Annotated in this window: 42 protein-coding genes and 1 pseudogene (1 of these 43 cut by a window edge); 19 read left to right on the forward strand and 24 right to left on the reverse strand. The window is 73.4% G+C overall.

All coding sequences use genetic code 11. The annotated features are described in order from the left end of the window. Positions 1–91 precede the first annotated feature (91 nt). Positions 92–613, forward strand: a complete 522-nt coding sequence (locus tag GA0070616_RS11355; protein WP_091080606.1) for a hypothetical protein — start codon at positions 92–94, stop codon at positions 611–613. 48 nt (positions 614–661) lie between these two features. Here GA0070616_RS11355 and GA0070616_RS11360 read toward each other — a convergent pair whose 3' ends face one another. The 6 genes from GA0070616_RS11360 to GA0070616_RS11380 are packed head-to-tail and all read right to left on the reverse strand — an operon-like array spanning position 662 to position 18,564. Then, the gene (locus GA0070616_RS11360) at positions 662–1,291 is read right to left on the reverse strand and encodes a hypothetical protein (RefSeq protein ID WP_091080609.1); all 630 of its coding nucleotides are present in this window, start codon (positions 1,289–1,291) and stop codon (positions 662–664) included. A gap of 20 nt (positions 1,292–1,311) precedes the next feature. Next, positions 1,312–1,944 carry a hypothetical protein gene (locus GA0070616_RS28710; RefSeq protein ID WP_245712726.1) on the reverse strand — a complete coding sequence of 211 codons (633 nt, stop codon included), beginning with the start codon at positions 1,942–1,944 and terminating at the stop codon, positions 1,312–1,314. Continuing rightward, on the reverse strand, positions 1,941–2,783 hold the full coding sequence (locus GA0070616_RS28715) for a DUF6406 domain-containing protein (RefSeq protein ID WP_245712727.1): 843 nt from the start codon (positions 2,781–2,783) through the stop codon (positions 1,941–1,943). The genes GA0070616_RS28710 and GA0070616_RS28715 overlap by 4 nt, the downstream gene beginning before the upstream one ends. A 32-nt stretch (positions 2,784–2,815) precedes the next feature. Further along, positions 2,816–17,791, reverse strand: a complete 14,976-nt coding sequence (locus GA0070616_RS11370) for a toxin glutamine deamidase domain-containing protein (RefSeq protein ID WP_091080613.1) — start codon at positions 17,789–17,791, stop codon at positions 2,816–2,818. Positions 17,792–17,836: 45 nt separating this feature from the next. Then, positions 17,837–18,175 (reverse strand): hypothetical protein, encoded by a 339-nt coding sequence (locus GA0070616_RS11375; RefSeq protein WP_091080616.1) that lies wholly within the window; start codon positions 18,173–18,175, stop codon positions 17,837–17,839. Further along, on the reverse strand, positions 18,172–18,564 hold the full coding sequence (locus tag GA0070616_RS11380) for a YbaB/EbfC family nucleoid-associated protein (RefSeq protein ID WP_091090494.1): 393 nt from the start codon (positions 18,562–18,564) through the stop codon (positions 18,172–18,174). The genes GA0070616_RS11375 and GA0070616_RS11380 overlap by 4 nt, the downstream gene beginning before the upstream one ends. Positions 18,565–18,713: 149 nt before the next feature. On the opposite strand from GA0070616_RS11380, the gene mycP reads away from it, so the two are divergent. Next, on the forward strand, positions 18,714–20,012 hold the full coding sequence (gene mycP, locus GA0070616_RS11385) for a type VII secretion-associated serine protease mycosin (RefSeq protein WP_091080620.1): 1,299 nt from the start codon (positions 18,714–18,716) through the stop codon (positions 20,010–20,012). Between the two features lie 176 nt (positions 20,013–20,188). Here mycP and GA0070616_RS11390 read toward each other — a convergent pair whose 3' ends face one another. The 3 genes from GA0070616_RS11390 to eccB form a co-directional block, all read right to left on the reverse strand. Then, positions 20,189–20,476 carry a WXG100 family type VII secretion target gene (locus tag GA0070616_RS11390; protein ID WP_091080623.1) on the reverse strand — a complete coding sequence of 96 codons (288 nt, stop codon included), beginning with the start codon at positions 20,474–20,476 and terminating at the stop codon, positions 20,189–20,191. Positions 20,477–20,495: 19 nt separating this feature from the next. Beyond that, on the reverse strand, positions 20,496–20,825 hold the full coding sequence (locus GA0070616_RS11395; RefSeq protein ID WP_091080626.1) for a WXG100 family type VII secretion target: 330 nt from the start codon (positions 20,823–20,825) through the stop codon (positions 20,496–20,498). A 160-nt stretch (positions 20,826–20,985) separates the two neighbouring features. After that, positions 20,986–22,410 carry a type VII secretion protein EccB gene (eccB, locus tag GA0070616_RS11400; RefSeq protein WP_091090498.1) on the reverse strand — a complete coding sequence of 475 codons (1,425 nt, stop codon included), beginning with the start codon at positions 22,408–22,410 and terminating at the stop codon, positions 20,986–20,988. A 123-nt stretch (positions 22,411–22,533) separates the two neighbouring features. Here eccB and GA0070616_RS11405 point away from each other — a divergent pair, with 123 nt between their 5' ends. Further along, positions 22,534–23,289, forward strand: coding sequence for an SUKH-3 domain-containing protein (locus tag GA0070616_RS11405; protein ID WP_091080629.1), 756 nt, complete (start codon positions 22,534–22,536; stop codon positions 23,287–23,289). Positions 23,290–23,295: 6 nt separating this feature from the next. Here the strand turns inward: GA0070616_RS11405 and eccD are convergent, their stop codons facing one another. Continuing rightward, positions 23,296–24,684 carry a type VII secretion integral membrane protein EccD gene (eccD, locus tag GA0070616_RS11410; protein ID WP_091080632.1) on the reverse strand — a complete coding sequence of 463 codons (1,389 nt, stop codon included), beginning with the start codon at positions 24,682–24,684 and terminating at the stop codon, positions 23,296–23,298. A 136-nt stretch (positions 24,685–24,820) separates the two neighbouring features. On the opposite strand from eccD, the gene eccCa reads away from it, so the two are divergent. The 5 genes and pseudogenes from eccCa to GA0070616_RS11435 all read left to right on the forward strand — a co-directional run bounded on the left by eccCa (position 24,821) and on the right by GA0070616_RS11435 (position 33,144). After that, positions 24,821–28,780: a type VII secretion protein EccCa gene (gene eccCa, locus GA0070616_RS11415; RefSeq protein ID WP_091080634.1), complete on the forward strand. Its 3,960-nt coding sequence runs from the start codon at positions 24,821–24,823 to the stop codon at positions 28,778–28,780. Between the two features lie 112 nt (positions 28,781–28,892). Beyond that, a complete protein-coding gene (locus tag GA0070616_RS28720; protein ID WP_245712728.1) occupies positions 28,893–29,516 on the forward strand; it encodes a hypothetical protein in 624 nt (207 codons plus the stop codon). A gap of 35 nt (positions 29,517–29,551) precedes the next feature. Next, positions 29,552–31,354, forward strand: coding sequence for a WXG100 family type VII secretion target (locus GA0070616_RS28450; protein ID WP_091080637.1), 1,803 nt, complete (start codon positions 29,552–29,554; stop codon positions 31,352–31,354). Between the two features lie 105 nt (positions 31,355–31,459). Further along, a pseudogene (locus GA0070616_RS11430) lies at positions 31,460–32,673 on the forward strand (S8 family serine peptidase); the annotation flags it as partial. Positions 32,674–32,715: 42 nt separating this feature from the next. Then, positions 32,716–33,144: a hypothetical protein gene (locus GA0070616_RS11435; protein WP_091080644.1), complete on the forward strand. Its 429-nt coding sequence runs from the start codon at positions 32,716–32,718 to the stop codon at positions 33,142–33,144. A 120-nt stretch (positions 33,145–33,264) separates the two neighbouring features. On the opposite strand, the gene GA0070616_RS11440 is transcribed toward GA0070616_RS11435, so the two are convergent. The 3 genes from GA0070616_RS11440 to GA0070616_RS11450 are packed head-to-tail and all read right to left on the reverse strand — an operon-like array spanning position 33,265 to position 35,380. After that, positions 33,265–34,524 carry an SseB family protein gene (locus tag GA0070616_RS11440; RefSeq protein WP_091080648.1) on the reverse strand — a complete coding sequence of 420 codons (1,260 nt, stop codon included), beginning with the start codon at positions 34,522–34,524 and terminating at the stop codon, positions 33,265–33,267. Next, positions 34,518–35,003, reverse strand: a complete 486-nt coding sequence (locus GA0070616_RS11445; protein ID WP_091080651.1) for an SUKH-3 domain-containing protein — start codon at positions 35,001–35,003, stop codon at positions 34,518–34,520. Before GA0070616_RS11445 ends, GA0070616_RS11440 begins: the two co-directional genes overlap by 7 nt. Then, positions 35,000–35,380, reverse strand: a complete 381-nt coding sequence (locus GA0070616_RS11450; protein ID WP_091080653.1) for a YwqJ-related putative deaminase — start codon at positions 35,378–35,380, stop codon at positions 35,000–35,002. Before GA0070616_RS11450 ends, GA0070616_RS11445 begins: the two co-directional genes overlap by 4 nt. A 156-nt stretch (positions 35,381–35,536) precedes the next feature. Between GA0070616_RS11450 and GA0070616_RS11455 the strand changes: the two genes are divergently transcribed. The 4 genes from GA0070616_RS11455 (at position 35,537) to GA0070616_RS11470 (ending at position 41,226) form a co-directional block, all read left to right on the forward strand. Beyond that, positions 35,537–37,216: a right-handed parallel beta-helix repeat-containing protein gene (locus GA0070616_RS11455; protein ID WP_091080656.1), complete on the forward strand. Its 1,680-nt coding sequence runs from the start codon at positions 35,537–35,539 to the stop codon at positions 37,214–37,216. A gap of 206 nt (positions 37,217–37,422) precedes the next feature. Next, positions 37,423–38,838, forward strand: coding sequence for a type VII secretion protein EccE (gene eccE, locus GA0070616_RS11460; RefSeq protein ID WP_091080660.1), 1,416 nt, complete (start codon positions 37,423–37,425; stop codon positions 38,836–38,838). Then, positions 38,835–39,527 carry a hypothetical protein gene (locus GA0070616_RS11465; RefSeq protein ID WP_091080663.1) on the forward strand — a complete coding sequence of 231 codons (693 nt, stop codon included), beginning with the start codon at positions 38,835–38,837 and terminating at the stop codon, positions 39,525–39,527. The genes eccE and GA0070616_RS11465 overlap by 4 nt, the downstream gene beginning before the upstream one ends. 463 nt (positions 39,528–39,990) lie before the next feature. Then, on the forward strand, positions 39,991–41,226 hold the full coding sequence (locus GA0070616_RS11470; protein ID WP_091080666.1) for a S8 family peptidase: 1,236 nt from the start codon (positions 39,991–39,993) through the stop codon (positions 41,224–41,226). A 214-nt stretch (positions 41,227–41,440) separates the two neighbouring features. Here GA0070616_RS11470 and GA0070616_RS11475 read toward each other — a convergent pair whose 3' ends face one another. Next, positions 41,441–42,052, reverse strand: a complete 612-nt coding sequence (locus tag GA0070616_RS11475; protein ID WP_091080670.1) for a GNAT family N-acetyltransferase — start codon at positions 42,050–42,052, stop codon at positions 41,441–41,443. Positions 42,053–42,093: 41 nt separating this feature from the next. Here GA0070616_RS11475 and GA0070616_RS11480 point away from each other — a divergent pair, with 41 nt between their 5' ends. Next, positions 42,094–42,318, forward strand: a complete 225-nt coding sequence (locus GA0070616_RS11480; protein WP_091080674.1) for a hypothetical protein — start codon at positions 42,094–42,096, stop codon at positions 42,316–42,318. Between the two features lie 182 nt (positions 42,319–42,500). Here the strand turns inward: GA0070616_RS11480 and GA0070616_RS11485 are convergent, their stop codons facing one another. Both GA0070616_RS11485 and GA0070616_RS11490 read right to left on the reverse strand, forming a co-directional pair. Next, positions 42,501–42,833: a cupin domain-containing protein gene (locus tag GA0070616_RS11485; RefSeq protein ID WP_091080678.1), complete on the reverse strand. Its 333-nt coding sequence runs from the start codon at positions 42,831–42,833 to the stop codon at positions 42,501–42,503. A gap of 58 nt (positions 42,834–42,891) precedes the next feature. Then, a complete protein-coding gene (locus GA0070616_RS11490; protein ID WP_139128879.1) occupies positions 42,892–43,638 on the reverse strand; it encodes a hypothetical protein in 747 nt (248 codons plus the stop codon). 153 nt (positions 43,639–43,791) lie between these two features. On the opposite strand from GA0070616_RS11490, the gene GA0070616_RS11495 reads away from it, so the two are divergent. Together GA0070616_RS11495 and GA0070616_RS11500 are read left to right on the forward strand one after the other, a co-directional pair. Beyond that, positions 43,792–44,379: a TetR/AcrR family transcriptional regulator gene (locus GA0070616_RS11495; RefSeq protein WP_091080685.1), complete on the forward strand. Its 588-nt coding sequence runs from the start codon at positions 43,792–43,794 to the stop codon at positions 44,377–44,379. A gap of 134 nt (positions 44,380–44,513) precedes the next feature. After that, the gene (locus GA0070616_RS11500) at positions 44,514–45,332 is read left to right on the forward strand and encodes a TlpA family protein disulfide reductase (protein ID WP_139128880.1); all 819 of its coding nucleotides are present in this window, start codon (positions 44,514–44,516) and stop codon (positions 45,330–45,332) included. A 2-nt stretch (positions 45,333–45,334) separates the two neighbouring features. On the opposite strand, the gene GA0070616_RS11505 is transcribed toward GA0070616_RS11500, so the two are convergent. From GA0070616_RS11505 to GA0070616_RS11525, 5 genes are read right to left on the reverse strand one after another with little or no spacing between them, the layout of a single operon-like run. Then, positions 45,335–46,513, reverse strand: coding sequence for an acyl-CoA dehydrogenase family protein (locus GA0070616_RS11505; protein ID WP_091080692.1), 1,179 nt, complete (start codon positions 46,511–46,513; stop codon positions 45,335–45,337). Beyond that, entirely contained in the window at positions 46,510–47,466 is a 957-nt protein-coding gene (locus tag GA0070616_RS11510; RefSeq protein WP_091080696.1) for an NAD(P)-dependent oxidoreductase, read from the reverse strand. The genes GA0070616_RS11505 and GA0070616_RS11510 overlap by 4 nt, the downstream gene beginning before the upstream one ends. Before the next feature lie 8 nt (positions 47,467–47,474). After that, entirely contained in the window at positions 47,475–48,914 is a 1,440-nt protein-coding gene (locus GA0070616_RS11515) for an aldehyde dehydrogenase family protein (protein ID WP_217628186.1), read from the reverse strand. Next, on the reverse strand, positions 48,911–49,957 hold the full coding sequence (locus GA0070616_RS11520) for an ABC transporter ATP-binding protein (RefSeq protein ID WP_091080700.1): 1,047 nt from the start codon (positions 49,955–49,957) through the stop codon (positions 48,911–48,913). The genes GA0070616_RS11515 and GA0070616_RS11520 overlap by 4 nt, the downstream gene beginning before the upstream one ends. Beyond that, entirely contained in the window at positions 49,957–51,000 is a 1,044-nt protein-coding gene (locus GA0070616_RS11525) for an ABC transporter ATP-binding protein (RefSeq protein WP_091080704.1), read from the reverse strand. The genes GA0070616_RS11520 and GA0070616_RS11525 overlap by 1 nt, the downstream gene beginning before the upstream one ends. A 122-nt stretch (positions 51,001–51,122) precedes the next feature. Here GA0070616_RS11525 and GA0070616_RS11530 point away from each other — a divergent pair, with 122 nt between their 5' ends. The 4 genes from GA0070616_RS11530 to GA0070616_RS11545 all read left to right on the forward strand — a co-directional run bounded on the left by GA0070616_RS11530 (position 51,123) and on the right by GA0070616_RS11545 (position 55,739). Beyond that, a complete protein-coding gene (locus GA0070616_RS11530; RefSeq protein ID WP_091080707.1) occupies positions 51,123–51,653 on the forward strand; it encodes an Lrp/AsnC family transcriptional regulator in 531 nt (176 codons plus the stop codon). Positions 51,654–51,674: 21 nt separating this feature from the next. After that, a complete protein-coding gene (gene nikB / locus GA0070616_RS11535) occupies positions 51,675–52,622 on the forward strand; it encodes a nickel ABC transporter permease (RefSeq protein ID WP_175440048.1) in 948 nt (315 codons plus the stop codon). Further along, positions 52,612–53,523 (forward strand): ABC transporter permease, encoded by a 912-nt coding sequence (locus tag GA0070616_RS11540; protein WP_245712730.1) that lies wholly within the window; start codon positions 52,612–52,614, stop codon positions 53,521–53,523. The genes nikB and GA0070616_RS11540 overlap by 11 nt, the downstream gene beginning before the upstream one ends. A gap of 80 nt (positions 53,524–53,603) precedes the next feature. After that, positions 53,604–55,739 carry a thiamine pyrophosphate-dependent enzyme gene (locus GA0070616_RS11545; RefSeq protein ID WP_245712958.1) on the forward strand — a complete coding sequence of 712 codons (2,136 nt, stop codon included), beginning with the start codon at positions 53,604–53,606 and terminating at the stop codon, positions 55,737–55,739. A 208-nt stretch (positions 55,740–55,947) separates the two neighbouring features. Here GA0070616_RS11545 and GA0070616_RS11550 read toward each other — a convergent pair whose 3' ends face one another. The 3 genes in view from GA0070616_RS11550 to GA0070616_RS11560 are tightly spaced (at most 5 nt apart) and all read right to left on the reverse strand, a layout consistent with a single transcriptional unit that may run on beyond the window. Then, the gene (locus tag GA0070616_RS11550; RefSeq protein WP_091080718.1) at positions 55,948–56,928 is read right to left on the reverse strand and encodes a D-2-hydroxyacid dehydrogenase; all 981 of its coding nucleotides are present in this window, start codon (positions 56,926–56,928) and stop codon (positions 55,948–55,950) included. Then, positions 56,925–57,125 carry a tautomerase family protein gene (locus GA0070616_RS11555; protein ID WP_091080723.1) on the reverse strand — a complete coding sequence of 67 codons (201 nt, stop codon included), beginning with the start codon at positions 57,123–57,125 and terminating at the stop codon, positions 56,925–56,927. The genes GA0070616_RS11550 and GA0070616_RS11555 overlap by 4 nt, the downstream gene beginning before the upstream one ends. A 5-nt stretch (positions 57,126–57,130) precedes the next feature. Continuing rightward, on the reverse strand, positions 57,131–57,671 hold the 3' portion of the coding sequence (locus GA0070616_RS11560) for a tetratricopeptide repeat protein (protein WP_091080727.1). Its footprint extends 335 nt past the window's final position; 541 of the gene's 876 nt are visible here — the last part of the coding sequence; its start codon lies beyond the right edge, outside the window; the stop codon is at positions 57,131–57,133.

A 57,671-nucleotide genomic window follows, 5' to 3' on the forward strand; every position in this document is an offset into this window, starting at 1 on the left:
GTCCGCACCGCCGCGCCACCCGGGCGGTTCCACGCCCGCTCCGGCCGTTTCGGGCCCGCCCCGGAAAGCGCGGAATCGGTACGGTGTCCGCATGATCCTGCCCCCCAGCCGCTCGATCGCTGAGGCACACCTCTACATGGACCTGCGACCCTGCCGATGCGGGCAGGCCCGGTTCGCCCGGCGGAGCGCGGTCGTCGCGCTCGACGACGGCGACCTGGCCAGCAGGTACAGCGGCGAGTGCGATGGCTGCGGGCAGCACCGGGAGTTCACGTTCCGGCTGCCGGCCGAACCGGTCGCCGGCCCCCAGGGCATGCGGTACGGCGGCGACGCGCCCTCCCAGCTAATCGACCCGGGCGAGTGGCTGACGGTGGCCGAGGCGTACGCCAGGTCGGTCACCGCTCCCGTGCAGCAGGCGGAACCCGACCTGCTCCGGGCCATCGCGGCGCTCGACGAGGTCATGAAGTTCATTCCCCACGGCGAGGACGCCGTCCCCGTCCACGCCTTCACCGACCGGGGACGGGACGTCCAGCTGCGGGAGCCGGGCCGGTTCCGCCGCGACCGGCTGGCGGCCGTCCGTGCGGCGTACGCGGAGATGCTGCCCCGGCCCGCCTGAGGGCGCCCCTCGCGACCCCGGTCGGTGGGACGGCGGCCCGGCCGACCGTCAGGACCGGCGCGCCTCGTCCAGGCAGGCCGCGTCGACGCCGAGGAGCATCGGCAGGGCGGTCAGAACCTCACCCAGCACGAATCGGGGGTCGTGCTCGCGGGCGTCCGCGACCTCCGCCCGTGCCCCCGCGTCGGCGTAGGCCAGGCACACCTGCCACAGGTCGTCGCCGGTACTTCCCCACTGCCAGACGTCGTGCACGAGCGCCGGCACCCGCAGCACCGGCTCCGTGCCGAAGAGGCCGATGCCGTACCGCAGCGGGTCGTCCGGGGTGTTGCCCAGCGACACCATGAGCGGCAGCACCCGGTGGGCACGGGCGAAGTCGACCGCGTCGTCGGTGTCGGGAATGACCTCCACCAGCAGGCCGTCCGCCAGGAACTCCGCGACGATCCGGTCCGGGGCGGCCACGCCGAGCCCACGGGCGGCGTCGACCACGGCCGCCCGCGTCCACGGCTGGTCCGGCAGGTCGACGGGCCGATGCGCGGCGGCCCAGACCGCGAACGCCTGGGGATCCTCCACCGTCACGGACAGCCGACCGACGCTCAGAGAGTGGTACCGGGCGGGCGCGCCCACCGACGGGTGGAACTCGCCGGTGTAGCGGCCCACCGGCAGGATCAGCGGTGCGCTCATCGTCGGGTTCCTCGTCTCGGTCACGGCTTCGGCTCCAGGTAGACGACGCTCGCCGCGAGCAACGGGTGGGCGGCCCGGAGGAAGGCGGCGAGCAGTCGCTGCGAGTCCACCAGGTCGGCATCGGTGCCGCCGGCCTGCCGTTCCTCCTCCGCGAGCGACTGGCACATCGTCCACAGCGACTCGCCCGACGGCCCTCGCTCCCACAGGTCGTAGACGGTGCGGGTGACGGTGACGAACGGATGGTCGTAGAACCCGATCGACCACAACCACGGCTCGTCGGCGCTGTTGCCGAGGCCGAGCATCCGGGTGCCGAGCCGGTGCCGGCGGGCGAACTCGACAGCGTCGTCGTCGGCCACCTCGACGGCGAGTCCCTCGGTCAGCAGTCCCTGAAGCAGCGACCCCGCATCGACGCCGGGCAGCTGCGCTGCGGCTGCCGCGCAAGCGGCGTGGGCGGTCCACGGCGCGTCGGCCGGTCGGTCGGTGGAGCCGTGGGCGAGGGCCCACAGGGTGAAGCGTTGGTCGTCCAGCTCCCACACCTCGGGTCCGAGCCGAACCCGGTGGTATCGCTCCGTCGATCCCGCGACCGGATGGAAGGTGCCGAAGAACTCGCCGATCGGCAGAAGTAGCGCCCCGGTGGTGGGTGTCGTGCTCATCGTGGCTGCTCCTCGTGACGGGAGTGCCCGGGGTCGCCGGGAAAGACGAGTCGCGCTGGCGGAAGATCACCGGCGTCGAATGGGGTGAGGCGGCCGAGGAAGTAGCCGAACGACCGGGCCACCGGCCGCAGGTGTCGTTCCCGCTCGGCTGTGCCCCCGGCACCGAACGCCCCCCGCATGCCGCTCTCCGGCAGGAAGTGGACGCTCTCGTCGTGGGGCTCCCTGGCCGCGACCACGAGCAGCCCACCCGAAGCGTTCGCCACGACCAGCCAGGCGGGAGACAGCCAGGCATCCCGGTGGACGCGCTGCGCGTGCGCCAGGTCGACGTGTGGGTACTGCGGGTGCACGCCCAGCAGCGGGCGCTCCGGCATCAGCATGAAGGGCAGGCCGGGGACGTGGTGCTCCACCTCGGGCTGCGCGCCGTTGGTGCGGCGCAACCAGTCCCGGTACTCCGGCGGCAGCCGCAGGCCGATCTCCTGCTCGACGGCGGTGAGCTGCGCCTCGTCGAGCTGGCCGTAGGGGCGCAGCCGGGCGGACTTCCAGACCCGCCCCGTGGGGGGCGTCATCTCCTCGTTCTCGTCGACCCGCCGGACCGTGACCTCCCACTGGTCGGCGTTCTTCATGTCGAGGTCCGCGAAGCGCCACGTCTCCTCACCGACGGGAAAGGTCTCCCCGAGAGCGACCTCGTAGCTGAGGGACCCGGTTTCCCGGAACGGCATGACGATGATCTCGGCGCGCACCGGCGGCCCACCGTCGACCCAGCGGACACCGAACCGGACCGGCCCGACGGTGGCCGTGGCGTTGTTCGGAATGGATGTGATGTGCGTGAACGAGCGCACCGGCTCTTCTCCCCGCTCTCTCCTCGACACGGTCAACCGTCCAGCATGTCGCGCAGCGCAGGTTCGCCGGGCAACGCGAAGCCGAGCACCTCGCGGGCGATCCGCTCCGCCTCCGGCCGGTCGACCGGTAGCGAACCCCCGGTCGGCACCGCCCCGTCAACCGTCCACCGCGCCGACCGCTGGCCCCGCGTGGAGGTCTCCACCACGGCCAGGCCAACCACCGTACCGTCGGTGGCCAGCAGGGCCAGGTAGCCGACGGTCGAGCGCTCCTCATCGAGGTCGGTGCGGCCGAGGGTGTGCTGGGGACGATCCGTCTCCGGTCCGCGCCGGTCGGGCGACGGCGGGGCTGGCGGCCCAGGTGGCAACGGCGGCACCGGCGGCACGCTGTGGGCATCCGGCACCGGAGGCGGTGTCGGCGGCAGGTCGAGGTGGGCGTAGGAACCACTCGTCAGGGCGAGGAACTCCTGCACCGGGATCGCGGGCGGGTGCTGGGATCCCCACGGGTTGTGCAGCAGCACCTCCCCGTTCCGCACCGCCACCACCTCGTAGGCGTGGCCCGTCACAAGGTCGTACGGCAGCTTGGTCCGCAGATGCGCCGGATACTGGTCCTGGGCGCGGGTCGCCGTGATGACGGGACTGCCGGCGGCCAGCAGGGCTGTCAGGCGGGCCTGTGCCTGTTGTGCGTCGACGGTGGTGTCGAACCAGGTCGTCCGACTGGGCAGGCCGGTCAACTGGGTGAGCAGTTCGGCCTGCATGTCCGGGGTGCTGCCCACTCCGAGCCGGGCGTAACCCAGCGGGGCGGCCCGATGCGGGTCGGACGGGCTGTGCCAACCGGCCCACTGGCGCTGCCACTGCTCGTGTCGCTGGCCCGTCCAGGTCCGGTCGATCGCGGCGACCGCCTTCTCCAGCAACGAAACCCAGGCGACACCCTGAGCAGTCTGGTCGGCATAGGCGGTCCAGGTGCTGCCCGCGTGTACGGGTACGTCGGGGTGGACCGTGACCCGCAGGCGTCGTCCCGTCGGCCGCGTCGTGTCGCCGGCAGGGGTGCTCTCGTGCAGCAGCACGTCGACCGTGCCGTCCGGGTTGGGGTGGAACAGCCGGGCGATCAGGTCCGGTCGGTGGGCGGCCACCGCCCCCATGGTCGCGAGCATGCCACAGTCGCCGAGGCTGCCCTGCTGGACCTGCTCACGCCGGGGCACCCCGTCGAGAACCGGGGCGGGCTGCCCAGTTTCCGCGACCAACGGCTGCCCGTACTCGATTCGCCGTTTCGGGTCGGTGTCGGGCAGGGTGACGCGGTCGGCCACCACGGCGATCTGCCCGTCGGTGACGGTCGAGGTGACCTCCACGTCCAGCGGTGGCGCACCCGGCACCATGGCGTGCAGCGCCCGGGTCAGCGCGTCCGGCACCAGGGCCATCACCCGCGCGTCGGCCAGGTAGTGGAAGTCGTGGGTGGTCAGCACCGCCATCGCGGCCGGGTTGGCGCCGTAACGGGTGCGCAGGGTGGTGACCGCGCGTGCCCGGTCCTCGGCCAGCAGGGCCTGCCGGCCATGCTCGGTTCTCAGGTCGTACGCCGGCTGGGAGGCGTCCACGGAGATCTCGGGCGCGCCGTCGAGCGTGTACGGCCGCAGGTCGAACCGGCCCGTCAGGTCCACGTACACGCCCTGCGCGGCGACCCGGTCGGCGAGCTGCGGGTCAACCTGGCGCAGCCAGTCCTGCAGGGCCGGAGGCAGGGCGACCACCTGGCCGGCACACGCGGGCATCCGGGGCAGGCCGGTCTGAGCCTGTTCGCCCTCGACGGCCAGCTCGCGCAGCCGCGTGTCCACCTCCGCCTGGGTGAGCGTCCGCAGGTCAGGGGCCAGCCGGCCGCGGTGGTCGATCTGGCGGAACCGGTCGACCAGGTGCTGGTCGGGGCCACCGCGCAACACCTGGTCGAGCGCCTCGGGAGTCAGCCGCGGCGTGCTCAGTCGCATCAGGTGGGCGGCGGCGTCGGCGGGCAGCACCGCCCACCGGGCGTGCGCGTCGGGGATGCCCGACCGCAGCCCGAGGTGGTCGGCCAGGGCGTCGATCTCGGCCCGCACGGCAAGCCGATCGGCCGGGTCGGCGTCGGCGTACCTCCTGGCGAGCATCCGCAGCTCGGCAAGCCGGCCCCGGTCGCGGGCGGACAGGCCGGCCGGGTCGATCGGACCGTCCGTCTGCGCGTCGAACAGCCCGACGCGGGCGTCGCCGTCGGCGTGCCGGGCGACCAGCTCAGCCACCTCGTGGGCGAGCGCGCGGTCCACGACGGTGTCCGCCGCCCGGTCCGACAGGGTGAGGGTGAACGTGCCGTCCAGGTTGCGGACCGTGCCCGCCACCGTTCCGGCGGCGAGGGGGCCGGCGGCCACCGTCACCCGCAGCGGTTCGCGGCCGGCGACCCGCACCTCGACCGTGTCCGCCGTTACGCGGAAGATCCCGTCCGCCCCGACTGCCTCGGCCAGGGTGGGCAGTGCGGCGCGGGCGGCGTCGAGCACCGCGGTCGGGTCGGCGGCGGGTCGGCCGGCGTCGCTCAGGCCCGCGCCGGGAAGTTCCGGCAGCGCGGTGCGCGCCAGCTCGACATGGGCGTACGTCGAGTTGGTCAGCGCGACGAAGTCAGCGACCGGCATCGGGGCGGGGTGGTTGGAGTTCCACGGGTTGCGGAGCTGGACCTCGCCGTCGCGGACCGACTCGACCACGTACGCGTGCCCGGGAACCAACCCGTACCCGGGCTTGCCGGCGTATCCGGACGCGGGGCGGGTGCCGGTGATCACGGGACTGCCGGCGGCGAGCAGTTCCGCCAGGTGAGCCGCGACCGCGGCCTCCCGGCCGGGGGTGGGGTCGATGTCGCTGACCGCCGTGGGCAACCCGGTGAGCTGGCTGAGCAACTCCGCCTGGACCAGCCGGGAACTGCCCGCGTTCAGCCGGGCGTAGCCCATCGGGGCGGCCTGCCCGGCGGGCGTGTCGGGGCGCTGGCTCCACTGGCGCTGCCACTGGTCGTGGCGCTGCGGCGACCAGGTGCGGTCGAGCGCGGCGACCGCCTTCTCCAGCAGCGACGCCCAGGCCACTCCCACGGTCGACTGGTCGGCGTAGGCGCTGCGTCCGCCCGAGTTCGGGTGCAACGGCACGTCCGGGTGGACGGTGACCCGCAGTTGCCGGCCGGTCGGCGTGACCGTACGGCCGGGCAGGGTGGTCTCGTGCAGCAGCACGTCCACGGTGCCGTCGGGATTGGGCTGGAACATCCCGCTGACGGTGTCGGGTAGCTGCCCGGCGACGGCCCTGATCACGGCGATCATGCCGCAGTCGCCGAGCATGCCCTGCTGCACGTCCCCGGGTTTCGGCGGCCCGTCGAACAGCGGCGGCGGCTGCCCGGTGTCCGCGTCGAGCGGTTGCCCGTAGCCGATCCGGGGGGTGCCGGGCCCGGCGGCGGGCAGGGTGACCCGGTCGGCGACCACCCGGGTCTCGCCGGGGCTCGGCTGCGTCGGCACGGTCTCCGGGGTGGCCGACGGCGTGGGGTCCGGGGTGAAGCCGCGCAGTGCCTCGGTCAGCACGTCGGGTGCGAGCCCCATCCAGCGGCCGTCGCCCTGGTAGTGGAGGTCGTGGTCGACGAGCAGAGCCGCCGCCTGGTCCGCGCCCCGCACGGCGCGCAGCGCCGCCCGCGCGCGGTGGCGGTCCTCGAACAGGTGGGCCTGCCGACCCGCCTCGGTGGTCAGGTCGAACTCGGGGCGGGCCGCACCGAGGTCGATCTCCGGGTGGCCGGGGGCCAGGTACGGCCGAAGGTCGTACCGCCCGGTCAGGTCGACGTAGACGCCCTCGGCGGCGAGCCGGTCGGCCAGCGCCGGGTCGACCTCGCGGATGCGGGCCAACCGGTCGGCGGGCAGCCCGATGACCTGGCCGGCGAAAGCCGGCATCCGGGGCATGCTCGCCTGGGCGTCCTCGGCCCGGGCGGCCAGTTCCCGCAGCCGGGCGTCCAGTTCGGCCCGACCGGGGACCTGGAGGTCCGGTGCCAGGCGGGCCCGGTAGTCGTACATCCGGAAGCGTTGGACCTCCGTCAGGTCCGGGCCGCCGGCGAGCACCCGGGACACCGTCTCCGGCGTGACCACCGGCACGCTCAACCGCATCAGGTGGTTCAGCACGTCCCGGGGCAGGACGGCCCACCGGGCCCGCGCGTCCGGGTCGCCGACCCGCAGCCCCAGGTGGTCGGCGAGGGCGTCGATCTCCGCCCGGACAGCGACGCGGGTCGCCGCGTCGGCGGTCGCGTACTCGTCGGCGAGGAGGCGGATCTCGGCCATCCGTCCCCGGTCGTGAGCGGTCAGCCCGGCCGGATCGACGAGCCCGCCCACGTTGCCCGGGTCGAGGGTGCCGACCAGCGCCTGGCCGGCCTCGTGCAGGGCCGCCAGTTCGGCGATCTCGTGCGCCAGCGCACGGGCCACGACGGCGTCCACCGCCCGGTCGGACACGGTGACGGTGAAGGACCCGTCCGGGTTGCGGGTCGACTGGGCGACCACCCCGTCGGTCAGCGGCCCCGTGGTGAGCTGCACCCGTAGCGGGAGCAGACCGGCGGTCCGCACCTCGAACAGGTCCGGGCCGACGGCCACGACCGCGTCGACGCCCGCGTACGGGGCGACCTGCGGCAGCGCGGCCCGCGCGACGTCCTGCACGGCCGACGGGTCAGCGTCCGGCCGGCCCAACCCGTGGAAGCCGGAGTGGGGCACCGCCGCGGCGGTGATCCGGCCGGTGTCCGGTTCCGGGTCCGGGCCGGCCGAAGTCGGGTCCGGGCCGGCCGGGGTGGGATCCGCCCGTCCCGGCCGGTCCGAGCCGAGCAGGCGGGAGAGCAGGCCGGTGCGGCGGTGGGCGTCCGCGAGCCGGTCGGCGAGCCCGTCAGTCGCGGTCCCGGCGGCGTCGAGGCCACGCGCCAGCCGGTCGGCGGCCCGTTCCAGGTCCGCCACCGGCCCCGCCAGCCGGTCGACCACCTGGTCGACCTGGTCGGCGGCGGCACGGGCGTCGCTGCGGGCGTCGAACCGGGTACGCCGGTCGTCCACCGCCAGGCCGGCACGCTTGGCGTGCCACTTGGCCACCCCGACGACGGGCGCGGCGACCAGCGCGGCGACCGGGATGACGGGGGCCAGCGGGCTCGCGACGGCGATCGCCGCGGCGGTGGCGGCGGCGCCGGCCGTCCCTCCGGTCAGCAGACTGGACAGGAGATAGGTGCGCAGTCGCGGAAGGCCGGGTGGGCGGGTGCCGTCGGCGGCCCGGCGTTCGGCCCGCAGCGTGTGGAGCTGCCGGGCCCGGCCCGCACGGTCGCCGCCGTACTCGGTGACGACCTGCCGCGCCTCGGGCGGCAACTGGGCGACCCGGTCGGCCGCGCCGAGCATGCCGTCGCGCAGGCCCAGCCGGTCGATCACCGCGTGCAGCTCCCGCAACGCCGACGGCAGGGCCACCGGGTCGGCCGTACGCACGTGGTGCGCGGCGGTCTGCAGCTCCCACGAGTCGGCGCGGCTCGGTGGCTGCGGGGTACTGGCGGCGGGTGCCGTGGCGGCAGTCGACGGGTCCGTCGCGGGACGCGCCGAACCCGGACCGGTGGAGGCGGGGATCGGCGACGCCGGGTTCACGGGCCCCGGGGCCCGGGTTGCCGCCTGCGGGTCGGCCAGCCGGTCGATGGTCGCGTGGAGGCCGTCGAGCCGTCCCGCGACCGCGTCGAGTTGCCGCGCGGCGTCGGTGACCGCCGCGACGGCCGGGTCGGCGAGGGCGTCCACCCGCGCGGTGGGTGCGGTGGCGGGGTTCGGACGGGCCAGGTCCCAGGCCCGCCGATCGTCCTTGACACGGCTTTCCAGACGCTTGAGCAGCAGGTCACGCAGCGGGCCAGCCAGTCCGCCCGCCAGCATGTTCATCGGGCCGACGCCTGCGGCGACCTGCACGGCCCGGGCCACCGCGACCGTCGCGCCCGCCTGCACCAGGGGCCCCGGCACCTGCTCCACCGCGTACACCCCCACGCCCGGCACATTGCCAGGGCGCTCGGAGCTGTCCGTGGCGTCGGCCGGCGGGCGGGAGAGGAACCGCCCCACCCTGGCGGGAGGGCCCGGCTGCCCGAACCGCTCGACCACCGGGCGCAGGTCCGCCGGCAGCAGTTCCCGACGCTGGGCCGCGCCGGGGGTGTCGGCAAGCAGGCCCAGTTGGTCGACCAGCGCCCGCACCTGGCGGGCCAGCGCCGGGCGGGCCAGCGGACCGGCCGTCGCGTGCCGCGCGGCGAGCGCGCCGAGCCGTTGCAGGGCGGCGGTGTCGCGGGGGTCGCCGCGCCGGGCCGGCGTCGGCGTGGCCGGGTCGGCCCCCGCGCCCGTCCCCGTCGAGGCGGTCGGGGTGGTGGCGGTCGAGGTGGACGGGTTGCCACCGCTCGCGGGCAGGCCGGCCCAGACGGGGTCACCGAAGATCAACCGGCGGAACGATTCCGTCAGGCCGGTGCGCCGCCGCGACTCGGCGAGCCGCCGGTCCAGGTCGGCGACCCGCTGTTCCAGGTCGGCGGTGCGTCGGGTCGCCTCGGCGGCCCGGTCGGACACGGCGGCGACCGGGTCGCCGACGGCGGCGGCGGCCTGCGCGAGCAGGGCGTCCGCCGGTATGGCCGGGTTGGCGACGTCCCACGCGTCACGGGCGTCCTTGGCTGCGGCCTCCCGCCGGGCGATCACCGGGTCGACGGCCATGCCGGTGGCGGCGGTGGCCAGCGCGCCCGCGATGCCGAACCAGCCGAGCCGCAGCTCGTTCAGCAGGTCCCCGACGGCGGCGATGGTGCCGGCTGTCAACAGGTGCGGTGCGTTCTCCGCCACCGACATCCACCACGGGGCGACCTTGCCGGGCCGCTCACCCTCGGCTGGCCGCCGGTCGGCCACCACCCGCAGCCGGTCCCGCACGGCCGCCGTACGCGAATCGCCGAACCGGTCCGCGACCGACCGTACGTCGGCGGGGAGCAGGTCCCGCCGCTGCTCGGCGCCGGGCGTGCCCTGACGCAGCCCGAGGGCGTCCAACAGCGCGCGGATCTCCCGGCCGGCCCGGGGCCGGGCCCACGGCGCGGCCGACCCGTGCCGGGCGGCGAGGCTGCGCAGCTCCGCCAGGCGGCCCTGCTCGTGCGGGGTCAGGCCGGCCGGTCCGGGGCGGGCGGGTGTCGTGGGCGTCCCCGGGACGGGTGCCGCCGGTGACGGGTCGCCGGTCGGGGGGAAGCGGTGGGGCCGGCCCATCAGCCGGTGCCGGCGTTCCTGGCTGCTGAGCTGCTCCTGTACGGCGGCGATCCGGTCACCGAGGCCGGTGACCGCGTCGCCGGCCTCCCGGGCGGCGGCGGTCGCCTCGGCGGCCGGTGCCGCCAGGGCGGTCCCCGTGTCGGCGTCCGCCTCCGCGGCGACGCGGGCGTCCTGACGGGCGTCGTGTCTGGCGCGACGGTCCTCCGCGGCGAGACCCGCCCGCTTCGCCAGCCACTTGGCGGGACCTGTCGCGACGGCACCCGCGAGCCCTCCGGCGCCCAGCATGAGGGCGAGCTCGGGCCGCCCGCCGAAGTCGAGGGTCAGCTTCACCGCCAGCGCGGCGAGCATCGAGTTCACGGTGAAGTGGGTGACCAGGTACGTCCGCATGCGGGGCAGCCCGGTGGGGCGGCCGGCCTCGGCGGCCCGGCGGTCGGCGCGCAGCCGCGCACGGTCGACGGACCGTGCGGAGCGGCCACTCGACGCGTCGGCAAGCACTTCCCGAACCTCAGCCGGGAGGGCGGCGGCCCGCTGCTCGGCGCCCAGCATCCCGGCGCGCAGGCCGAGCCGGTCGACGACCGCCGCCAACTCCCGGCGCGCCGCCGCCCGGGACCAGCGGTCGGCGGTGCGCGCCTGGTGCCCGGCGGTGACGAGTTCGGCCACGTCGGCGGGCGACAGCGGCGCGACCACTGCGGCGGCCCCGGTGGTCGGCTGCCCCAGGGCGGCCAACTCGGCCACCTCGTGGGCCAGGGCCCGTTCCACGACCCGGTCGGCCGCGCGGTCGGAGACGGTGACGACCGCCGTACCGTCGGAGTCGAAGACGCTGCTCGCGACCGCGCCGTCGGCGACGGGCCCGCTGTCGACCCGCAGGTCGAAGCCGGTGCCGTCGGCGCGCGTCACCCGGTAGCTGCCGTCCGGCGCGGCAACCACCGACCGCACCCCCGCGAGCGGGGCCACCGACGGCATCGCCGCCTGCGCCGCCGCCAGCACCGCGTCCGGCTCGGCCGTCCGGCGGCCCTGCCCGTGGAAGTCCGTCCCCGGCACCGCACTGGCCGTGATCGGGGCGGCGGTCAGACTGTCGGTTCCACCCGGGGCCACACCTGCCGGCCCGTGAAGCGGCCCTGTTGCCGGGCCTCCACGTACTGCCGCAGGATCAGTCGCGGCGGCAGGCTGGAGTGCGCCGTCACGATCCCCGTCCGGTCGATGATGAAGCTGCCCTGGCCCACGTGCATCCCCGCGGCCCGCTCCTGTTCCGAGAGTTCCTCCCTCGCCACCCAGCCGTACTCGAACTCCCCCAGCCGGACCGGGTTGCGCGTCCCGAGCAGTCGGGTGATCAGTGCCCGTGCCTCGTCCTCCGTCATGCGTCCCCCCTCCCGTCGGCACCATCATCGACCACAGCGCGTACGTCCCCTCCACGTACGCGGCCGGCATCTCCACGGAGGTGGTGCCGTGCTGCGGATCCCACCAGACCGGTCCGTCGGCGCCCACCGGGTACACGAGGACGAACGCGTGCGCACCGCCCACCGTGACGCCGCCGTCCGCGTCGAGGACCAGCTCGCCGGTGGCGTCGTCGACCGCGAGCCACTCGGCCACCACGAGCGCAGCCGACCCGGGGCCGCCGTCGAGGACGGCCCGGTGCAGCTGGGCGTACTGGTCGGCGACGGCGGCGGCGTGCTCGTCGGGGTTCGACGGCAGCCCCGCCCGGCCGCCCGCCCAGTCACCGTCGATCCAGGCCCGAGCCCGGTCCAGGCCGCCCTGCTCGCCGACCTCGGTCTCGACCGTCCCGTCCGCCCGCACGTCGGGCCAGCGGGGCAGGGACACCTGCGGGTCCCCGTAGAAGCTGGACAGGGCGGCCAGCGAACAGTCCAGACAGTTGTTGCTCCGACCCTGCTGCCCCGGCCCGCCGTCGTTGATCAACCGCCCGTACGGATGGGTCGACGGATCCGCCAGGTACGCGTACCCCTCGGGAGTCCGCAAACTCGCCTCGACGTCCTGCTGGTATGCGCCGTCCTCCAACGGAGCCAACTCACCCGGTCCGAGATTGCGGGTCTCGGGCATCCCGTAACTGGCAGCGGCGGAGGTGAACGGGACAGGGTCGGTCAGTCCGTGGGATCCACCGTCGGCCACACCTGGTGACCCTTGATCCGGCCCTCCCGGCGGGCCTGGCTGTACTCCTCGATGATCAGGGTCGGTGGCAGGCTGGAGTGGACCGTGACCACTCCCGTCTGGTCGATGATGTAGCTCCCCTGGCCCACGTGCATCCCCGAGGCCCGTTCCTGCGCCGAGAGCTTCTCCCTGGCCAGCCAGCCGAACTCGAACTCCCGAAGACCGATCGGATTTCGGGTCCGCACCAGTCGTGTGATCAGCGCCAGCGCCTCGTCCCTGGTCATGGTCTGCACCTCCGGTGCTCATCATCATCGCCCACAGCGAGTGCGTGAGCCGCACGTAGGGCGTCGGTGGCTCCGAGGTGGCCACGCCCCGCTGCGGATCCCACCAGACCGGCTGGTCCGCGTCGGGCGGGAAGACGATCACGAACGCGTGGGCACCGTCGCTGACCACGTCGCCCGACTCCGGGTCGAACACCGGGTCCCCGGTGTCCTCGTCGACGGCCAACCACTCCGCCACCAGCAGGGCGGACGAGCCTGGACCGGCCTCGGCCACCTGGCGGTACAGGTCGGCGTACCGATCGGCGACGGCGGCGGCGCGGGCCGCCGGCTCACCGGGCAGACCGGCGGGTCCGCCCGTCCACTCGCCACCGATCCAGGCGGCGGCCCGACCGATACCACCCTGCTCGCCGGTCACCCGGTCGATCGAGCCGTCGGGCAGTCGGTCGGGCCAGCGGGGCAGGGACACCTGCGGATCCCCGTAGAAGCTGGACAACGCCGCCAGCGAACAGTCCAGACAGTTGTTGCTCCGACCCTGCCGGTCCGGACCACCATCGTTGATCAACCGCCCGTACGGATGGGTCGACGGATCCGCCAGGTAGGCGTAGCCGTCGGCCGTCCGCAGGCTCGCCTCGACGTCCTGCTGGTATGCGATGTCCTCCAGCGGGGCCAGTTCACCCGGGCCGATCCTCCGGGTGTCCGGCAACGGCCACCCCCGCACGTCCGGCAACCGGCCGTCGCCGTCGGCGGAGTCGTCGAAGGCCCCATCGGTGTCCGTGGGATCCGCGCTCAGTTCGCCCGGCGGCAGATCTCCGTCAACTCGTCCTCCGTCGGCAGCGGCACCGTCGCGAACGCCGTCGACTCCCGCTCCGCCGTCGCCCGGTCGACCGCCCTGGTCAGGTGACGGTCCGGGTCGGTGTAGAGGACCGCCGTCGCCACGTACGGCCGAAACATCCACGCCCGGGCGTCCCGGTCCCAGATCACCGCCCGGGTCGACTCCGGGACGGGGGCCAGCGCGATCAGGTTGCCGGGCCGATCCGGACTGTCGGGGCGGCACATCAGGTGGTACGGGAACGCCAGCGGCATCGGGCCTTCTCGGGGCGGCGGGATCGAAGCCGGGCGGGCCCGGCAGGCGCGTCGCCGCCCCGTCCCGGTGGTCGGGGTTCGTCGCGTCCTGGTCGACGGGCGCGGTGGAGGCGGGGGGCAACGGCACAGTCTGCTGCGAGGTCGTCCCGGTGTCGGCCGGCACGGTCGCCGGGACGACCGGATCACCGGCGGCGTCCAGGACGATGGACCACACCTCGGCCACCCGGTCGCTGTGCACGGGCACGTCGGAGACGAGCCGGTTCTGCCCGTCCACCCAGACGATGGTGCCGTTGTGGTTGACGGCGTTCCAGGTGTGTGCGCGGCCGTTCTCACCCGCCCAACTGGTGATGATGATCGCGGCGGCACCCGGCCCGGCCTGCCGGAGAGCCTCCGCGACGGCGTCCAGCCCGGTGGTGCCCGTACCCCGGTGGCGGTATTCGGACTGGACCGCCCGCTCCTGGCGGTCGGTGCTGTCGAACTCGGGCAGCGACGGATCCGCGACGGGGGCGGCGACCTCCGGCCGGCCGAACCAGGTGGACAGGAACGACAGCCCGACGTCGGCGCAGTTGTTGCTCCTGCCCTGCACGGTGGGTCCACCGTCGTTGACGAGTCCGGCCCACGCCCCGACGCGCGGGTCGGGATGGACCAGGGGACGGCCGGTTGCCGGATCCCGGGGTACGGCGTCCTGCAACGCCTGCTGGTCGGCCTGGCTCGGTGGCACCACCCCCTGGGGCTGCCCGTACGGGCGGGTGTCGCTCAGTGGCTGGCCGTTGCCGACGACGCCCGGCACGGGGGGTTGGTACGCCTCGACGGTCCGGTCGGTGTCCACGACCGGCTCGATGCCGAACTGGGGCAGGAAGTGGGCGCACGAGCGGCACGGTGGCCGGTAGTGCCCCAGCTCGTACGTGACGTCACCCGACCTGGCGGTGGCGATCTGGTGGGTGGTGATCTTCGAGTTCTGGAAAGCCGCCAGGGCGAACTGCTCGAAGGTTCCCGGCTCGCCCTGCACCCGCCACTGCTGTTCCAGGCGGTAGAGCTGGTCGGAGACGAGGGCCACCTCCGCGCACTTGCCGTGGCCACCGCCCGGGTTGACTTCCGCTTCCTTCAGCGCCGCCTCGGTTCTCGCAAGGGCTTCCTTCGCCACGCGGTGCACGACGGGATCGGTCCGCGGTGTGGTGCCCTTGTCCGGCGTCATGCTGGTGTGCGTCGTGATGTCGCCGTCAGGCATCAGCAACGCGCCGGCCGTGCCCGGCTGCTTGCCCCTGGAAACAGTGGTGGCCTTGACGGCCTGCCGGACGGTCTCCGCCAGCGTCCGGGAAGCCTCGATCATCGCCTGTTCCGCGTCCGGGCCGGCCGGATCGCCGGGGGCGGTGGTCGTGTCGAGGTGCCAACTGTGGGTGCCCCGGCCCGTGGGCCCGGTCGAGCGGGTCAGCGTGGACGGATCGACAGCGCCCGGGGTGGGGGCGGCGGCGCCCGAGTTGGTTGGCGTCGTCCCGGTGCTGGCCGGCACCGGCACGACGACCGGTCCGTCGACCGGCGAGCGGGGGGCCGGCACCGCGTCGGTGTCGGCCTGCGGGGTGCCGGAGGTGCCCAGATCCGTCGGGGCGTCCGCAGGAGCAGGCGGGGTGCCGGCCGGGGTCGCGTCGGGGGCGACGTCAGCCGGCCTGACGCCGGCCGTCTCCGTTGGCACACCCGCCGGGACCGGCTGCTGCGGCACCTGACCATCCGGGCGTACGGGGGCCGCGTCCGGGCCGGTGTCCGACCGGCTCGTCTGGTCCCCGGTCGGCTGCCTCCCGTCCGCAGCGGGCTGGGCTGTCGAGGGGCCCGCAGCGGGGGTGAGCGAGATCGAGCCGGCGGAGTTCACCGCGGAGGGGTTGACCCCCGGCGTCGGGGCGGTTCGATTCGAGGGAGCCTGGGTGCCGGCGCCGGGGTTGGGGTTGGTCGAGGTACCGGGATGGCTGGTGGTCGTGCCCGGCTGGGCGGTCGTGCCCGGTGCCGGTGCGGTCGTCGGCGTGGGCGTCGCGGGGGTGGCCGGCGGACCGGCGGCCGTCGGCACGGCGGTCGCGGGGTTCCCCGGGGTCGCGGTCGCGGGACCTGCCGGGGTGGCGGTCGCGGGACCTGCCGGCACTGCGCCGAACTGGTTCGGCACCGCCGTCGCCGGAGGGCCGGGCAGGAACGCCGGTGAGCCGTCCGCCGCCAAGGAATCGGTGTCGGCGCTGGACGGCGTCGTGGGAGTCGACGCGGGGGCAGCGGGACCAGCGCCCGGCGGGGCATCCGCTGCGGGGCCGGCCGCCCGGTCCTGCCCCCTGCCGTCCCCGAGGGTCGGGCCGGGCACGGCGGCCTCGCCGGACCGGGCACCGACGGTCTCCAGGCGGGTCGGGTCGACGGACACGGACGTGGGGTCGGCTGCCGTCGCGCCCCCGGAGGCGACCGTGTCGCTGTCCGCAGTAGCCGCGTCGACGGGACCAGCCTGGGCGGCCTCAGCCGGACCGCTGCCGGCCGGGTCGCCGGGACCGGTGACGGTCGTGTCGCCGGTGGACGGCCCCGCCTCGGACGCGGTCGTCGGCTGGTCGGAGGTGACCGGCGAGCTGGTGGACTGACCAGCGTCGGCGGCTCCCGTGGGCGGTGCTGCCTGCCCCGTATCGCCCGTGGGCGTCACGACACCCTGCGGCGTACCGGCGTCGGCGGGTGCCGTGACACCTGCCTGGGTCGTCGCGTCGGTCGGTGCGTTGCCAGCCGGGACGGCGTCGGCCGTCGAAGGCGCGGTGTCGGCTGTGGCGGTGTCAGCCGTCGGGGCCGGGGCCTCTGCCGTCGGAGGCGCGAGACTGATCGATCCGGAACCCGTGTCCGGGGCCGAGGTCTGACCGGTGTCGGTTCCCGAACCCGAGGTGCCCGCCGCGCCGGTGTCGGAGCCGGTCGTCGACCCGCTGCCCGATCCGGTTCCACTGCCGCTACCGGAGGTCGACCCAGAACCCGACGAGGAACCGGACCCCGACGTCCCGCCACCAGCCGTCGAACCACCGCCCGCCGAACCACCGCCTGCGGAGCCGCCCGCCGTCCCACCGCCCGCCGAACCGTTCCCCGCCGAACCTCCGCCCGCCGAACCGTTCCCCGCCGTCCCACCGCCCGGCGAACCGCTGCCGTTCGCGCCGCCGACACCCTGACCGGGGCCGACGCCCGGGGCACCCGGCCCGGCTCCGGGACCGACCGAGATGCCCGGCGCGCCGAGCGCCCGGTTGGTCAGCGACGCGAGCCCGGAGCCGGTCGCGCTGCCCGCCGCGGTCAGGCCGCTGCGGCCCGCGCCGCTGGTGAAGCCGCCGAGGAAGGCGTCCGCGCCGGGCATCGCCCACTGCCCCGTCATGGTGCCGTTGGCCAGGACGCTCGCCGCCGGGGAGACGACTGCGTTCTGCATGCCGGCCGCGAGGCTGTTGCTGCCCCACCGGACCACGCCGCTGCCCGGGAAGGTCAGGCCGGACGGGCTGAACGACACCGGCATCCGGGGTGCCACGCGCCGGGCCGCCGCGCTCAGGCCGGTGCCGAGCACGGCACCGTAGGCGCCGCCGAGGCCGGCCGTCACCGTCCGGCTGGTGTCCCACCGCGTACGCTCGCCGCTGTTCATCTGGTAGGCCTGCGCGCCCACGTCGATGATCAGTTCCTCGCCGATCTCCTCGACGAGTTCCCGGCCCAGGCGGCTCATGCCCTGGCGGAAGCCCTGACTGGTCACGATCTGCCCGACCTTCGTGCCGGCCATGCGCAGCGCCGCGCGCATCCCGGCCCGGGTGAGCAGTTGCCGGCCCATCTGCGCGATCAGCCGGCGCATGGCCACGGTGACCGCCTGTCGGCCGGCGGCCAGGATGCCGGGGATGGCACCCGCCGAGACGCCGCCGAGCCAGGCCATGAGCAGCGCCACGAAGACCGCGATCACCGTGATCATGACCGCGATGAGAACCGTCAGCTTGGCGTACTCGATCTCCAGTGCGGCGGCGTCGCAGCCACCGGCGTAGGCGGCGGCCACCTCCTGCACCAGCGGCAGGCCGGTGTTCGGGTCGACGCCGATCTGGTTCCACAGCGCGCCGAACGCCTCACCGGCCCCACCGCCCCACGCCTGGAGGATCTTCATCACCGCGGGGTCGGCCTCGGCGAGGGTCTCGCTGAGCAGGTCCGCCATCTCCCGCCAGGCGTCGGCGAGCTCCCGCATGCTGTCCTCGTCGCCGGAGGGCCATCCCTCGCCAGCGCTGACCCAGCAGATGGCATCCCAGACCCACGCGTACTCGCCGAGCGAGTTTCTGGGATTGGGGATGCCCACCCGAAGTGCTCCTCTGTCCGGAAGGGACGGGACGAAGGACGAGGGTTACCTGTCCTCGCTGCCGAACAGCATCTTGGTCATCTCGTCCGTGTCCACCGTGCCCTCCACGGCCCCCCTGACGGCCGGGCCCATCTGTTCGACCACCGGCACGACCTGGTTGCCCAGGTTGAGCACCGCCTCCGCCGGCTTCTCCCCGTCCAGGTAGTTCTTGTTGAACTCCCGACCCGGCTCGTCGGTGCCCCAGGGGCTGCCCCCGTTGATGGTGGTGATGGTCGCGGCGAGGCGACGCCACCTGCTGGCCAGGGTGGCACCTGCGGCGCTGAGGTCGTCGGCGCCGTCCAGCGCGGCGTCAGGCTGCACGAAGGTGTCGTTGAGGTCGCTCATCGCTTGTCCTCCCCGGGCAGTTCACTGTCGAGTTGGCGGAAGATGCCGTCCAGGTCGTGGTCCATGTACGCCTGGAACTGGCTGTCCGGCACGAACGGCCGGAGCAACTCCTCGACGTCGCCCATCGCCTTCTCGGTCGCACGACGGATCGTCTCGGTGACGGTGGCGGAGAGCTCCCTGGAGTTGGGCCGGCGGTAGATGCGCGGGTCGAACTCCACCTTGGTCACCTGACCGCGTGGCCCGACGGTGACGGTGACCAGGCCGTCGTCCGAGGTGACCGTGGCGCTCACGGACCGGAGCCGCTGCTGGAGCTCACCCACGCCGGAGCGCATCCGCTCGAACTGGGCCATCAGTTCGTCGGCGCGGGCGCGCAGGCCCTTGGTGTCCATGGCGTCCTCCCCGTGCCCGGCCACGTTCCGCACGCTCTCGGCGGGTGTGACGGCTCGACGATACTGAATCGGAGCGACATCGGGGGTGCTCGGTGCGCCCACGGGATCGCTACGATGCACCGGCATCGCGGTGAGGGAGGGAGGGGCCGATGGTGGCGCGCCTGCGTACGTCGGCGACGGCCCTGGTCACGGCGGTGCTGGCGACAGGGCTGGCGGTTGTCGTGACCGGCCCCCCGGCCACCGCCGCCCCGGCGCAATGCCAGAGTCCCAGTGAGCCCGGCCAGACCATCACCGAGATCCCGTGGCACCAACGCTGGCTCGCGCCTGCGCGGGTCTGGCCGTTCAGCACCGGCGAGGGCGTCCGGGTGGCCGTGATCGACTCCGGGAGCGACAGCAGCCATCCCCAGTTGGCGGGCCGGGTCACCGGCGGTCACGACGCGCTGCGCGGAACGGCCGGCGGCGACGTCGACTGTGTCTCGCACGGCACGGCCGTCGCCAGCATCATCGCCGCCCGTCGGCAGGAGGGTGTCGGCTTCCACGGGCTCGCGCCGAACGCCACCGTCGTGCCGATCCGGATCAGCGAACGCACCTCCACCGACGGCGACGGCGACGGCGAGACTGTTCCCGCAGCCGTGCTCGCCACCGCCATCCGGCGTGCCGTCGACGAGGGTGCCGACGTCGTGAACATGTCGATCACGCTGTACCGGCCGAACGACGAGGTGGCCGAGGCGGTCCGCTACGCGCTGGGCAGGGACGTCGTGCTGGTCGCCGCCGCCGGCAACCTGCACCAGGACGGCAGCCGCCCCGACCCGCTGCCCTACCCCGCCGCCTACGACGGGGTCATCGGGGTCGGTGCCATCGACGAAACCGGCACCCGAGTCGCGAAGTCGCAGGTCGGGTCGTATGTCGACATCGTCGCGCCGGGTGGTGCCGTGGTCGCGGCCACCCGGGTGCGCGGGCACGCCGTCTGGACCGGGACGAGCTTCGCGACGCCGATGGTCAGCGCGACGGCCGCGTTGATCCGCGCCGCCGAACCGGACCTGCCCGCCGCCGAGGTGGCCCGGCGGTTGGTCGCGACCGCCGACCCGGCCCGGGGTGACGTGGCGCAGGGATACGGGCAGGGTGTGCTCAATCCGTACCGGGCGGTGACGGAGCGGCTGACCACCGCGGCTCCGGTCGCGCAGCCGCCTCTGCCGGATCTACCACGCGATCCGGCGGCTGAGGCACGCGCCGCACGGTGGGAACTCGCCGGCCGGGTGGCGCTCTGGGTCGGTCTGGCGTTCGCCACGGTGGCACTCGCGGTGGGGGCCGTGGCGGCTCTCCTGCCCAGGGGCCGGCGGCTGCGCTGGCGGCCCGCCCGACCGGCGGCGGCACCTCCGCCCCGGCCCGAGATCGACGAGCCGGAGGAAGTGTTCTTCCGGGTGCCGTCGTCCATGCCGCGGGCCTGACCCCCGCTGCCCCCTCTCCCACTCCCACCCCGCGCCCCGACGGTTCGATCATGGAGTCGCCCGCCTGCGCATTCCGATATTCCTGGACACAACGATGGCGCGAACACGGCGGGTGGGCGGGCCCGGACACGACGATGGCCCGGCACAGGCCGGGCCATCATGCGGTACGGGTGGGGTCAGTCGCCGAACTTCGCCCGGTTGGCGGCCTCCCTGGCCTGCATCTTGATCGCCGACTCGCGCAGCGCCTTCTCGATCCGGCCGAGCAGGTCCCGCAGGTCGTTGGCGGCCGACTCCCAGTCGCTCTGGCGCCGGAAGTACGCCTCCCGGGCGTCACCGTCCCAGGTCGCGAGCAGCGGAGCGATGCCGCTCTTGAGCCCTTCCAGCTCGCCGGTCAGGTTACGCGAAGCGCCACCGCAGCTGTCCGCGGCCGCGTTCAGCGCGGCGAAGTTGTAGCGAATCTCCATGTCGGTCTGTCCTCCCCCGTCAGAGCTTCAGTGCCGCAGTGATCTGACCGGCGGTCGCGCCCGCGCTGTCCATCTCGGACCGGATCTCGTCGTCGCTGACGTCGTAGTCCTTACCGGCGGATCCGACGGCCTCGGCAATGGCGCGCAGGGCCACGTTGAGCCGGGCCATGTCCTGGTCGAACCGCTCCCGAACCTGCTGGAAGGAACCCGCACCGGCGCCCTTCCACTGGTCGTACAGCGGCGTGAGCTGGTCCATCAGCGAGTTGAGGTTGCTGGTGAGCCGGTCGGCGACGGCATCGACGTCACCCTCGGTCTTCACCATCAAGCCGGTGTCGGTACGCATCGACATGTGGAGTCACCCCCGTCCTCGATCGTCGCCCCACTAGGCTGGGGGCAGTGGTCAGTCGACCCGTGCGCCGAACTGTCGTTCGCACGGTAACGGGTCGTGTCCAACCGGCGCTAGACCGGACGGTCACCCCGTGCCGCCACCATCCACTGTGCCTCCCGCGTCACTGTGTGTCGAGGGCACTCTTGGCCGTCACCGGGTCGAGCGCGGGCCCCGCGGGCAGCCGCACCACCAGGCTCGCCGGCAGCCGCACCGGCCGCACCTTGCCGTACCCGAGCATCGCCGGCACGTCCTCGGACGCCAGCGGATAGCGGTAGCCCAGGTCGGTGACCAGGTGCAGGGTGCCGGTGTCCAGGTCCGGCGAGGGGATCGCGGCGACCAGGACGCCGAACCCGGGCTCGATGACCACCCGGTCGGCCAGCGGGATGCCGTCGCCGGTCTGCCCGCCGGTGCGCACCAACCCCCGGACCGGCTGGACGTCCGCGTCCAGCAGCAACGTGGGCTCGTTCTGGCCGGGTTCGTAGGCGGCGCACACCGCCGGCTGGTCGCCGGTCAGCCGGGCGATGTCGGGACGTTGCTGCGGCGCCCGGTGCCGGCCGTCGGGCGGCACCGGCGCCTTGGGGGCGGTCGCGGCCGTGCCGGCGTCCAGCTCGACCGGGCGGGGCTCCCCTCCGGGGTACGCCTGCCGGGTCTCCGGGTCGGCCAGCAGCACGTCGGCCTGCACCGGGGTCAGCGGCACCAGCCGGTCCCGTTCGGTGAGGTAGAACTGCCGACTACCGCCCTGGCTGGTCACCACGAACACCTGGCCGACCCGGGCGTCGTCCAGCGCGCTGGACGGCAGCCCCCGGCCGGTGACCCTGCGGGTGGCGATGGGTTCACCGGCGGGCAGCGCGTTCAGCCACGCCCCGCCCACCTCCACCACCGGCTCGGCGGTCATGGTCAGGCCCTCCAGCACGATCCGGTCGTTGCGGATCTCGTATCGGTGGTCCCGCCACACCAGATGCAGCCGCCGGGTCTTGGTGTCCCGCACCAGCAGCGCCTCGTCGCCGGCCTCGCGCCCGCCGGACGGGGCGCGGCCCACGGTCAGCACGGTGGTGGCGACGGTTCCGCCGGTCTGGTCGCGGGCCGGCTGCGTGCACAGCGTCCACGGGCCGGACAGGATCCGACGCGGATCCGGTAGCGCGTCCGGGGCGTCCGGAATGCCGATCCGGGGGCCGCGCGGCGTGCCGACCAGCGAGTTGCGGGACACGGAGACGGTGGGTACCGACGACCCCATCGCCAGCAGCGCCGACGAGTAGTTCACCACCGGGTGCAGCCGACCGTCCCGGTAGAGGTACCGGGTGCCCGTCTCCTTCTCCAGGATGACCGCGCCGCCCTGCTTCCACTTCGTGGCACCGCCGGGGCGGAGCAGCCCGTACACGCCGACGGCGGCCAGGCAGAGCACCGCCACCATGACGCTGGCGAAGCCGGCCCCGCCGAGCCAGCGGAACGGTGCCGCCTCCGGGTCGGGCTCCCGCGCCACCAGCGCGGAGGTCATCCGTTGGACGAAGAACTGGTACGACTGGACCTGGTCCCGCCGCGACGGCATGGCACCCTCCCTGGCGTACGCCGGCACGGCCCCGGACGTCGGACCGCGGTGCCTACCATAGGCACCGCGGCCACGGTCCTGGTGCCGGCACCCGACCCGACGACGGCAGCCGAGGGAGTTTCGATGATCAGTCGTGACGAGGCGCTGGCCCGCGCACGTGACTGGGCCGCCGCCGGCCGGCCCGGCGGGACGCCCGACGTCGAGCTGTACGAGTTCGACCTCGGCTGGGTGGCCTCCCGAACCGAACCGCAGCCCACCGACCCGACCCGGCCACCTGCCTCGACCGGGTCGCCCACCCTCGTCGTCGACAGACGGACCGGCGAGGTGTCGCAGTGGCCGTCACTGTCCGCACCCGACATCGCCGCCCGGTACGCCGCGCACCGCGCCGCCGAGGGTCGGTTCCCCGACGACGTACGGCAGGTTCTCGAACAGGCCGGCTGGTATCCCGGCCGGGACGTCCGGGCCGCCGTCGACCACTGGTTGTCCCGCTTCGCGGCCGAACTCGACGGGCTCGACTGCCCGCCCACCGCCCGCGCCGCGCTCGACGAGTTCGGCGGGCTGCGCCTGCCGCAGTTCGGGCTCTACGACGACTCGACCGGAGGCGTCAACCTGGGCGGGGGCTTCACCAGCCACCTCCACCCGACCCAGGGTGGCGTCACCACGGAGGCCGCCCGCGTCTTCGCCGAGGAGCACGACAACCCGGTCTTCCCGATCGGCAACAACGAGGACGGTCCCGCCGAGATCGTCGTGGACGCCGACGGGCGGGTGTTCATGCTGCACTGGGCCGACGACTTCTACCTCGGGCCCGACATCGACACCGCGCTGGTCAACCTGGTCCGCGGGGGGCGACTGCCCGAGGCCGACGACCTGGAGTGGTGAGCGAGGTCAGCCGTTGATCGCCCGCATGAAGGCGTACAGGCCGAGCACGCTGCACGCCACCGGCACCACGGCGAGCTGGAGCAGGATGTCGAGCAGGTCGCCGAGGCGGGCCAGTCGTGGCGACGGGGCCCGCCTGCTGTAGGCGAGACCGGCGCCGACGCAGAGCCCGGCAGCCACCAGCGCGACCGGGAGCACCGTCAGCACCCGGGCGGCGGTGCCCGCGTCGGCGGCACCGACCAGGGGCAGCAGGCCCAGCCCGATCAGGCCGACGGCGAGCAGCGGCACCCGGTGCCGGACGGTCGACACCAGCCGGGCGCGCAGCAGGTGACCCAGCGCCACCACACCGGTGAGCAGCAGCGCGGACACCGAACCGGTCGACGTCAGCACGGTCAGGCAGCCGACGGTGACCAGCGCCGCCCCGAAGATCATGCCGGTGAGCACCTCGTCGGCCCGCGCGGTCGCCTGGTAGACGACCTCGCGACGCGGCTGCGGCTCGTCGCGCAGCAGGTCGTCGGCGGTACGCGGCAGCGCGGGCATGGGCATCTTGCCCAGGCGTACGGCGAGCAGCGGCATCGCCGGCAGCAGCAGGGTCAGCACGGTCACCACGACGGCGGTGCCCTGCGCCGCGTCGAGGCTGCCGAGGGCCAGCAGCCCGCCGACCATGCCCCAGAACCCGGCGAAGACCGCCGCCACGAACACGCGGGTCGCGTCACCGACCCCCAGGAAGCCGAGGAGGCCGGCCAGGAGCAGCACGGCAGAGCCGAGCAGCACGTGCGGCGCACCCGACGACCACACGGACTCCCCGGTGCCGATGACCAGCACACCGCCGACGAACGCGTAGGGCAGGCCGGCGGCGGCCACCACCGCCCCGGCCAGGGAGTCGGACATGGCGCGGGACAGCAGGATGCCGGTGACCAGCAGCACGCCGGCCATGCCGAGCGCGGTCGCGCCGCCGAGCAGACCCGGCGACTCCGACAGCAGGACGACCACGAGGCCGAGGAGCAGCAGCAGCCCGGCCACGATCAGCCCGGTCAGCCGGGTGGCGGAGGGCGTCCAGGCGACGCCGCGCCGCCGGGCGCCGTCCGCCACGGCCTCCATCAGGTCGTCGTACGCCAGTTCGGGCCACTCGGTGCGGCGTGGCACGAGGTGCAGCGTCTCGCCGTCGCGGACGTTCTGCGCGGCCAGCGTGCGGTTCAGGTCGACGGTGCCGCCGTCGGTGCGCCGCAACGACCAGCCGCCGTGCGCGGTGCCGTCCGACGGCTCCTCGTCGGCCTGCCGCAGCACCGCGGGGAGCAACGCCACGATCGGCAGGTGCTCGGGCAGGGCGAGGTCGAGACGGCGCTGGGGGGTGACCACGGCGATGCGCGCGAGTCCGGTTCCGGCCTGGGTGACCACTGACGACCCCTCGGTCCGCGGAGCGGGCCGGCGGCCCGCGGCTGTCATGACGCCCAGAGGCTACCTACCATGTGCCGATGGCGCGGGTGCCGGTTCGTACCGTTGCGGCCCGGACGCCGACGGGGAGGACAGTTTCGTGAGCACGGTGGTGGTCAAGCGCCCGGCCCGACAGCCGGAACCGGAGTACCCCTCCGGGGAGGTGCTGCTGGAGTCACCCCCCGAGGTGCCGGCGCCCGGCGGCAAGGCGTGGGGGCAGATGTTGATGCTGCTGCCCATGCTCGCGGGTTCCTTCGCGATGGCGCTGATGTTCGCGGGCCGGGGCGGCAGCACCCTCGGCTACGTCACCGGCGGCCTGTTCGGCCTGTCCGCGATCGGCATGCTCGCCTCCCAGCTCACCAACAACTCGGGCGGCCCCAGCAAGCAGGAGATGCTCCAGAAGCGGCGCGAGTACATGACGCACCTGTCCCGGCAGCGCCGGCGGGTGCTCAGGACGGTCCGCCGGCAGCGGGAGGCGGCGTTCTACCGGCACCCGGACCCGGACGCCCTGTGGTCGGTGCCGGTGGGCCCCCGGCTGTGGGAACGTCGCCGCGGTGACGTCGACTTCGCCACCGTCCGCATCGGGTTGGGTCCGCAGGAACTCGCCACCCCGCTGGTGCCGCCGCCGGCCACCTCGCTGGAGAAGCTGGAACCGATGTGCGCGCTGGCGCTGCGCCGGTTCCTCACCGCGTACGGCGAGGTGCCGGACCTGCCGGTGACGATGGCGCTGAACGGCTTCGCCCGGGTGCACCTGCGTGGTGACGACGAGGCGGTGCGCGGACTGGTCCGGGCGGTGCTCGCCCAGGCTGCGGCCTTCCACGCCCCCGACGACATGCTGGTGGCGGTCTGCACCTCGGCGGACCGGCGGGCCCACTGGGAGTGGACGAAGTGGCTGCCGCACGCGCTGCACCCCACCCGTACCGACGCCCTGGGCCAGTTGCGCCTGGTCGCCCCGTCGGTGACGGGTCTGGAGGCGATGCTCGACGACGTGCTGGTGAGCCGGCCCCGGTTCAACGCCGCCGGCGGGGCACCGCAGGTGGGCGGGCCGCACGTGCTGGTCGTCATCGACGGCGGCGACACCGCCGGGTCCGACCATCTGATGACCGACGGCGGGGTCGAGGGGGTCACCCTGCTCGACCTGTCCCACCCGCCGCCGCGGGTGCTGGACCGCGCGCGGCTGGTGCTGGAGGTCGGCGGCGACCGGGCGTTGCGGAGCACCACGGTGGACGGACCGGCGGAGATCGGCCGGGCGGACGACTGCCGGGTCGAGGAGGTCGAGGCGCTGGCGATGCAGCTCGCGCCACTGCGCCTGTCGGCGGCGTCCCGGGGTGGTGACGCGCCGCTCACCACCGAACTGGGCCTGGCCGAGCTGCTCAACCTCGGTGACCCGTACGAGTTCGACGTCGACCGGGCCTGGCAGCCCCGACCGAACCGGGACCGGCTGCGGGTGCCGATCGGCGTCGGCGTCGACGGCGGCCCCGTCGAGTTGGACCTGAAGGAGTCCGCTCAGGACGGCATGGGCCCGCACGGGCTGCTGATCGGCGCGACCGGCTCCGGCAAGTCGGAGCTGCTGCGCACCCTGGTGCTGGCGCTGGCCGCCACACACTCCTCGGAGAGCCTCAACTTCGTGCTGGTCGACTTCAAGGGCGGCGCGACCTTCACCCGGCTCGACGGCCTGCCGCACACCAGCGCGGTGATCACCAACCTGGCCGACGAGCTGCCGTTGGTCGACCGGATGACCGACGCCATCAACGGCGAGCTGGTGCGCCGGCAGGAGCTGCTGCGCGCGGCCGGCAACTACGCCTCGCAGCGCGACTACGAGAAGGCCCGCGCGGCGGGGGCCCCGCTGGCCCCGCTGCCCAGCCTGCTCATCATCTGCGACGAGTTCTCCGAGCTGCTCACCGCCAAGCCCGACTTCATCGACATGTTCGTGCAGATCGGGCGGGTGGGCCGGTCGCTGGGCGTACACCTGCTGCTGGCCTCGCAGCGGTTGGAGGAGGGCCGGCTGCGCGGCCTGGACACCCACCTGTCCTACCGCGTCGGCCTGCGGACCTTCTCCGCGATGGAGTCGCGGGTGGTGCTCGGCGCGACCGACGCCTACGAACTGCCCCGCTCCCCGGGACACGGCTACCTGCGCTTCGGGATGGAACCGCTGGTGCGCTTCAAGGCGGCGTACGTGTCGGGCACCTACCGCAGCAAGACCGCGGAGGCGGTGGCCGCCGGTGACGGCGAGGAGCGGGTGCAGGAGTACACGACGGGGTACGTGGCGCCCCCGGTGACGCGTACGCCGAAGGAGGACGTCGCGCCGGAACCCACCGACGGGGTGGGCGAGAGCGTCCTGGACATCCTGGTGGGGCGGCTGGCCGGCCGGGGCGCGCCGGCACACCAGGTGTGGTTGCCGCCGTTGGCGGAGCCGCCGACGCTGGACCAGTTGCTGCCGCCGCTCACCGCCGACCCGGCGCGGGGCGTCACCGTTTCGCACGCGGGTCTGCTGGGTGAACTCCAGGTCGCCGTGGGAATCGTCGACAAGCCGTTCGACCAGCGCCGGGACGTGCTCTGGTTCGACCTGGCCGGGGCGGCCGGGCACGCGGTGATCGTCGGCGGCCCGCAGAGCGGCAAGAGCACCCTGCTGCGGACGATGGTCACCTCGCTGGCGCTGACCCACACCCCCCGCGAGGCTGCGGTCTACTGTCTCGACCTGGGCAGCAGCGCCCTGTCCTCGCTGCGTGACCTGCCACACGTCGGCTCGGTCGCCACCCGGCTCGACGCCGGGCTGGTCCGCCGGACGGTCGCCGAGCTGCAACTGCTGATGGGGGAGCGGGAGCGCCGGTTCGCCGAGCGTGGGATCGACTCGATGGCCGAGTACCGGCGGGCCCGTCGGCACGGCCAGCACACCGACGACCCGTTCGGCGACGTGTTCCTGGTGATCGACGGTTGGTCGACGATCCGGACCGAGTTCGAGGACCTGGAACCGACGATCAACGACATCGCCAACCGGGGGCTGTCGTTCGGCATCCACCTGATCGTCACCGCCGGCCGTTGGATGGACCTGCGGCCCGCCGTCCGGGATGTCTTCGGCACCCGGCTGGAGCTGTGGCTCGCCGACGCCGGGGATTCCCACCTGGACCGGCGGGCGGCCATGAACGTGCCGGACAAGTCGCCGGGCCGCGGGATCACCCCCGACGGTCAGCAGTTCCTCTCGGCGTTGCCCCGCACCGACGGCACGCAGGACGCGGAGAGCCTGTCGGAGGGCGCCCGGAAACTGGTCACCGACCTGGCCGCCGCGTGGCAGGGGCCGGGCGCGCCCCCGATCCGGCTGCTCCCGCCGGTGGTCCCGTACGGCAGCCTGCCGGCCACCGGCCGGCCGGGCGTGCCGGTCGGCATCGCGGAGGTCGACCTCCAGCCGGTGCACCTGGACTTCGCCGCCGACCCGCACTTCATCGTGTTCGGCGACGGCGAGTCGGGCAAGAGCACGTTCCTGCGGGCCCTGGCGCAGACGGTCGTCGACCGGTTCGACCTGACCGAGGCCCGGCTGGTCATCGTCGACTACCGACGCAGCATGCTCGGCGACATCACCACCCCGCACCTGATCGGGTACGGCTCGTCGGCGCAGCTCACCGAGAGCATCGTGGCCGAGGTCGCCGCGGTGATGCGGGACCGGCTGCCCCCCAACGACGTCACGCCGGACCAGTTGCGCGCCCGCAGCTGGTGGAAGGGGCCGGACCTCTACGTCCTGGTCGACGACTACGACCTGGTGGCGGGTGCGGGCAGCAACCCGCTGACGCCGCTGCTGGAGTTCCTGCCCCAGGCCCGCGACATCGGCCTGCACCTGGTGGTCGCCCGACGCACGGGCGGGGCCAGCCGGGCGCTGTACGAGCCGGTGCTGATGCGACTGCGCGAGATCAGCACGCCGGGCCTCGTGATGTCCGGCAACCGGGACGAGGGTGTGCTGCTGGGCACCGTCCGGCCGGGGCCGCTGCCGCCGGGCCGGGGTTGGCTGGTCACCCGCCGGGAAGGCACCCGGCTGGTGCAGTTGGTGAATCTTCCGGCCCGGTCGTGAGCCGCGTACCGGGTTGCCCGATGTGGTTACCGTCCACCAGAGTGTGAGGTACCGAGCGCGGCTGTGGGACCCGGCCGCGCCTGCGGCGTGTGCGACGGATCGGGGGAGGCCCATGGGCGACGAGTGGCTCGTCGACGAGAACATCGACGTCGACATCCAGCAGCTGAAGGACTTCGCGACGGCCATCCAGAACGAGCTGACGACCAACTTCACGCCGAGCCTGCAGAACGGCATCCTACCCGTGATCAACGTGCAGGCACCGTTCGGCGGCGGTGGTCTCAAGGAGGGCGCGTTCTTCCGGGGCCGGCATGACGAGAGCCGGATGGCCATCAGCCAACTGCTCTCGGACGCCGCGAAGGGGCTGGGCGCGCTCAGCCTGGCGGCGATGGGGATCTCCGCCGAATACCTGACCGGCGACGCGCTCTCGCAGGCCACCATTGGCGACGTGCTCGACGCCTTCACCGTCGTCGACGGGCAGGAGACCCTGCACGGCTCCTCGCAGCAGGGTGCCGACCCGAACGACCCGATCGTCGCGGTGCCGGAAGCGGCGACGGATCCCGCCACCTACTTCGGCGAGGACGACTCGGCCACCGACGACGATCGCGAGGAGACGCCGGAGGTCGACCAGGAACAGGTCATCGCCGAGGACACCGTGGGCGAGATGACCATCCAGGCCGACAGTGAGGGCATGTCCGACAGCGAACTCGAGTTCGACCAGTCGGACCTGGTGTCCTGACCACCGCCGCGCTGAGGAGACGCTGAGGAGCGGGGATGACCGACAACTACTACGGCTACACGCCGGTGACCATTCCCGGCTACGCCGGCGCCGTCGACGACTACGCCTACGAGCGTTCCTCGCAGGCCTCGCCGTACGAGCCCACCGACTGGGACGCCGTCACCATCGAGGAGATGTGGGAGTACGTCCGCAAGGAGAGCGACGAGCGGACCCTCGCCCTCGCCGCGACCTGGCGGCGTACCAGCAGCCTGTTGCAGGCCACCCGGGAGAACCTCAAGCGGCACGCCGACTCGCTGGACGCGAAGTGGCAGTCGCCCGCGGCCAGGATGTTCATGGGACGGGTCGGCGCGACCCTCTACTCGCTGGACGAGTGGAGGCGGGTCGCCGACGACACGGCCACCGGCCTGGAGCAACTGGCCACCAAGATCGGGCAGGCCCAGGCCAGCATGAGGCAGGTGTGGCTGGACTACAAGAACGAGCAGATCGCCCAGGCCGGCAAGCGTGAGGCGGATCAGGGCCTCCAGTGGGGCGACGCCTTCGGGATGAACAACGGCAAGAGCTACGAGGAGGTCCAGCGGGAGTTCCACACGCAGGCCCGCGACATCGTCAAGCCGCTCGCCGACCTCTACATCGACGTCTACATCTCGTACGTGTCGCGCGGCGGAAAGTTCAAGGGCCCGACCAGGGCCGCCCCAGTCAACGAGTCCCTGCTGCCCCGACCGGTCGCGCCGGGCGCACCAGGTGGCAGCCGTCCGACCGCACCGACCGCCACCGGGCCCCGTCCGACCCGGCCGGACATGCCGAACCGTCCGGACCTGGTCGGCACGCAGGCCACGCCGCCCGCTCCTCCGCCTTCCGGACTGCCCGACGATGTCAGGCTCGCCGGCACCACGGCACCCACGGCGCCGCCCACCGGCGCGCCACCGGCGACTCCGACCCTGCCGACCACGACCGCCCCGGCTACGGCCGGCCCGGTCGTGCCGCCGACGGCTCTGGGGCCACGACCCGGCAGTCCTGGCCTGTCGAATGCCGGAAACCGGCCGGGGACTCCGCGCGCCACCCTGCCGGGCACCGGTGCGGGTGCCCCGCCCGGTGGCCGCGGCCCCGCCCCGAACCGCCCCACCCTGCCGGGAACCAACGCCGGCGGCGGCACCCCGGGGTCCGGTCGGGGCCCCGCCCCGAACCGACCGACGCTGCCGGGCAACACGGGCACCGGCCGCCCTCCCGGGTCCCGTCCCGCCGCGCCGGGACTCGGAGGGCAGCCCGGCCGCACTCCGCCGTCCACCCCACGTCTGCCGGGTAGCACCGGCGCACCTGGCCGCACCGGTGGCGCACCCGGCCGGCCCGCCACGCCCCCACCGAGCCTCGGCGGGCAGCGGGGCGGCACGCCGGGCACGACCCCGGCCGCGGGACGTCCCACGCCGCCGCACCCGGGCAAGCCGGGGACTGGCGCAGGTCCGGCTATCCCGCGCAGCGGTGCGCCGCTGGCCGGCCGAGGCATGGGTGCGCCCGGGGCGCCGCACCACGGCACCCCCGGTGCCCGCAGCGGCGGCCAGCCTGTCAAGGGCGGACAACCGGACCTGAAGGGGCGGGCGGCTGCCGGCGGCGGTCGGGCGGCACCCACGACCGGTCCCGTGCCGTCCCTGGGCGGCCGTCGGGGCGGCCCCACCGTGCCGGCGCGCGCCAGCACCCGCCCGGCCGACGACGAGCAGGAGACCTGGCAGTACGGCGACGGCGACGACGAGCTGTGGGTCACCGAATCCACCGCTGTCGGGGCCATCGAGGCACCCGCCGAGCACCGGCCCCGCGAGCAGGGCAAGGCCCTGGGGCAGAGCTGACCTGGCACCGGGCCGGCCACCGCACTGTCGGTGACCGGCCCGTACCATGTGGTGGCTGCCCCACCACGGCCGTGCACGACGGCCCACAGAGGAAGGTTGACGGGCATGCGTGTCCGCACCCGACCGGCGCTCGCCCTGACGTCCGCCGTGGCGAGCGTCCTGGTCTCCCTGGTCCTGCCCGCCACACCGGCCCGAGCCGACGACATCCGGGCCGACTCCTGGCACGTCAAGGCGCTTGAGCTCGCGGAACTGCACAAGATCACCCAGGGCGAGGGCGTCGTCGTCGCGGTTGTCGACACCGGCGTGGACGCCACCCACCCGGATCTCAGGGACAACGTGCTGCCCGGCGTCGACCTGTTCGACGACGGCAGTAGGGGGCGGGTCGACCGGCAGGGGCACGGTACCGGCATGGCCTCGCTGATCGCCGGGCACGGACACGGACCCGGCGGCGGCGACGGCGTCCTCGGGGTCGCCCCGAGGGCGAAGATCCTCCCGGTCACCGTCCAAGGTGAGCGGAGTTCGGTCATCGCTCCGAGCGCGGTCGCCGCCGGCATCCAGTGGGCGATCGATGCCGGGGCCGACATCATCAACGTGTCGCTGAGCAGCAGCCACCACCTCGACCTGGACCGGGCGGTCGAGCGGGCATACCAGAAGGGCGTGGTCGTGGTGGCCGGTGTCGGCAACCGCAGCGACGTCGTCATCGGCAACCCGGCCCGACACCCCGGTGCCGTCGCGGTCAACGGCACCACCCGCACAGACACCGTCAGCCGGGAGGCGGCTCTGCCGGCCGAGGAGGTCGACATCGCGGCCCCGGGGGAGGACCTGATCCAGGCCATTCCTGGTCGGAGGTACGCGACGGCGACCGGTAGCAGCGGCGCCGCGGCCATCGTGTCCGGCGCGCTGGCGCTGATCAAAGCGCGGTACCCGGACCTGACCGCCTACCAGATGTTCCAACGCCTGCTGGAGACCAGTCGCGACGTCGGCGACAAGGGCAAGGACCTGGACCACGGGTGGGGGGTGCTCGACCTGCGCAGAGCGTTGACCGGCGAACCCGACGGCCGGGCCGGCCACACCCCGGCCGCGAAAGACCCCGTCCAGGACCCGGACCTCGCCGGTGCCCGATCCGTGGCGGGGCCGGGGGCGGAGGAGACGCTGTTCGTCGTGCTGCTCTGGGTCGGCTTCCTCGTGATCGCCGCCGGTGCGGTGGCGACGGTGCTGGTGCTGCGCAGGCGTGCCGCCCCGGAGGGCCGGTGACCACACCCCCCGCCGGCCCGCCCGGCGCTTCCGGGCCCGGGACCATACCGCCCGCTCCGCCCACCCGCCCCGGCCCTTCCGCGCCGGCCGCGACCGGGCGGCGGCCGGTGGCCGTGACCATCGCGGTGCTGCTGATGCTGCCGGTGGCCGGCACCTGGCTCGTCGCGGGGATCGCCTTCTTCCGGGCGATGCTGTCGACCGAGGGCGACGCCAGGTTCCTGGTGGTCGGCATCGGGGCGGGGGTGCTCGCGATCTGCCTGCTGCTGGTGCTGATGACCGCGCTGGGCATGCTCGTGGCCTGGGCGGGGCGGGGCCGGGAGGGATTGACCGCACCCGCCACGTTCACCTTCGGGATCTTCGTCGTCGTCCTCGTCTCGCTGCTGGTCCAGGGCAGGCTCGGCTACGAGCCGACGATGGTCACGCCGCTGGTGGTGGGGGCGATGGCCGGGGTGGCGCGAGGGTTGCTGGCCAGCCGCCCGGCCCGCGCCTGGTTCGCCGCCGGGGAACTGGCCGGCAAGCCGGTCCGGCGACGCTGATCCGTCGCCCGACCTGGCGGGACCGAGGTCGAGGATGCTCCAGCCGGTGGGCACGGTCAGGTCCGGGGTACCCGGCAGGGTCGCCGCACGGGTGTCGCGTACGCAGGCCGTCGGGGTGGGTCAGGCCGGCAGCCAGCGCGCCTGCTTCGCGTCGAAGCGGGCCAGCAGTTCGTCGCGCCCGTCACGGTGCAGGCAGTGCAGGCCCGTTCCGTCGGGTACGACCAGCGACTCCATCCGGGGCTGCCCCCGCCCCCACTCCTCGGGCGTCTCGTCGCCCGGTGACCAGCGCAGCACCGCCACCCACTCGTCGGACTCCTCGAACGGGGAGCCGTCGCCGAGCAGCCCGAGCCGGCGGTAGAGCCGGACGGGGGTGTCCCGGCCCGGCCCGGCCCAGGTGTGCACCAGCCCCGCGGCACGGTCGTAGCCGTCGTCCAGGTAGGACGTCAGGTAGCGGTGCGGGATGACCAGTTGCAGGCGCATCGGCGCGTCGGGATCGGGCCCCGGGTCGTCGTCCTCGGCGGGTGCGGGCCGGTGCACCGGCACCCCGTGTGCGGCCGGCTCGGCGTACGCGGCGGCGACCCGGCGACGCTGCTCCTCCTCGGCGGCGTCGGTCAGCACCTGGCGCAGCTCGCCCAACCATTCCCGCAGGGTCAGCACCGCCTCGCCGGGCAGCACCGCCGACAGCGGAGTGTCCGGGTTGAGCAGTAGTTGCCACGAGTCGTCCGGCCAGTGTTCGGTGAGCTGGAGGCTGCTCACCGACACCGCGTCGTGGTCGCCGAGCGCCTGCCGCAGCCGCAGCTCGGAGGTGAACACCGGCAGGGTGGGCCGGCCCTGCGGATCAGGCACGCACCACCAGGGGAACTCGGGATCGGACAGGTCCCGTGAGGGACCGCCGCCGGGCCGGACCGGCAGCACCAGTTCGGTGCGCAGCAGCGCCGCCATCAGGGCGTCCGGGTCCTGGCGGGTCACCGCGTCGCGCAGGTCGCGTTCGGCCTCGACCGTCGCCCCGGCGAGCGTACGCAGGTCGTCGGCGTCGAGCCGGACCCCGATCGGCAGGCCGGCGTCCACGGCCAGCAGGTGGTCGTCGCCGGGCCAGTCGAGCGCCATGTCCGACAGGGTCATCGCGCGCCAGCTGACCGGCTGCCCCGGCAGGCAGGCGACGATCGCCGCCGGGGAGGTGAAGGTGACGACGTGCGTCCGCCCCTCGAAACGGCCGGTGGGCCAGGCGGGTGGGGCCTGGCCGGAGGCCGCCTCGGGAGGCACCGGCACCAGCAGCGGACCGGCGGCCAACTCCCGGAGGAACGTCTCCTGGTCGTCGGCCTCCACAGCCGCCAGCAGCGCGGTCTCGGTGGCGGTCGTCGGACGCCAGGCCGTCACCAGGTGCCGTCCGCACGGACACGGCGGGGCTGGCGGCCCAGCACCAGTACGGTGACGGCCTCGTCGAGGTCACCGCCGAGAAACCACTCGCCGGTGTGGTCGAGCACGAACACCCGGCCCCGTTCGTCGACGGCGAGGATGCCGGTGCCGTCGCCCTCCTCGCCGAGAGGGGCCAGTGCCGTGCCGGTCGCGGCGGCCAGCGCGGCGAGGGTGTGGACGCTGTGCCGGACGAGGAACGGGTCGAGGTGGAAGGCGCTGGGCGCGACCTGCTCGCCCTCGCCCTGCGGGCGCACCCGCAGCCCGCCGAACTCGGCGTACGCCTCGACGGCGGCGGGGACGACGGTGTGCTGGCGGCCATCCGGCGCGGCGAGGGCCGCGAGCCGCAGCGCCCAGTCACGGGCGCGGTCGTCGTCGCGGCGGTCGGGCGTCCACCCGGAGGCGGCGAGCGTCTGCGCGACCAGCGACGGGAAACGGTCGGTCACAGCGTCTCCACCCCGAACCAGTCGAGCAGGGCCGCGCAGGAGCGGCAGGGCGGTTGCACCTCGCCGTGCCGGGGGTCACCGTCCTCCCGGATCCGGGTAACCCGCACCTTGGCCCCCCACAGCAGGGCCCGCGCCCGGGTGGCGGTCAGCGGCGGGCCGTCGGCCTCGGCCGCGTGGAGCCGGTCGGAGAGCAGCACCGTCTCGGCGCACCAGCCCGCGAAGCGTTCCCGCTGGTCGGCCGGCAGCTCGTGGAGGAAGCGCCGGATCACGGGGTGCAGGTCGGGGGCGATGTCCCCACGGATCGAGGTGTGCGTGTGGACGGTGCCGTCGACCAGCAGCGCGCCCGCGGTGAGCGGCAACATCCGAAGCTCCGCCATCCGTCCTCCCGTCCCGGTGTCGGTGCGCCACCGAGCCTATCGGCCGACCACCGCCGGCACTGCCCACAGTCCGCCCCCGGCGGGCTCCCCCACGTCGTCCGGCTGGGATATCGTCGGCGCCAGCCCCCAAACCGCCGTCGCACGGAGCCCGGAGCCATGACGCGCACCCTTCTCGTCTCCCCGGACCAGCCCGGCGCCTACCCCACGATCGGTGACGCGCTCGCGGCGGCCAGCGACGACACCGTCGTCTCGGTGACCCCCGGCACCTACTACGAGGCCCTGTTCGTCAACGACCGTGCGGTCACCGTCGTCGCCGCCCAGGGCGCCGGGACCGTGACCGTCGACGCCTCGTCCGGGGTCTACCCGACGGTGTCCTGCAACTCTGGGCGGCTGGAGCTGCGCGACCTGGTGCTCAAGGCCGGCGACGCGCCGGTGGTGGTTGTCGACCGGGCGACGCTCACCCTGACCGGCTGCGAGCTGAGCGCGGGGTTCGGCGCGGCCGTTCAGGTGGCCGGGCGGTCGGAGTTCACGCTGACCCGCTGCCGGGTGACGGGTGCCCGCTACGGCCTGGTGGTGGAGGATTCCGACGGCACCGTGGAGGGTTGCGAGTTCAGCGATCTCAGCGAGGACGGCATCATCGTGCGGATCGGCGCCGCGCCGACCATCCGCACCAGCACCATCACCCGCTGCGGCAACCGGGGTGTCTACGTCTACCAGTACGGCCGACCGACCATCGAGGCGTGCGACATCTCGCAGACCGGTCACGCCGGCGTCGCGGTGGTGCACCAGAGCGCGCCCGTGCTGCGTCGCTGCCGCATCCGGGACACGCGGGGCCCGGCGGTCTCCTTCGCCCGTGGCTGCTCCGGCACGGTCGAGGAGTGCACCACGGAGAACACGGCGCTGCCGGCGATCGACGTGGCCGAGGGCGCGACGCCCACCGTCGTGACCGGCACGGCCAGCCGGGCGGCCACGTTCGGCGCGGCGGCGGCCCAGGCCGCCCCGCAGCAGGACACCGCCCGGGTCGAGAAGCTGCTGGCCGAACTCGACGCGATGGTCGGTCTGGAGTCGGTGAAGGAGGAGGTCCGCGGCCTCATCGACGAGATCCAGGTCAACGAGTGGCGACGCAGCGCCGGGCTGCCGGTGGGCACGGTCAGCCACCACCTGATCTTCGCGGGGGCGCCCGGCACCGGTAAGACCACGGTGGCCCGCATCTACGGCGAACTGCTGGCGGCACTGGGGGCGTTGCCCGGCGGCGCGTTCCGCGAGGTGTCCCGACGTGACCTGGTCGGCCAGTACCTGGGCCACACGGCGGAGAAGACCGCCGCCGCCTTCGACGCCGCCCGGGGTGGGGTGCTGTTCGTCGACGAGGCGTACACGTTGTCCCGCTCGTTCGGCAGCGGCGGCGACTTCGGCCAGGAGGCCATCGACACGCTGGTCAAGCTCATGGAAGACCACCGCGACGAGGTGGCGGTCATCGCCGCCGGCTACACCGGGGAGATGCTCCAGTTCCTCGACGCCAATCCGGGCCTGGCATCCCGCTTCGCCAAGACAGTCGAGTTCGGCAACTACTCGCCGGAGCAACTGGTGGTGATCGTCGAGCGGATGGCGGCCGGCGACGAGTACCTGCTCGCCGACGGTGTCGCCTTGGTGCTGCTGGCCCACTTCGGCTCGATCGAGCGGGACCAGAACTTCGGCAACGCGCGGGAGGCACGCAAGCTCTTCGAGGGTGTCCGCAAGGCACAGGCGCAGCGACTGCGCCAGTCCGGCCAACGGCCCAGCCTCGACGAGCTGCGCACCGTCACGGTCGGCGACGTCCGCGCCGCGATCGGTCGCTGAGCGGTGCCGGTCACGGGGAAAGGGGACGCGCGGTGACGCATCCCGGGGCGGCACGGCCGGATGAGCCGGGCTGGCAGCAGCACCCAGGTGCACCGCCGACCGCCCGGCCGGGCCGGCAGGCGGCGGGACAGCAGGCCGCGCCGGGCCAACAGGTTGCGCCAGGACAGCAGGCGGCCGGACAGCAGGCCGTAGCGGGCCAGCGGGCGGTGTCTCCGCAGCAGGCGGGCGCGCCGGCACCCGCGCCGACCCTGAGCACCGTGGGGGCGGGGCAGGTCTGGGCCGCGCAGCGCGGGCAGGGTCGGGCCACGGCCGGCACCGCGTACGGCAGCCGGGCGGCGGCCGAGGCCCAGGTTGCCGCAGCCGGGCGGGGCACCGCCGCGACGTCGGCCGCACCGCCCGCGCGACCGGTGGCGGCCACCGCAGCGCAGCCGACCGGCGAGGCGGAGGCCGCGACCGAGGCGGCCACCCCGGTGGTACGCCCGCACCGGCGCGAGCTGCGGGTCGGCGGAGTGCACGTGGCACAACTGGTGGCCTGGCAGTCCGCCGTGGCGGCGGTGCTCGCCGCGTACCCGCACGGGGTACCGCTCACGGTCGCGGTGGCCGCCGGCGCGCTGCTGCTGGTCTCGCCGACGGTGGTGCGGTTCCGGGGGCGTTGGGCCTACCGGTGGCTGAGCGTCTGGTGGGGCTACCGGGGGCGCAGTCGGCAGCTCACCGCGAGCGGCCCGGACACCGCCCTGCACCTGTTGACGCACGTCGAGGGCAGCGTCGAGCTGGACGCGGTCGAGATCGACGACCAACCGGCGGTGCTGCTGACCCACCGGGGCGGCCTGTGCGCCGTGTTCGAGGTCGACCCGACGGAGGGTGCCCTGCTGGTGGGGGCACCGCAGGCGTTGCCCTCCCCGGTGGTGCTGCTGCCGGCCGCCGACCCCAAGGCCCCGCCGATCGTGGTGCAGCTGCTCATCCAGGTCACGCCGGCACCCCGCGCCCGATCGGGTGCCGCTGCCGTGGACCGGGCGTACCGGGAGCTGACGGGCGGAGAGGTGCCGGCGAGCCGGCAGGCCTGGGTGGTGCTCCAGGCCGCGCGTACCCCGGATCTCCATGCCGACCGGGATCTGCGCCCGACCCTGACCGCGGCGATCCGGCGGCTGCGGCGGCAACTGCGCCAGGATCGGGTCACCGCGCGGATGCTCAACCGGGACGAGGTGCTCGCCGCCGTCGCCCACCTCACCCAGCTCGCGGGCGATCCGTCCGGCGCGGGAGACCGGCCGGCGGCCCGGGAGGACTGGCGGATCTGGTCCACCCAGGACACCGCGCAGAGTTGTCACCGGCTGCTGCGCTGGCCGGACCGGGCGTGGGAGGTCGACCCGCTGCTGCGGGGGCTGCCCGCCGCCAGCGCCGTGGTGTCGATCGCCGCGACTCGGGACAGCACCCGTGCCGGCGACGACGAGGTCGCCGTGGAGGTGGCGTTCCGGCTGATCGGCACCGATCCGGCGGCCCTCGACACCGCCGACCGGGCCCTGGACGAGGCGATCCGTCGGCACGGTGGTCGCCTGCAACGACTCGACGGCGAACACGCCCATGGCGTTGCCGCCACCCTGCCGCTCGGAGGGTTCCTGCGGTGAACGGTGCCGCCTTCCCCGGCAGCCGGATGGGGCTGCACGTCACCTCCACCCCGACGGTGGCCGGGTTGCATCTCGTCGCCGGGGGCGGCGGCCTGGTCGTCGGGCGCAACCGGCAGCAGGAGCCCGTCGGGTTGCGGCTGTTCCGGGCCGAGCCCACCCGACTGATGCTCACCGGCGGGGTGCGCTGCGCGGAGCTGCTTGCCTTCCGGGCCCTCGCTCTCGGGGCGCGCCTGTTCATCCAGACGGCCCGTGAGCAGGAGTGGGACGCGGTCCTGCGCCGCTGCGTCATCGGCCGGGAGGTCGCCTCGTTCCTGCCCCCGGGCGTCGCGCCGCCGACCCCGGCGACCCCGACCGAACCGCAGCTCGTGGTCATCGACACCGGGCCGGTGACCGGGCCGGACACGAGCCTCGCCGCGCCGTGGCGGGCCACCCTGGTGGTTCGCGACGAGTTGGCCGGCTGGGACGTGGAGGTGCTGGTGCGCAGCGACATCGTGGTGTTGCAGCGGCTCACCGAGCCGGAGGCCGTGACGGCGGCGACGGCACTCGGGCTGGTCAGCGTGCAGAGCTGGTTCACCCAACTGCACCCGGAGATGGTCGGCCTGATCACCAGGGGCAAGGTGCAGTGGGTGACGCTCAGCATGACACCGACCGAGCGCCAGCTGATCGGGCCTGTGGCACGGGGGCAGTGACCGGACCCTGGCGTTCCGGCTCGCCGGCGTCGCGGTGGGCGTGAGGGTCGCGGTCGCCGCGTCCGTCCGTCCGTCCGTCCGTCCGTCGAGTGTCGACGACGGGTTTCTGCCCCCGCGACGGTTCGGTACGTCCGAAGTGTCGTGCAACCGAGGCGCAGCGCCCGAGGACGCAAGCTGGCCGGCTGAGATTCCCGCCAGGTGGTGGCAGGGGTGACTGGTCGCCGGGTCGCCGACCGCTCGGCCGGTGACCCGGCCGGTGAGCTGGTCCGCCGGACGCAAGGAATCGCGATTCCCGCAACATCCGAGAATGCAAGATCGCTTTTTCGCAGTTCATTTTTCATATCGCGAAACACAGGACGCGCATACATGTACGTCAATGCAGCGTTAGGATCCTCGCAATGTCAGGACGCTCTCTGCGGGGCAACCACCTCGCGGGGGCCACCCACAGTAGGAGGACTGGGAGATGACACTCCCCCGTGCTCGTCGGCGACGGATCGCGACCGTCGCCGTACTCGCCACCGCCGCCCTGGTCACCACCATGGCCGGCGCCCCGGCGACGGCAGCCCCGGCCACCGGGCACATCCTGAACGCCAACGGACCCAACGCCGTACCCGAGAGCTACATCGTGGTGCTGAAGGACAGCGCCGTCGGCGGTCGCGCCGGCACCCGCCAGGCCAACGTGGACGACACCGCCGTCAGCCTGGCCAAGCAGTTCGGTGCCCGCGTCGGCCACGTCTACGGCGCGGCGCTCAACGGGTTCGAGGCGAAGCTGTCGGAGCAGGCCGCCAAGCGGCTCGCGGCCCACCCCTCGGTCGCCTACGTCGAGCAGAACGCCACCGTGTCCCTCGCCGCCACCCAGACCAACCCGCCGTGGGGGCTGGACCGCATCGACCAGCCCAAACTCCCGCTGAGCAATACCTACAGCTACACCAGCACCGGCAGCGGCACCGTCGTCTACGTCATCGACACCGGAATCCGGACCACCCACGTCGACTTCGGCGGTCGGGCGATCCACGGTTACGACGCCGTCGACGGCTCGCTGCCCGCGACCGACTGCAACGGCCACGGCACCCACGTCGCCGGCACGGTCGGCGGCAAGACGTACGGGGTGGCCAAGGGCGTGCGGCTCGTCGGCGTACGGGTGCTCAACTGCGCCGGCAGCGGCACCTGGGCCCAGGTCATCGCCGGCATCAACTGGGTGACCGCGAACCACGGTACCGGCCAGCCCGCGGTGGCCAACATGAGCCTCGGCGGCGGCAACAACGCCGCGCTGAACACGGCCGTCGCGAACTCCATCGCCGACGGGATCTCCTACGCGGTGGCCGCCGGCAACTCCAACCAGAACGCCTGCAACTTCTCGCCGGCCTCGGTTCCGACCGCCATCACGGTCGGCGCGACGCAGAGCAACGACTACCGGGCCAGCTTCTCCAACTACGGCTCCTGCCTGGACCTGTTCGCCCCCGGCGTGGGCGTGCTGTCCGCCTGGCACACCAGCGACACCGCCACCAACTCGATCAGCGGCACCTCGATGGCCTCGCCGCACGTGGCCGGTGCCGCCGCCCGGGTGCTCCAGAACAACCCGTCCTGGCCCCCCGCGCAGGTCAGCTCCTACCTGAACAGCACCGCCACGCCCAACGTCGTCATCAACCCCGGACCGGGCTCGCCGAACCGTCTGCTCTACCTGGCGCCCTCGTTCTGATCCCATCGACCCGGGTCGCCCCGGCCCCGAGGGCACATTCCTCGGGACCGGGGCGTCCCCCGCTCCGCACCGGTTGGTCCGGCGCGTGACCGGCGACCAGACCGTCGCGTCGGGCCGCGACGACAACCGGCCCGGACGACGTCCGGCCACGACCACAACCGGCCCGGACCACGTCCGGCCACGACGACACCGCTCGCGCCGCGACACGGCGGTGTCAGTGCCGGCCCGCCTCCCACATCCCGCGCGTCATCTCGTATTCGACCTCACCCTGCTCCGTCCCCGGCAGCGGGTCGTCCCAGGCCGGGAAGTACGTCCTGACGTGCCGCATCCCGACGGCCCGCAACACGCCCCGGGAACCGGTGTTCACGGCCATGGTCTGCGCGATCACCCGGCGCTGCCCCACCGTGTCGAAGGCGTGTCGCAGCAGCACCCTGGACGCTTCGCTGGCCAGCCCTCGACGCCAGTACCGGCGGACGAGCCGGTAGCCCAGTTCGGCGACGGTCGGGTCGTCGGGCTGGTCGGGACCGTGCGCCGGGGGGAGCATCATCAACCCGACGAACTCGCCCTCCTCCTCGCGGGTCGGCGGGGTCGAGCCGGGGACCGCGCCGCCGGTGCCGAACGCCATCCAGTAACCCAGCCCGTCGACCCTGCCCGCCAGGGCGATCCGCTGCGCGTGGGACGCGAGAACCTCGTCGCGGGAACGTGCCCGACCCCAGATGAAGCGGAGCACCTCCGGATCGGCGTCGAGCGCAATCTCCAGGTCCAGATGCCGGTCGGCGAGGGGCACCAGGAGCAGCCGGTCGGTGGTGAGCACGGGTTGGGGCACCCGGCGATGCTCGCACGCCGCTGCTCCTCGCGGTCGACACGGTGCGCCGGGCCGACGACGGGGACGGGGCCGTCCGGTTGGCGAGCCTCGCCGGCCATCTGCCGGTGTCCGGCCCGGCCGTGCTGCTGGGCCACGACCTTTCCGCCCCCGACCTCGAACGTTGGACACCGTGGACCGCCCGGGGCCGGGTGGCCGGCGGCACGCTGGCCGTCGAGGAGGCACCCGCCCGCACCGCTGGCACCGCCGCTCAGCCTGGCAACGGTTGACCCGTCAGCGGCGGCCCGCCCGGGAGTGCCGCCACGCCCTCGACGCCGACACTGCTGCTCGGCAGCCAGGAACACGGGTCGCGGGCCGGTAGTCGGGCCCGACGGCACCTGGTCGGCCGCGCGCTGCGTCGGCTCCACGCCACCGGGGCCGCCGAGGCGACCACCGGTGCCCGAGACGCGGCCTACGCGAGCTTGGCGACGGTGAGCAGCACCGCGGCGTCCTCGATCGCCGCCAGGGAGTGTCGGGCGTCCGGTACGACGAGCACGTCGCCGGTTGCGCCTTCCCAGGCCGAGTCTCGGGTGGCCAGGCGGACCCGCCCGTGCAGGACGTGGACGGTGGCCTCGCCCGGGTTCTCGTGCTCGTCCAGCCCCGCACCGGCACGCAGGGCGATGAGTGTCTGCCGCAGGGTGTGCGTCTGCCCGCCGACGACGGTCTGGGCGCTGCGACCACTGGACGACGCTCGCGCCTTCTCCAGATGCTCGACGGTGAGGATGGCCAGCGACGACTTCTGCACTGCACGGCTCCTTCGGGTGTCGGGCGGCTCGCCACGATCGTACGGTCGGCTGTGCCGCTCAGCGGTCGGCTTCGGTGCGCTCGACGGTCAGCGTGGAGACCCCGGCGGTCGCGTCGATGTCGTAGCGGTCGGTCGCCGACGCCCACTGCGGCGGGGTGATCACCGTGCCGCCGGCCACGCCGGACCGGGTGGCCCCGTCGACGGTGACCGAGCCGGCTCCACCACCGACGCGTACCTGCACCGGCGCGTCACCGGCAAGGCGGACGACGACCTGACTCGCCCCGCCGCCGAGCACGGTGCGTTGCGTCCCCTCCGGCGGTGGCAGGGTCAGCTCGATCCGGTTGGCCCCGGCGGTGAACTCGATGTCACCGACCCGGGCGTTGCGCAGGTCGAGGTGTTGTTCCTTGGCTCCGCCGTTGAGCCGTACGTTCCAGCGAACCGACTCGCCCAGCACCACCTCCACGACGGCCGGGCCGTCGCGCCCGGTGCCGCGCAGATTGGTCAGCAGGCTGCCATCGGTCAGGGAGACCGCCGGGCGGACGCTGGCGTCGCGCGGGGTGGACACCCGGTATGCGTCGTCACCCAGGTCGGCGGTGCGCAGCCGGATCACGTCAGCACCGTCGAGCAGAACGAAGGTGGCCTCGCGCAGGTCGTCGACGGCACCGGTGACGACGTGCCCGGAACGGCCGTCGTCCCTGGTCGTCACCCACGTCCAGCCGGCGACCAGCACCACCACCACGACCAGCAGGGCCGCGCCGAGCAACCACCACAACCGTCGCCCGCCAAGCGTCTGAGCGTTCTCCACGTCGCCTCCGCATCTCGGTGACCGCCACGGGGCTACTACCCACAACACGTGTCGCCGACTCAGGTGGGGCAGCCGGAGCCGCCCTCTTGACCGGACGGTCAACTGCCCCCTAGGCTCAGTTGACCGATCAGTCAACTCCGGAGGTCCTCGCACATGCCGTCCGACACCCGGGACCGGCTCGTCCGTGTCGCCCGCGACCTCATCCACGGCTCCTCGTACGCAGAGGTCAGTGTGGAGGACATCTGCGCCGCCGCCGACGTACGACGAGGCAGCCTCTACCACTTCTTCGCCTCGAAGGAGGCGCTCGGCCTGGCCGTGCTGGAGGCCAACTGGGCGATGATGCGGGCCCTGCTCGACGAGGCCTTCGACGCCGAGATCCCACCACTGGACCGCATCGACCGCTTCGTCGCGGGCTTCGCCGCCATGATGGCCAGGGCCCGCAACGAAATGCCCACGACACCCGGCTGCCCGCTGGGCAACCTGACGGCGGAGCTGTCCACCGCCGACGCCGCCACCCGCACCCGGATCACCGAGATCCTCGACTCCTGGGCGCGCTACTTCTCCGACGCGGTCCGGGAGGCGCAGGTTCGCGGCGACCTGCCCGGCGCGATCGACCCCCGGACCGCCGCGCTCGGCATCCTCGCCCACCTACAGGGGATGGCGCTGCTCGCCAAGGCGTACGACCAGCCACGGCTGGTCGAGCAGTCCCGCGCCGCGGTCCGGGCCCTCCTGGGCGCCTGAGCGTCACCGCCCTCGACCAGCCTCGCCACACCCCGCCAGTTGACCGAACAGTCAAGTTCCCGGAGGTTCCCGTGACCCGGACCGAGATTCCCGTGACCCGGACCGAGATTCCCGTGACCCAGACGGAGGTTCCCATGACCCAGACCCACGCCGAGGCCGGCCGGCGGTACCGCTTCGACACCTTCCGCACCGCGCTGCTCCTCGACGACCTCACCTTCGGCCCGGACGCGCCCGGACCCGGCGACCCCGTACCCGCCTTCGACCTGCCTGTCGTCGGCGGCGGCCGGGTGCGCAGCGACGACCTCGGCCCCCACCCCGTGCTGCTCGTCTTCGGCTCCCGCACCTGCCCCGTCACCGAGAGCGCCGGCCCGGTGCTGCGCAGCCTGCACGCCGAGTACGGCGACCGGGTGCGGTTCGTGCTGGTGAACACCCGGGAGGCCCATCCCGGCGACACCATCGGCCAGCCCCGCACCCCGGCCGAGAAGTGGCGGCACGCCGAGAACCTGCGCCGGCACCACCGGCTGCCGTTCGAGGTGGCGACCGACGACATCGACGGCACCCTGCACCGCGCCGTCAGTCCCAAACCGAACTCCGCGTACCTGCTCGACCCCGACGGCGTGATCCGCTTCCGGGCACACTGGGCCAACGACGAGCGCGGCCTACGTGCCGCGCTGGCCGATCTGACGGCGGGCCGGCGGCCGAGGCGCGGGCGCAGCCGGGCCATGGTCGGGCCGCTGCTGCGCGCGGTCGGCCACCTGCCCGGCGTGGTCCGTGCCGCCGGAGCCAAGGTGGAGCGCGACGTCTGGCTCGCCGCGCCCCCGCTCGCCCTGCTCGGGCGACTCTCCGTCCTGTTCGGCCGGCTACCTCACGACCGGCGCGGCAGCGCCGCCGCGATCGCCCTCGGTGTCGTCGGGGTGCTGACGCTCGCCCTGGCGCTCACGGCGACAAGGTGAGATCAGCGGAAGGCGGAATGGCCGGTCAGCACCTGCCCGATGATCAGCTGGTGCACCTCGGAGGTGCCCTCGTAGGTGAGCACGCTCTCGAGGTTCGCCGAGTGCCGCATGATCGGGTAGTCGAGGGTGATCCCGGCCGCGCCGAGGATGGACCGGCACTCGCGGGCGATGGCGATGGCCTCCCGCACGCTGTTGAGCTTGCCCAGGCTGACCTGCCGGTGATCGAGGGTGCCCGCGTCCTTCAACGCGGCGAGTTGCAACGCCAGCAGCATCCCCTTGCCCAGCTCCAACCCCATGTCCGCGATCTTGAGTTGGGTGGCCTGGTAGGCGGCGAGTGGCCGGTCGAAGATCTGGCGACTGCGCGCGTACCCGATCGTCGTGTCCAGACAGTCGTGGGCCGCGCCCAGCGCCCCGAACACGATGCCGAAGCGGGCCTCGTTGAGGCACGACAGCGGGCCGGACAGGCCGGCGGCCTCCGGCAACATCGCGTCGGCGGGCAGCCGCACGTCGTCGAGGACGAGTTCCGAGGTCACCGAGGCGCGCAGGGAGAGCTTGCGGGTGATCTCCGGGGCGGTGAAGCCGGGGGTGCCCGCGGGGACGACGAAGCCACGGATGCCCTCGTCGGTGCGGGCCCACACCACGGCGACGTCGGCGACGGAACCGTTGGTGATCCACATCTTGGTGCCGTTCAGCACCCAGTCGCCCCCGTCGCGGCGGGCGCTGGTGCGCATGCCGGCCGGGTCGGAACCGAAATCCGGTTCGGTCAGGCCGAAGCAGCCGATCGTCTCGCCCGCGGCCATCCGGGGCAGCCACTGCTGCTTCTGTTCCTCGGAGCCGAATCGCCAGATGGCGTACATGGCCAGCGACCCCTGCACCGAGACCAGGGAGCGCAGCCCCGAGTCGCCCGCCTCCAGCTCGAAACAGGCCAGGCCGTACGCGACCGCGGAGGTGCCCGCGCAGCCGTAGCCCTCCAGGTGCATGCCGAGCACGCCGAGCTCACCGAGTTCGAGGGCCAACTCCCGGGCGGGCAGGTGACCCTGCTCGTACCAGGTGGCGATGTGTGGGCGGATCCGCCGGTCGACGAAGCCGCGGACGGCGGCCTGGAGTTCGCGGGTGTCGTCGTCGACGAGCGCGTCGACGCCGAAGTACGCGAGGGTGGGCGCGGGGGCGGGCAGGGTCACGATTCGTTTCCTTCCGGGGCTTCCAGGTGCGCGATCACGCCACGCGCCACGGCGACGGCCATCGCGTCCAGCGCGTCGTGGGTCATCGCCGCCATGTGCGGGGTGGCGAAGACCCGAGCATGGTGCAGCAGCGGGTCTTCGGGGTCCGGCGGTTCGGGGTGGAAGACGTCCACCGCGTAGCCCCCGAGCTGACCGGCGTCGAGCGCGGCGAGCACGGCCGCGCTGTCCACGACACCGGCCCGCGCCGTGTTCACCAGGAGGGCGCCGGGTCGCATCCGGGCGAGGTTGGCGGCGCCGACGAGCCCGGCGGTCTGCGCGGTCTGGGGCACGTGCAGGCTCACCACGTCGGCGTCGCGCAGGAGTTGGTCGAGGTCGACCAGGCGTACGCCCTCGGGTGGGGTGGTGACGGCGACGTCGTACCCGATGACCGTCATACCCAGGCCCCGGGCGCGGGCGGCGACGCCTCGGCCGATCGCACCGAGCCCCACCAGGCCCAGGGTACGACCGGCCAGCATGGTCCCGGTCAGCCCGGCCGCGACGACCGCGGACGGCAGCGACCGACCGGCTGCGAAGGCACCCTGCCGCAACGACGCCGTGGCCAGCGGTGCCTGCCGGGCGAGGGTGAGGGCGGCCAGGATGACGAACTCGGCCACGGATTCGGCGTTGGCGCCGGGCGTGCCGACCACCCGGATGCCCAGGCGCTCGGCCGCCGCCAGGTCGATGCCGTCCAGCCCGGCGCCGTGCCGGCCGACGACCTTGAGCCGCCGGGCGGCTTCGAGCATGCCGGCCGTCACCGGTGAGGAGCGCACCACGAGGGCGTCCGCGGTGGGGAGCGGGCCGGCGGCCAGTGCTCCCGGGTCCGTGGCGTGGGCGACGTGCACCTCGCCGACGCCGCGCAGCAACTCCATGCCGGCCGCCGCGATGGGCTCGGTGAGCAGGATCTTCGGTCTCATGTCCGTCCTCACCAGCCGGTGTAGCAGGTCACCGGCACGCAGTAGAAGTCGCGCGCGTAGGTGCCCTGTTCGCGTGGGCCGTGGTTGGAGGCACCGCTGCCGCCGAAGGGCAGGTGCAGTTCCGTCCCGGCGGTGGGCAGGTTGACCGTCACGATGCCGGCGCGGGCGTCCCGCTTGAACCGTTCGGCTGCCGACAGTGACGTCGTCACGATCCCGGCGGACAACCCGTAGCGGGTGTCGTTGGCGACGCCGATGGACTCTTCCAGGTCGTCGACCCGGATCACACAGGACACCGGGCCGAAGATCTCCTCCCGGGCCAGCCGCATGTCGTTGCGCGCGTCGGCGAAGAGGGTGGGCCGCATGAACTGGCCCTCGTCGGGCCGGTGCGCCCCACCGGCCACCACGGTCGCGCCCTCGTCCAGCCCGATCCGGACGTAGTCGAGGTTCTGGGCCAACTGCTCCGGGCTGACCACGGGCCCCACCTCGCTGAGCGGGTCGAGCGGGTCCCCGACCCGCAGCGCGTCGGCCGCCGCGGCCAGCGCCTCGACGAACCGGTCGTGGATGCCCGCCTGCACGATCAGCCGGCTCGACGCGGTGCAGCGCTGGCCGCTGCTGAAGAAGCTGCCGTCCAGGGCGCAACGCACCGCCACCTCCAGGTCGGCGTCGTCGAGCACCACGAGCGGGTTCTTGCCGCCCATCTCCAGTTGGAACCGCTTGTTGCCGTGGGCGAGGCACTGCTGCGCGACGTGGGTTCCGGTGCGGGTGCTCCCGGTGAAGGAGATGCCGTCGATCCCGGTCGAGGTCAGCAGTTCCTCGCCGACCACGCCACCTGCCCCCATGACGAGGTTGAAGACGCCGGGCGGCAGCCCGGACCCGGCGATGATGCGGGCGAGTTCCCCGGCCGAGGCGGTGACCAGTTCGGCCGGCTTGAGCACGACCGCGTTGCCGTAGGCGAGCGCGGGCGCGATCTTCCACGCCGGTATCGCCAGCGGGTAGTTCCACGGCGTGATGACGCCGACGACGCCCAGCGGCCTGCGCCGTACCTCGGCGTGCACCCCCTGGCGGGTGGACGAGTAGACCTCGCCCTGCGGTTGCAGGAGCTGGTGGGCGTAGTACCGGAAGGTCTGACCGGCCCGGGTGACCTCCCCCCGCGCCTCGCTGAGCAGCTTGCCCTCCTCCCGAGAGAGCAGGACGGCGAGTTCCTCGGTACGTCGCAGGATGGCGGCACCGATGTGGTCCAGGATCTCCATCCGGTCCCCGACGGGCCGGTTCGCCCAGCCGGGCTGGGCGGAGCGGGCGGCCTCGATCGCCGCGCGCACCGTTTCCCGACCGGCGTGGGCGTACTCGCTGACGACCTCGCCGGGGCGCGCGGGGTTGACGTTCGGCCGCCGTTCCCCGTCGACCCACTGCCCGTCGACGAGATTGCGGTGGTACGGCACCGGCGTCACGTCCGACCACCGGCTGCGGCGACGACCGGCTGGTCCTGCGGACCGGGGCCCTCGGGGAAGTGGCAGGCGACCTGGTGGCCGGTACCGGCCGAGGCCAGCGGCGGCTCCTGCACCGCACAGATGTCCTGCGCCTTCCAGCACCGGGTACGGAACCGGCACCCGCTGGGCGGGCTGAGCGGGCTCGGCACGTCTCCGGTGAGGATGAGCCGCCTGCGCTCGGTCTCGACCAGTGGATCGGGGATCGGCACCGCCGACAGCAGTGCCTTCGTGTAGGGGTGCTGCGGCTGGCGGTACATGTCCTCGCACTCGCCGACCTCCACGACGGTGCCCAGGTACATGACGGCGATGCGGTCGCAGAGGTGGCGTACGACGGCCAGGTCGTGCGCGATGAACATCATCGTCAGGCCCAGGTCCTCCTGCAACTGCGCGAGCAGGTTGACGATCTGCGCCTGCACCGAGACGTCCAGCGCGGACACCGGCTCGTCGGCGACGATGAACTCCGGGTTGCTGACCAGGGCCCGCGCGATGCCCACCCGCTGGCGCTGGCCGCCGGAGAACTCGTGTGGATAGCGGTCGTGCCACCGGGCGCTGAGCCCGACCATCTGCATGGTTTCGAGTGCCTTGTTCCGGCGCCCGGCTGCGGACAGGTCCGAGTGGACCAGCAGCGGCTCCTCGATCAGTTCGCCGATCGACATGCGCGGGTTCAGCGAGGCGAACGGATCCTGGAAGATCATCTGCATCCGGCGGCGCATCGCCCGCATCCGGCCCCGGCCCAGCGTGGTCAGTTCGGTGCCGTCGAAGGTCACCGTTCCGCTGCTGGGCTTGATGAGCTGGAGGATCGCGCGCCCGGTGGTGGACTTGCCGCAGCCGGATTCGCCCACCACCCCGATGATCTCGCCGCGTCGGATGTCGAGGTCCACTCCGGACACGGCGCGCAGCCGGGCCGACCGGAGCGAACCCGGCACCGGCACCTTGAAGTCGACCGCCAGGTCGCGCACCCGCAGCAGGGACTGGTCCGGTGTGGTGGCAGGGGCTTGGGACATCAGCTCTCCTCCGTCGCAAGGTCGGCGTGCCGGTCCTGGACGGTGAGCCATCCGCCCTGGTCGGTGGGGCGCATGCCCCAGCACCGGGTCAGCTGGCCCCGCGTCGGCGTCTCGCAGGTGGAGATCAACTGGGGGGCACTGTCCTGGCAGGTGGTGCGGGCGTGTACGCAGCGGGGGGCGAACCGGCACCCGTCCGGCAGCTCCGACAGTTCCGGCGGGCGGCCGGCGATGGGCCGCAGCCGGCCGCCACGGACGAGGTCGAGCCGGGGCACCGAACCCAGCAGCCCCCAGGTGTAGGGCATCTGCGGGCGGTGGAACAGGTCGACCGTCTCGGCCCGCTCGACGATCTGGCCGGCGTACATCACGTTGACGCGTTCCGCCATGCCCGCGACGACCCCGAGGTCGTGGGTGATGAACAGGACGGCGGTCCGGGTCTGCTGGGCCAGATCGCGGAGCAGCTCCAGGATCTGCGCCTGGATGGTGACGTCGAGCGCGGTGGTGATCTCGTCGGCGAGGATCAGCCGGGGGTTGCAGGAGAGCGCCATCGCGATCATCACGCGTTGCCGCATGCCCCCGGAGAGCTGGTGCGGATAGGAGCCCAGGCGGGTCTCCGCCGCCGGGATGCGCACCATGTCCAGCAGCTCGATCGCCCGTGCCCGGGCGGCCCGGCGGTTCATCCCGAGGTGCATCCGCAGGGCCTCGGTGAGCTGCCTGCCCACGGTCAGCACCGGATTCAGCGAGGTCATCGGGTCCTGGAAGATCATCGCGATGCCCTTGCCGCGTACGGCCCGCAGCTCGCGGGGCCGCAGGCGCAGCAGGTCCCGGCCCTCGAAGAGCACCTGCCCGCCGGTCACCTGCCCGGCCGGCGGAACGATCAGGCCCATGATGGACTGCGCCGTGGCGGACTTGCCACAGCCGGACTCTCCCACCAGCGCGACCATCTCGCCCGCGTCGACGGTGAAGGAGACACCGTCCACAGCGGTCACCGAACCGCGCGCAGCGCGGAATTCGGTACGCAGGTCCCGCACCTCCAACAGAGCCATCGATCCTCCTCAAGCTAGACTGCCGACCGCCGCCATTCGTCAACCGGGAGTGTTGCACAGACGATGTTCGTCGTCTAGGCTCCCGTCAGCGACGAATTCCGTCATCTAGGAGTTGGAGCAAGATGGCTTCGAAGAGCTCGATCGAAAAAGATCGCAGCATCATCCGGGAACTCGTCAAGGACCCGAGGCAGACAAATGTCGCGCTGGCGGCAAAGGTCGGCCTTTCCGAAGGTTCCGTCCGGCGACGGATGGAACGGCTCATCACCGAAGGGCAGTTGCAGTTCGCTGCGATCCCCAGCGCCGCCTTCATGGGGCGGCCGGTGCACACACTCTTCGAGATCCAGAGCGCGCCCGGAGCCACGGAGCAGCTCATCGACAAGCTCGCCGGCATGCCGGAGATCTCGTACGTGTACCACGTGACCGGGCAGTTCGACATCATCGCCGTCGGCTACTTCGCCTCCAGCAACGCCATGCGCCAGTTCTGGACCGAGCGGCTCGGTCACCTCGACGGGGTGATGGAGAGCCGGTCGGTCATGGTGCTGCGGGTCGCCAAGCGCGCGCACGAGTGGGCGCGCGACATCGCCGTCACCGGTGACGAGGATCCCGCCTGGGAGGCGGACCGCGAACTCGGCGTACTCGGCTCCACAACCTGATCGGACCGGGAGAGACAAGCAATGCTGCGCATCACGCTGACCCGCCTGTTATCCGTTGTTCCGGTCCTGCTCGGGATCTCGGTGATCTCGTTCCTGGTGATCCGCATGATCCCCGGCGACGTGATCAGCTCGATCATGGGCCAGGACTTCGGCGACCCCGCGATCGAAGCGGAGATGCGCCGCTACTTCGGGCTCGACGTGCCCGTGTACGAGCAGTTCGTCCGGTGGTTCGGTGCCCTCCTCCAGGGTGACCTCGGCACCTCGATGCGGACCGGGCAGCCGGTGCTCGAAGAGATCATGCAGCGCTTCCCCGCCACCCTGCTGCTCGCGGTGTCGGCGCTGCTGGTCTCGATCCTCATCTCGATCCCGCTCGGCGTGCTCAGCGCCACCAAGCGCAACGGTCTGCTCGACGCGAGCACCCGGGTCGCCTCGCTGATCGGGCTGTCCCTGCCCAACTTCTGGCTGGGCATCCTGCTGGTGTACGTCTTCTCGGTCTCGCTGGGCTGGCTGCCGTCACAGGGCGCGGGGGAGGGTGAGGGCTTCGTGGGAAGCCTGAAGTACCTCGTCCTCCCCTCGGTGACCCTCGGCGCCAGCCTGGCGGCGATCAGCATGCGGATGACCCGGTCGAGCATGCTGGAGGTGCTCAACCAGGACTACGTGCGCACCGCCCGCGCCAAGGGGCTGGGTGAACGCGCCGTCATGGTCCGCCACGCGCTGCGCAACTCGCTGATCCCGGTGGTGACCGTCCTGGGCATCCAGGCGGGTGCGCTGCTGGGCGGCACCGTCATCGTGGAGCAGGTCTTCGCGTGGCCGGGGCTCGGCACGATGGTCATCCGCGGGATCAGCCAGCGCGACTACCCGGTCGTCCAGGGCACTCTGCTCTTCCTGGCCCTCTTCTACGTCGTCGTCAACTTCCTCGTCGACCTCATCTACACCTACCTGGATCCGAGGCTGCGCAGTGGTCACTGAAAACGTCTCCAGCCCTCCTCGTCCCGAGCAGTCGGCCCCCTCCACCGCGACGGGACGTCGTGGCCTCCAACTCCTGCGGCTGATGGTGCGGGACCGGGTCGGCGCGATCGGCCTGGTCATCGTGCTGCTCATGACCGCCGCCGCGGCGCTCGCCCCGCTCATCGCCCCCTACGACCCGACCGCGATGTCCAGCCAGCGACTCGCCCCGCCCGGCGGCGACTTCCTGCTCGGCGCCGACGAGGCCGGCCGCGACCTGCTCAGCCGGGCGCTGTACGGCGCACGCACCTCGTTGACCGTCAGCCTGATCGTGGTGACCTGCGCCGGGGCCATCGGCGTCCTGCTGGGGCTGCTCGCCGGCTTCTTCCGGGGGGCGATCGACGCGGTCATCACCCCGGCCACCGACATCATGTTCTCGTTCCCCACCCTGCTGCTGGCCCTCGCGGTGGTGGCCGCCCGCGGTCCCGGCACGGAGAACCTGATCCTGGCCCTGGTCATCGTCTTCATCCCCAGCTTCGCCCGGATCGTGCGCGGCACCGCCCTGTCGGTACGCAGGGAGCCGTACGTGGAGTCCGGTCGGGCGGTCGGGCTGAGCAACACCCGGCTCATCCTCAAGTACATCCTGCCCAACTCGGTCGCCCCGATCGCGGTGCAGTTCACCACGAGCCTCGCCTACGCGATCCTGATCGAGGCGTCCCTGGGCTACCTCGGCCTCGGCGTGCAGCCGCCACAGCCGTCCTGGGGCTCGATGCTCTCCAGCGGCAAGTCCTTCATGGAGATCTCGATCTGGCCGTCGGTCGTGCCCGGGGTCTGCATCATGATCGCCGTCCTCGGTTTCAACCTGTTGGGTGACACCCTCCGCGACGTTCTGGACCCGCGGCTGCGGGGCAGATCCGATCGCTGACCCGCAAGGAGCACACGCACGTGGAATCCATCGACGACCATCTGGTTCGCCGGCTCACCGGGTGGTCCTCGGGCCAGCCCCTGCCCGAGGAGACCTCCCCGGACGTCGACGTCGACCCCGGGCTGTTGCTGGACTATCTCGACGCCCAGATCCAGAGCCGGCACCTCGACCTCGCGTTGCGGTGGTTGCAGTCCCGGCGGGAGGGCTTCTACACGATCGGGTCCAGTGGTCACGAGAGCAACGCCGCCGTCGCGCTGGCGCTGCGCGCGACCGATCCGGCCCTGCTGCACTACCGCTCCGGGGGCTTCTACGCGGCGCGGGCCGGCCAGGTCGCCGGGTCCACCCCGATCGCGGACGTGCTCCACTCCGCAGCCGCGTCCCGGCTCGACCCGATCTCCGGTGGCCGGCACAAGGTCTTCGGCCACCCGGCCCTGAACATCATTCCGCAGACCTCGACGATCGCCTCGCACCTGCCCCGGGCGATGGGCCTGGCGTTCGCGCTCGACCGCGGCACCACCGACACCGGTTACCCGGCCGACGCGGTGGTGGTGTGCAGTTTCGGCGACGCGTCGGCCAACCACTCCACGGCGGCCGGCGCGCTCAACGCCGTCGGCTACACCGCCCACCAGGGAATCCCGATGCCGCTGCTGTTCGTCTGTGAGGACAACGGCATCGGGATCAGCACCCGCTCCCCGCGCGGCTGGGTCCGGCGGATGCTGTCGACCCTGCCCGGCATCGACTACGTGTACGCCGCCGGCACGGATCCCGCCGGCCTGCTCGCCACGGCGACCGACGTCGCGCGGCAGGTGCGTACCCGACGTCGGCCCGCCGTGCTGCACCTGAGCACCGTACGGTTCATGGGGCATGCCGGCTCCGACGCGGAGTTGGCCTACCGGACGCGGGCGGAGATCGTCGCCGACCATGCCCGCGACCCGATCCTGGCGACGGCGGCCCTGCTCGCGCGGCGCCGGATCCTGAGCCCGGCCGAGACCCTCGCCCGCTACGAGCACGCCCGCAAGCTGGTCATGGACCAGGCCGAGCTGCTGCCGGGCCGGGTCGAGCGGCTGGACAGCGCGGCGGCGGTGACCGCTCCGTTGACCGTGCGCCGGGTGGACCGGGTCAGCTCCTCGGCGTGCCGCGCCGGCTCCGGCCGGGAGCGGGCGTTCGCCGGGAAGCTCCCCGAGTCACGCGGGCCCCTCACCCTGGCCCAGTCGATCAATGCCGCCCTGCACGACGCGATGCTCACCTGGCCGCAGTCCCAGGTCTTCGGCGAGGACGTGGCCCGCAAGGGCGGCGTCTACGGCGTGACCCGGGGGCTGCGGAAGGTCTTCGGCGCCAACCGGGTCTTCGACACCCTCCTCGACGAGCAGACCATCCTCGGGGTGGCGCTCGGTGGGGCACTGGCCGGCACGCTGCCGATCCCGGAGATCCAGTACCTGGCGTACCTGCACAACGCCGAGGACCAGCTCCGCGGTGAGGCCGGGTCGCTGCGCTTCTTCTCCGCCGGGCAGTACGCCAACGGCATGGTCGTGCGGATCGCCGGTCTGGCCTACCAGCAGGGGTTCGGCGGGCACTTCCACAACGACAACTCGGTGGCGGTGCTGCGGGACATCCCCGGCCTGGCCCTGGCCGTCGCCTCGCACCCGGCCACCGCCCCGGCTCTGCTGCGGCAGTGCCTCGCCCTGGCCGAGCAGGAGGGTCGGGTCTGCGTCTTCCTGGAGCCGATCGCCCTCTACCACCGTCGTGACCTGCACGCCGAGGGCGACGGCGGCTGGCTCGCCCCGTACCCGGCGCCGGCGGACTGGTCGACGGCGGAGAACCCCCTGGGCGAGGTGCGGACGGTACGCCAGGGCACCGACCTGGCGATGGTGACCTTCGGCAACGGCGTGCCGATGAGCCTACGGGTGGCCGGGACCCTCGCTCGGGAACGCCAGGTCAGCGCCCGGGTCGTCGACCTGCAGTGGCTCGCGCCGCTGCCGGCCGCGAGCCTGCGCGCCGCCCTGCACGGGATCAGCCGGGTCCTCGTCGTGGACGAGACCCGCACCAGCGGCGGCATCTCCGAGGCGGTGGTGGCCGCCCTGGTCGACGCCGGCTTCGCCGGCCGGATCGCCCGGGTCAACAGCGTCGACAGCTACATTCCGCTGGGCCCGGCCGCCGACCAGGTGCTGCTGCGCGAGGACGACGTGCTGACGGCGGCCCGTTCGCTGCTCGACTGAGTACGCGAGAAGGGGCCCTTCCCACCCCGGTGGGAAGGGCCCCTTCTGCTGCCCGTCGATCCGAGCGCTGTCCCCGCCCGATCCGAGCGCTGCCCCGCCCGATCCCGAGCGCTGCCCCCGCCCCGGTTGGCCGCTGTCCACCCCGACGCCGGAACGGCGGCGGCCCAACCGTGGTCCGGGTGGGCCGCCGCCGTCGCGGGTCGGTGGGTCAGTACCCCAGGTCGGGCTGACGCTTCGTACCGGCCAACGGCTCACCGGCCAGGTAACGGTCGAGGTTGGCGCAGAAGTCGGCGTAGAGCCGTTGCAGGTTGCCGGAGCCACGGAACGACGTGTGCGGGGTGACCGTCGTGCGGGGCAGGCCCCACAACCGGTGCTCCGGGGGCAGGGGTTCCTGCTCGAACACGTCGAGCACGGCAGCGGCGATCCGGCCCTGCCGCATGGCGTCGACGAGCGCGTCCTCGACGATCAGCGCACCCCGTCCGACGTTGACCAGGATCCCGGTCTCCCGCATGGCCGCGAAGTGCCCGGCGTCGAAGAAGTACCGGTTCTCGGCCGTCAGGGGCATGGCCAGCACCACGGAGTCGGCCTCGGGCAGCAATGCGAGGTGGTCGGCGAACGGGACCACCCGGTCGAACCCCTCGACGGGCGTACCGGCCCGGTTGACCCCGATCACGGTGACGCCCAGTCCCCGGGCCCGCCAGGCCACCTCGCGCCCGATCCCGCCGGTGCCGAAGACCAGCATGGTGCTGCCGACGAGGTCCCGGGCGACGACCGACGACCATTCCCGGCGCTCCTGCGCCTCGTGCAGCGCGGGAAACGCCCGCGAGTGCAGGAGCACCGCGCCGATGACGTACTCGGCGATCGGCACGTTGTACGAGTTGGCGGAACGGGTGTAGACCAAGCCCTCGTCGAGGCGACGCCGCATGATGTCGCCGCCCACCCAGTCGAAGCCGGCGGCGGTGATCTGCACCCAGCGCAGCCGGTCACACTTGCTCAGCAGCGCGTCGAACGTCTCCTCGTTCATCGCGCTGCGCAGGATGACCTCGGCGTCGAGATACTCCTCGCGGACCGGCTCGTCATCCGGCACGGGCGTGAACCGGCACTGCGGATAGCGCTCGCGCAGCTGCGGCAGCAGCCCGGCCAGGTTCGGGGTGATCAGGACGTGCGGTCCTGCGGCGGCGACGGTCATGACGATTCCTGCGCACGCTTCCGTTCGTTGTACGTCACGCCGCCCTTGGCCCAGTTGTCGTACGACACCTCGTACAGCAGGACGTGGGTGTTCTCGCGCGGCGAGCCGTACTTGACCAGCACATCGGTCAGCTCGGCGATGATCGCGTTCTTGGTCTCCTGATCGCGCTTGCCGATCTCGGCCCTGATGATCGCCATGTTCCTCAGTTCTCCTCAGCTGTTGTTGCCGCCCCGGCGAAGTCGGGGTTGCGGGAGTATTCCGACTTCACCGCCAGGTAGGCGAAGGCGTGCGTGACACCGGTCCGCAGGACGCCGTCGAAGACCTCCCGGGCCTTGTCCACGTCGCCCTGGTAGTAGTGCCAGTTGCCGAGACCGTAACCCTGCGTGACGGTCTTGAGCTTGTTGCCGTCACACGTCGCCCACAGCTGCTCCGGGGTGATCTGCCCGGTGTAGAGCTGCATGCGACCCTCGTATCCGACCAGGTGGTCCTCCTCGACGAGGGTGATCTGGCGGAACCGGTCGAGCACCTGCTCGGCCTCCGCCGGCCGGCCGAGCCGGCGCAGCGCCATGTACTGCCAGTCCTGCGACGCCACGGTGCCCTCCTGGTGCCGCGAGGACTTCTCGGCCGCGCGGAAGCTGGGCAGGCAGCCCTCGAAGTCACCGAGCAGGTACTGGGCCACGCCGAGGTGGTACCAGACGGAGGTGTGCAGCGTCGTGTTGTACCGGCCGAGCGCCTCCGGGTCC

The sequence above is a fragment of the Micromonospora nigra genome, assembly GCF_900091585.1.
In the GTDB taxonomy this organism is placed as follows: Bacteria; Actinomycetota; Actinomycetes; order Mycobacteriales; family Micromonosporaceae; genus Micromonospora; species Micromonospora nigra.

Excerpts from the sequence above, each read along its gene's own strand:
- GA0070616_RS11355 (WP_091080606.1), top strand. The coding sequence starts at position 92 with ATGATCCTGCCCCCCAGCCGCTCGATCGCTGAGGCACACCTCTACATG.
- GA0070616_RS11360 (WP_091080609.1), bottom strand. The coding sequence starts at position 1,291 with ATGAGCGCACCGCTGATCCTGCCGGTGGGCCGCTACACCGGCGAGTTC.
- GA0070616_RS28710 (WP_245712726.1), bottom strand. The coding sequence starts at position 1,944 with ATGAGCACGACACCCACCACCGGGGCGCTACTTCTGCCGATCGGCGAG.
- GA0070616_RS11375 (WP_091080616.1), bottom strand. The coding sequence starts at position 18,175 with ATGAGCGACCTCAACGACACCTTCGTGCAGCCTGACGCCGCGCTGGAC.
- GA0070616_RS11380 (WP_091090494.1), bottom strand. The coding sequence starts at position 18,564 with ATGGACACCAAGGGCCTGCGCGCCCGCGCCGACGAACTGATGGCCCAG.
- mycP (WP_091080620.1), top strand. The coding sequence starts at position 18,714 with ATGGTGGCGCGCCTGCGTACGTCGGCGACGGCCCTGGTCACGGCGGTG.
- GA0070616_RS11390 (WP_091080623.1), bottom strand. The coding sequence starts at position 20,476 with ATGGAGATTCGCTACAACTTCGCCGCGCTGAACGCGGCCGCGGACAGC.
- GA0070616_RS11395 (WP_091080626.1), bottom strand. The coding sequence starts at position 20,825 with ATGTCGATGCGTACCGACACCGGCTTGATGGTGAAGACCGAGGGTGAC.
- eccB (WP_091090498.1), bottom strand. The coding sequence starts at position 22,410 with ATGCCGTCGCGGCGGGACCAGGTCCAGTCGTACCAGTTCTTCGTCCAA.
- GA0070616_RS11405 (WP_091080629.1), top strand. The coding sequence starts at position 22,534 with ATGATCAGTCGTGACGAGGCGCTGGCCCGCGCACGTGACTGGGCCGCC.
- GA0070616_RS28720 (WP_245712728.1), top strand. The coding sequence starts at position 28,893 with ATGGGCGACGAGTGGCTCGTCGACGAGAACATCGACGTCGACATCCAG.
- GA0070616_RS28450 (WP_091080637.1), top strand. The coding sequence starts at position 29,552 with ATGACCGACAACTACTACGGCTACACGCCGGTGACCATTCCCGGCTAC.
- GA0070616_RS11450 (WP_091080653.1), bottom strand. The coding sequence starts at position 35,380 with ATGGCGGAGCTTCGGATGTTGCCGCTCACCGCGGGCGCGCTGCTGGTC.
- GA0070616_RS11455 (WP_091080656.1), top strand. The coding sequence starts at position 35,537 with ATGACGCGCACCCTTCTCGTCTCCCCGGACCAGCCCGGCGCCTACCCC.
- GA0070616_RS11470 (WP_091080666.1), top strand. The coding sequence starts at position 39,991 with ATGACACTCCCCCGTGCTCGTCGGCGACGGATCGCGACCGTCGCCGTA.
- GA0070616_RS11495 (WP_091080685.1), top strand. The coding sequence starts at position 43,792 with ATGCCGTCCGACACCCGGGACCGGCTCGTCCGTGTCGCCCGCGACCTC.
- GA0070616_RS11500 (WP_139128880.1), top strand. The coding sequence starts at position 44,514 with ATGACCCAGACCCACGCCGAGGCCGGCCGGCGGTACCGCTTCGACACC.
- GA0070616_RS11510 (WP_091080696.1), bottom strand. The coding sequence starts at position 47,466 with ATGAGACCGAAGATCCTGCTCACCGAGCCCATCGCGGCGGCCGGCATG.
- GA0070616_RS11520 (WP_091080700.1), bottom strand. The coding sequence starts at position 49,957 with ATGTCCCAAGCCCCTGCCACCACACCGGACCAGTCCCTGCTGCGGGTG.
- GA0070616_RS11525 (WP_091080704.1), bottom strand. The coding sequence starts at position 51,000 with ATGGCTCTGTTGGAGGTGCGGGACCTGCGTACCGAATTCCGCGCTGCG.
- GA0070616_RS11530 (WP_091080707.1), top strand. The coding sequence starts at position 51,123 with ATGGCTTCGAAGAGCTCGATCGAAAAAGATCGCAGCATCATCCGGGAA.
- nikB (WP_175440048.1), top strand. The coding sequence starts at position 51,675 with ATGCTGCGCATCACGCTGACCCGCCTGTTATCCGTTGTTCCGGTCCTG.
- GA0070616_RS11550 (WP_091080718.1), bottom strand. The coding sequence starts at position 56,928 with ATGACCGTCGCCGCCGCAGGACCGCACGTCCTGATCACCCCGAACCTG.
- GA0070616_RS11555 (WP_091080723.1), bottom strand. The coding sequence starts at position 57,125 with ATGGCGATCATCAGGGCCGAGATCGGCAAGCGCGATCAGGAGACCAAG.